General features: G+C 72.6%; 53 protein-coding genes and 4 tRNA genes (1 of these 57 only partly in view). 40 read left to right on the forward strand and 17 right to left on the reverse strand.

Annotation, left to right across the window (positions count from 1 at the left end):
- Positions 1–390 precede the first annotated feature (390 nt).
- The 12 genes from ACIB24_RS17185 (at position 391) to ACIB24_RS17240 (ending at position 12403) form a co-directional block, all read left to right on the forward strand.
- Positions 391–948, forward strand: a complete 558-nt coding sequence (locus ACIB24_RS17185; RefSeq protein WP_398282895.1) for a hypothetical protein — start codon at positions 391–393, stop codon at positions 946–948.
- Between the two features lie 438 nt (positions 949–1386).
- On the forward strand, positions 1387–2268 hold the full coding sequence (locus tag ACIB24_RS17190) for an AAA family ATPase (protein WP_398282897.1): 882 nt from the start codon (positions 1387–1389) through the stop codon (positions 2266–2268).
- On the forward strand, positions 2265–3404 hold the full coding sequence (locus tag ACIB24_RS17195; RefSeq protein WP_398282899.1) for a VWA domain-containing protein: 1140 nt from the start codon (positions 2265–2267) through the stop codon (positions 3402–3404). Before ACIB24_RS17190 ends, ACIB24_RS17195 begins: the two co-directional genes overlap by 4 nt.
- Before the next feature lie 78 nt (positions 3405–3482).
- Positions 3483–4718 (forward strand): transcriptional regulator, encoded by a 1236-nt coding sequence (locus ACIB24_RS17200; protein ID WP_398282901.1) that lies wholly within the window; start codon positions 3483–3485, stop codon positions 4716–4718.
- Between the two features lie 73 nt (positions 4719–4791).
- Entirely contained in the window at positions 4792–5289 is a 498-nt protein-coding gene (locus ACIB24_RS17205) for a (2Fe-2S)-binding protein (RefSeq protein WP_398282903.1), read from the forward strand.
- Complete coding sequence (locus ACIB24_RS17210) at positions 5286–7778, forward strand: xanthine dehydrogenase family protein molybdopterin-binding subunit (RefSeq protein WP_398282905.1); 2493 nt, start codon at positions 5286–5288, stop codon at positions 7776–7778. Before ACIB24_RS17205 ends, ACIB24_RS17210 begins: the two co-directional genes overlap by 4 nt.
- Complete coding sequence (locus ACIB24_RS17215) at positions 7775–8629, forward strand: FAD binding domain-containing protein (RefSeq protein ID WP_398282907.1); 855 nt, start codon at positions 7775–7777, stop codon at positions 8627–8629. Before ACIB24_RS17210 ends, ACIB24_RS17215 begins: the two co-directional genes overlap by 4 nt.
- A 2-nt stretch (positions 8630–8631) precedes the next feature.
- Complete coding sequence (locus tag ACIB24_RS17220) at positions 8632–9330, forward strand: SRPBCC family protein (protein ID WP_398282909.1); 699 nt, start codon at positions 8632–8634, stop codon at positions 9328–9330.
- Positions 9331–9420: 90 nt separating this feature from the next.
- Complete coding sequence (locus tag ACIB24_RS17225; protein ID WP_398282911.1) at positions 9421–9744, forward strand: hypothetical protein; 324 nt, start codon at positions 9421–9423, stop codon at positions 9742–9744.
- A gap of 85 nt (positions 9745–9829) precedes the next feature.
- Positions 9830–10342, forward strand: a complete 513-nt coding sequence (locus ACIB24_RS17230; protein ID WP_398282913.1) for a DUF2231 domain-containing protein — start codon at positions 9830–9832, stop codon at positions 10340–10342.
- 40 nt (positions 10343–10382) lie between these two features.
- Positions 10383–11084: a response regulator transcription factor gene (locus tag ACIB24_RS17235; protein ID WP_398282915.1), complete on the forward strand. Its 702-nt coding sequence runs from the start codon at positions 10383–10385 to the stop codon at positions 11082–11084.
- Complete coding sequence (locus tag ACIB24_RS17240) at positions 11081–12403, forward strand: HAMP domain-containing sensor histidine kinase (RefSeq protein ID WP_398282917.1); 1323 nt, start codon at positions 11081–11083, stop codon at positions 12401–12403. The genes ACIB24_RS17235 and ACIB24_RS17240 overlap by 4 nt, the downstream gene beginning before the upstream one ends.
- Before the next feature lie 13 nt (positions 12404–12416).
- On the opposite strand, the gene ACIB24_RS17245 is transcribed toward ACIB24_RS17240, so the two are convergent.
- Genes ACIB24_RS17245 through ACIB24_RS17270 form a run of 6 tightly spaced genes read right to left on the reverse strand, consistent with a single transcriptional unit; the run spans position 12417 to position 16480 of the window.
- Positions 12417–12620: a ferredoxin gene (locus ACIB24_RS17245; RefSeq protein ID WP_398282919.1), complete on the reverse strand. Its 204-nt coding sequence runs from the start codon at positions 12618–12620 to the stop codon at positions 12417–12419.
- 59 nt (positions 12621–12679) lie between these two features.
- The gene (locus ACIB24_RS17250) at positions 12680–13918 is read right to left on the reverse strand and encodes an NADH-ubiquinone oxidoreductase-F iron-sulfur binding region domain-containing protein (protein ID WP_398282921.1); all 1239 of its coding nucleotides are present in this window, start codon (positions 13916–13918) and stop codon (positions 12680–12682) included.
- On the reverse strand, positions 13915–14508 hold the full coding sequence (locus ACIB24_RS17255; RefSeq protein ID WP_398282923.1) for a ferric reductase-like transmembrane domain-containing protein: 594 nt from the start codon (positions 14506–14508) through the stop codon (positions 13915–13917). Before ACIB24_RS17255 ends, ACIB24_RS17250 begins: the two co-directional genes overlap by 4 nt.
- On the reverse strand, positions 14505–15353 hold the full coding sequence (locus ACIB24_RS17260) for an FAD:protein FMN transferase (protein ID WP_398282925.1): 849 nt from the start codon (positions 15351–15353) through the stop codon (positions 14505–14507). Before ACIB24_RS17260 ends, ACIB24_RS17255 begins: the two co-directional genes overlap by 4 nt.
- A 3-nt stretch (positions 15354–15356) precedes the next feature.
- On the reverse strand, positions 15357–15707 hold the full coding sequence (locus tag ACIB24_RS17265) for a hypothetical protein (RefSeq protein ID WP_398282927.1): 351 nt from the start codon (positions 15705–15707) through the stop codon (positions 15357–15359).
- 20 nt (positions 15708–15727) lie between these two features.
- The gene (locus ACIB24_RS17270) at positions 15728–16480 is read right to left on the reverse strand and encodes a phosphatase PAP2 family protein (RefSeq protein WP_398282929.1); all 753 of its coding nucleotides are present in this window, start codon (positions 16478–16480) and stop codon (positions 15728–15730) included.
- A 228-nt stretch (positions 16481–16708) separates the two neighbouring features.
- Here ACIB24_RS17270 and ACIB24_RS17275 point away from each other — a divergent pair, with 228 nt between their 5' ends.
- Complete coding sequence (locus tag ACIB24_RS17275) at positions 16709–18301, forward strand: GMC oxidoreductase (RefSeq protein ID WP_449619059.1); 1593 nt, start codon at positions 16709–16711, stop codon at positions 18299–18301.
- Positions 18302–18320: 19 nt separating this feature from the next.
- Here ACIB24_RS17275 and ACIB24_RS17280 read toward each other — a convergent pair whose 3' ends face one another.
- Complete coding sequence (locus tag ACIB24_RS17280) at positions 18321–19220, reverse strand: LysR family transcriptional regulator (protein WP_398282933.1); 900 nt, start codon at positions 19218–19220, stop codon at positions 18321–18323.
- A gap of 83 nt (positions 19221–19303) precedes the next feature.
- Between ACIB24_RS17280 and ACIB24_RS17285 the strand changes: the two genes are divergently transcribed.
- Entirely contained in the window at positions 19304–20533 is a 1230-nt protein-coding gene (locus tag ACIB24_RS17285) for an MFS transporter (protein ID WP_398282935.1), read from the forward strand.
- 36 nt (positions 20534–20569) lie between these two features.
- Here ACIB24_RS17285 and ACIB24_RS17290 read toward each other — a convergent pair whose 3' ends face one another.
- A complete protein-coding gene (locus tag ACIB24_RS17290; RefSeq protein ID WP_398282937.1) occupies positions 20570–21571 on the reverse strand; it encodes an alpha/beta hydrolase in 1002 nt (333 codons plus the stop codon).
- A gap of 18 nt (positions 21572–21589) precedes the next feature.
- Between ACIB24_RS17290 and ACIB24_RS17295 the strand changes: the two genes are divergently transcribed.
- Entirely contained in the window at positions 21590–22582 is a 993-nt protein-coding gene (locus ACIB24_RS17295) for an isopenicillin N synthase family dioxygenase (protein ID WP_398283596.1), read from the forward strand.
- 679 nt (positions 22583–23261) lie between these two features.
- Here the strand turns inward: ACIB24_RS17295 and ACIB24_RS17300 are convergent.
- On the reverse strand, positions 23262–24629 hold the full coding sequence (locus ACIB24_RS17300; RefSeq protein ID WP_398282939.1) for an NAD(P)-binding domain-containing protein: 1368 nt from the start codon (positions 24627–24629) through the stop codon (positions 23262–23264).
- 75 nt (positions 24630–24704) lie between these two features.
- On the opposite strand from ACIB24_RS17300, the gene ACIB24_RS17305 reads away from it, so the two are divergent.
- Genes ACIB24_RS17305 through ACIB24_RS17315 form a run of 3 tightly spaced genes read left to right on the forward strand, consistent with a single transcriptional unit; the run spans position 24705 to position 26190 of the window.
- Positions 24705–25091 (forward strand): ArsR/SmtB family transcription factor, encoded by a 387-nt coding sequence (locus ACIB24_RS17305; RefSeq protein WP_398282941.1) that lies wholly within the window; start codon positions 24705–24707, stop codon positions 25089–25091.
- Positions 25088–25774, forward strand: coding sequence for an aquaporin (locus ACIB24_RS17310; protein ID WP_398282943.1), 687 nt, complete (start codon positions 25088–25090; stop codon positions 25772–25774). Before ACIB24_RS17305 ends, ACIB24_RS17310 begins: the two co-directional genes overlap by 4 nt.
- A complete protein-coding gene (locus tag ACIB24_RS17315; RefSeq protein WP_398282945.1) occupies positions 25771–26190 on the forward strand; it encodes an arsenate reductase ArsC in 420 nt (139 codons plus the stop codon). The genes ACIB24_RS17310 and ACIB24_RS17315 overlap by 4 nt, the downstream gene beginning before the upstream one ends.
- Before the next feature lie 196 nt (positions 26191–26386).
- Here ACIB24_RS17315 and ACIB24_RS17320 read toward each other — a convergent pair.
- From ACIB24_RS17320 to ACIB24_RS17330, 3 genes are all read right to left on the reverse strand, one after another.
- Positions 26387–26461 (reverse strand) — tRNA-Val (locus ACIB24_RS17320).
- 33 nt (positions 26462–26494) lie between these two features.
- Positions 26495–26565 (reverse strand) — tRNA-Cys (locus ACIB24_RS17325).
- Between the two features lie 33 nt (positions 26566–26598).
- Positions 26599–26671: transfer RNA gene (locus ACIB24_RS17330), tRNA-Gly, on the reverse strand.
- A 127-nt stretch (positions 26672–26798) separates the two neighbouring features.
- On the opposite strand from ACIB24_RS17330, the gene ACIB24_RS17335 reads away from it, so the two are divergent.
- Together ACIB24_RS17335 and ACIB24_RS17340 are read left to right on the forward strand one after the other, a co-directional pair.
- Positions 26799–27845: a chorismate-binding protein gene (locus ACIB24_RS17335; RefSeq protein ID WP_398282947.1), complete on the forward strand. Its 1047-nt coding sequence runs from the start codon at positions 26799–26801 to the stop codon at positions 27843–27845.
- Entirely contained in the window at positions 27842–28687 is an 846-nt protein-coding gene (locus ACIB24_RS17340; protein WP_398282948.1) for an aminotransferase class IV, read from the forward strand. Before ACIB24_RS17335 ends, ACIB24_RS17340 begins: the two co-directional genes overlap by 4 nt.
- Before the next feature lie 155 nt (positions 28688–28842).
- Here the strand turns inward: ACIB24_RS17340 and ACIB24_RS17345 are convergent, their stop codons facing one another.
- Complete coding sequence (locus tag ACIB24_RS17345) at positions 28843–29253, reverse strand: SsgA family sporulation/cell division regulator (protein ID WP_398282950.1); 411 nt, start codon at positions 29251–29253, stop codon at positions 28843–28845.
- A 229-nt stretch (positions 29254–29482) separates the two neighbouring features.
- On the opposite strand from ACIB24_RS17345, the gene ACIB24_RS17350 reads away from it, so the two are divergent.
- Positions 29483–29959 (forward strand): TIGR02611 family protein, encoded by a 477-nt coding sequence (locus ACIB24_RS17350; RefSeq protein WP_398282952.1) that lies wholly within the window; start codon positions 29483–29485, stop codon positions 29957–29959.
- Positions 29960–29980: 21 nt separating this feature from the next.
- On the opposite strand, the gene ACIB24_RS17355 is transcribed toward ACIB24_RS17350, so the two are convergent.
- The gene (locus ACIB24_RS17355) at positions 29981–33796 is read right to left on the reverse strand and encodes a diguanylate cyclase domain-containing protein (RefSeq protein WP_398282953.1); all 3816 of its coding nucleotides are present in this window, start codon (positions 33794–33796) and stop codon (positions 29981–29983) included.
- 120 nt (positions 33797–33916) lie between these two features.
- On the opposite strand from ACIB24_RS17355, the gene ACIB24_RS17360 reads away from it, so the two are divergent.
- A tRNA-Val gene (locus ACIB24_RS17360) sits at positions 33917–33988 on the forward strand.
- A gap of 139 nt (positions 33989–34127) precedes the next feature.
- On the forward strand, positions 34128–34751 hold the full coding sequence (locus tag ACIB24_RS17365) for a TetR/AcrR family transcriptional regulator (RefSeq protein ID WP_398282955.1): 624 nt from the start codon (positions 34128–34130) through the stop codon (positions 34749–34751).
- Here ACIB24_RS17365 and ACIB24_RS17370 read toward each other — a convergent pair.
- Positions 34748–35785, reverse strand: a complete 1038-nt coding sequence (locus tag ACIB24_RS17370; RefSeq protein WP_398282957.1) for a hypothetical protein — start codon at positions 35783–35785, stop codon at positions 34748–34750. The two genes, ACIB24_RS17365 and ACIB24_RS17370, sit on opposite strands and share 4 nt — an antisense overlap.
- A gap of 51 nt (positions 35786–35836) precedes the next feature.
- Between ACIB24_RS17370 and ACIB24_RS17375 the strand changes: the two genes are divergently transcribed.
- From ACIB24_RS17375 to ACIB24_RS17420, 10 genes are all read left to right on the forward strand, one after another.
- Positions 35837–37390, forward strand: a complete 1554-nt coding sequence (locus tag ACIB24_RS17375; protein WP_398282959.1) for a gamma-aminobutyraldehyde dehydrogenase — start codon at positions 35837–35839, stop codon at positions 37388–37390.
- Positions 37387–38772 (forward strand): NAD(P)/FAD-dependent oxidoreductase, encoded by a 1386-nt coding sequence (locus ACIB24_RS17380; protein WP_398282961.1) that lies wholly within the window; start codon positions 37387–37389, stop codon positions 38770–38772. Before ACIB24_RS17375 ends, ACIB24_RS17380 begins: the two co-directional genes overlap by 4 nt.
- Positions 38773–38954: 182 nt before the next feature.
- Positions 38955–41474 carry a CotH kinase family protein gene (locus tag ACIB24_RS17385; protein WP_398282963.1) on the forward strand — a complete coding sequence of 840 codons (2520 nt, stop codon included), beginning with the start codon at positions 38955–38957 and terminating at the stop codon, positions 41472–41474.
- 24 nt (positions 41475–41498) lie between these two features.
- Complete coding sequence (locus ACIB24_RS17390) at positions 41499–42284, forward strand: sulfite exporter TauE/SafE family protein (protein ID WP_398282965.1); 786 nt, start codon at positions 41499–41501, stop codon at positions 42282–42284.
- On the forward strand, positions 42281–42841 hold the full coding sequence (locus ACIB24_RS17395; RefSeq protein ID WP_398282967.1) for a gamma-glutamylcyclotransferase family protein: 561 nt from the start codon (positions 42281–42283) through the stop codon (positions 42839–42841). The genes ACIB24_RS17390 and ACIB24_RS17395 overlap by 4 nt, the downstream gene beginning before the upstream one ends.
- 47 nt (positions 42842–42888) lie before the next feature.
- On the forward strand, positions 42889–44877 hold the full coding sequence (gene thrS / locus ACIB24_RS17400) for a threonine--tRNA ligase (RefSeq protein ID WP_398282969.1): 1989 nt from the start codon (positions 42889–42891) through the stop codon (positions 44875–44877).
- A gap of 99 nt (positions 44878–44976) precedes the next feature.
- Positions 44977–45555 (forward strand): HIT family protein, encoded by a 579-nt coding sequence (locus tag ACIB24_RS17405; RefSeq protein WP_398282971.1) that lies wholly within the window; start codon positions 44977–44979, stop codon positions 45553–45555.
- Positions 45556–45568: 13 nt separating this feature from the next.
- Positions 45569–46216 (forward strand): phosphatidylinositol phosphate synthase, encoded by a 648-nt coding sequence (pgsA, locus tag ACIB24_RS17410; protein ID WP_398282973.1) that lies wholly within the window; start codon positions 45569–45571, stop codon positions 46214–46216.
- A complete protein-coding gene (locus ACIB24_RS17415) occupies positions 46216–47136 on the forward strand; it encodes a phosphatidylinositol mannoside acyltransferase (protein WP_398283598.1) in 921 nt (306 codons plus the stop codon). Before pgsA ends, ACIB24_RS17415 begins: the two co-directional genes overlap by 1 nt.
- 2 nt (positions 47137–47138) lie before the next feature.
- Complete coding sequence (locus ACIB24_RS17420) at positions 47139–48299, forward strand: glycosyltransferase family 4 protein (RefSeq protein WP_398283600.1); 1161 nt, start codon at positions 47139–47141, stop codon at positions 48297–48299.
- On the opposite strand, the gene ACIB24_RS17425 is transcribed toward ACIB24_RS17420, so the two are convergent.
- The gene (locus tag ACIB24_RS17425) at positions 48296–50785 is read right to left on the reverse strand and encodes a S8 family peptidase (RefSeq protein WP_398282975.1); all 2490 of its coding nucleotides are present in this window, start codon (positions 50783–50785) and stop codon (positions 48296–48298) included. The genes ACIB24_RS17420 and ACIB24_RS17425 overlap by 4 nt on opposite strands.
- A 65-nt stretch (positions 50786–50850) precedes the next feature.
- Positions 50851–51342, reverse strand: a complete 492-nt coding sequence (locus ACIB24_RS17430) for an Lrp/AsnC family transcriptional regulator (protein ID WP_398282977.1) — start codon at positions 51340–51342, stop codon at positions 50851–50853.
- Between the two features lie 93 nt (positions 51343–51435).
- Here ACIB24_RS17430 and ACIB24_RS17435 point away from each other — a divergent pair, with 93 nt between their 5' ends.
- The 7 genes from ACIB24_RS17435 to ACIB24_RS17465 form a co-directional block, all read left to right on the forward strand.
- Positions 51436–52626 (forward strand): APC family permease, encoded by a 1191-nt coding sequence (locus ACIB24_RS17435; protein WP_398282979.1) that lies wholly within the window; start codon positions 51436–51438, stop codon positions 52624–52626.
- Positions 52623–53198, forward strand: a complete 576-nt coding sequence (locus ACIB24_RS17440) for a hypothetical protein (protein WP_398282981.1) — start codon at positions 52623–52625, stop codon at positions 53196–53198. Before ACIB24_RS17435 ends, ACIB24_RS17440 begins: the two co-directional genes overlap by 4 nt.
- A 125-nt stretch (positions 53199–53323) precedes the next feature.
- Positions 53324–54235 (forward strand): pyridoxal 5'-phosphate synthase lyase subunit PdxS, encoded by a 912-nt coding sequence (gene pdxS / locus ACIB24_RS17445; RefSeq protein ID WP_398282983.1) that lies wholly within the window; start codon positions 53324–53326, stop codon positions 54233–54235.
- Complete coding sequence (gene pdxT, locus ACIB24_RS17450) at positions 54232–54840, forward strand: pyridoxal 5'-phosphate synthase glutaminase subunit PdxT (protein WP_398282985.1); 609 nt, start codon at positions 54232–54234, stop codon at positions 54838–54840. Before pdxS ends, pdxT begins: the two co-directional genes overlap by 4 nt.
- Positions 54841–54861: 21 nt before the next feature.
- Positions 54862–56337 carry an MFS transporter gene (locus ACIB24_RS17455; RefSeq protein WP_398282987.1) on the forward strand — a complete coding sequence of 492 codons (1476 nt, stop codon included), beginning with the start codon at positions 54862–54864 and terminating at the stop codon, positions 56335–56337.
- Positions 56334–56783, forward strand: a complete 450-nt coding sequence (locus ACIB24_RS17460; RefSeq protein WP_398282989.1) for a MarR family winged helix-turn-helix transcriptional regulator — start codon at positions 56334–56336, stop codon at positions 56781–56783. Before ACIB24_RS17455 ends, ACIB24_RS17460 begins: the two co-directional genes overlap by 4 nt.
- Before the next feature lie 51 nt (positions 56784–56834).
- Positions 56835–57096 carry the 5' portion of a YebC/PmpR family DNA-binding transcriptional regulator gene (locus tag ACIB24_RS17465; RefSeq protein WP_398282991.1) on the forward strand. 494 nt of this gene lie beyond the right edge of the window, so only the first 262 of its 756 coding nucleotides appear in the window; it begins with the start codon at positions 56835–56837; the stop codon falls past the right edge of the window.

Raw genomic sequence — 57096 nt, forward strand, 5'->3', positions numbered from 1 at the left:
CGCCTTCGCGATCACCTTCGAAGGACGGCTCACACCGAGCACCACCAACTGAAACCGTCAGACCCGGTTACACCGGAAATCGGACAGTCTCGACGAGAGAACGACCTCGTCGTAGTAGAGGCTGGTGAGCGGCGACCCGGCGGAGGTCTGCGAGGTCGGAGCACTCGATGTTCCGTGGAGTCCTACAGTTTGTGGGTGATGTTCTGCCCTGACTGCGGTACCGGATTGGACGAGGTGCCGGTCGGCTCCAGTTGTCCCGGCTGCAGCGGCAGTCGCCGTTCGGCGAACGTGTACCCCTCGACCGCTGTGGCTCCCGGGGCGGTCGAGCCGCCTCGTGTCGTGGCGGCCTCAAACCTTGCGGACGGCTCGCAGCGGTTGGAGACAGGTTCGGTGGGTTGGCGTTCGACTGCGAACTCGGCTGAGAGCGGCGAACGCCAAACGTTCGCTGGTCGTCCGCCGCGTCACGAGGATGACGTACTCGAAGTCTGCGCGTTGCTGCGCGCCGCGCTCGTGGGACTGGGCCTCAGCCTGGGCCCGTTCGTCGTGGACGGCGGGCGGGTAGACGATGTCGATGCGACCGCCGACACTGCTGACGGCGACACCATTCAGTTGCAGGTCGTTCGGGCCGCGCAAGAGCAGGTGTGGCGACAGCTTGGCCGCGAGGGACAGGCCAGCAGCATGACGACGGATGCAGAGCTGGCCCTCGCCGTGGTCGATGCCGTGAAACACAAGCACGGCAAGTACCCCATGGAGCAACGTGCCCGACTGGTTCTTGCGGTGGATGCCATACGGGCGCCTGGGTTCGCCCTCGATGGGGTGGTCCAGCGCCTGCGCGCCGACTATCGCGTCGAACTGGCTGAGGCCGGCTTTCGGGCCGTCTGGCTGATCGGCCCCTCTCACCAGCAGGTCCACCTACTGGTGAGCGCAGACCACGACCGCCCACTGTGATCGCCGATAGGGCAATCGAACGGGGCTGCGACTGCGCGCCGAACTTGCCCGGTGCCCACCAGCTCGACGGCCAGAGTCGATCGTTAGGCAGCGGACGACGGCGGTCATCATCTGCTCGCAACTACGCGATTTCGCGCCGCTGGGGGATGAGCGGGACCTCCTCCGGACGGCCTTGATTCCGATCGCTCGGCGGGTTTCACCGACGTTCTAAGGGTCCAAGTGTCACGGGGGTACACAGCGGCTCTTGCGCCGCCGGCAGGTCCCTGGCAGAAGCCGTGGCTGCGGCGAACTTGCTGGTCAGCGCGGCGTGGAGTGACCAGCGGAGGTGCTTCTGCCTCGCGCAGGTCTTTCGTCCAGTCGCGGTTCGGTGTGTGGTGCGGCGTACCTGTCGAAGGGTTCCCAACCGCGGGCCAACGATCGCCTGCGTAGCCTCGGCTCATGGGCTTTGAGTCCGTCCCCGGATCGCCGGGAGACGTCGCGGTGCGCCTGGACGGGACCGGGTACCTCAGCGACGACGCTCTCGCCACGGTCACGTTCCTGGCCCTGCGCATGCACCGGCCGCTGCTGCTGGAGGGCGAGCCCGGCACCGGCAAGACCGCGCTCGCCGAAGCCCTGGCCGAGGCCCTGGCGCTGCCGCTGGTGCGGTTGCAGTGCTACGAGGGCATCGACGCGACGCAGGCCCTGTACGACTGGGACTTCCCGCGTCAGATCCTGCACCTGCGCACCCTCGAGGCGTCGGGTGGCACGAGCGCCGAGGCGGCGGAGAAGTCCCTCTACGACGAGCGTTTCCTGCTGGCCCGGCCGGTGCTGGCCGCGCTGCAGCAGGCGCCCGCCGTCCTGCTGGTCGACGAGGTCGACCGGGCGGACGACGAGTTCGAGGCGTTCCTGCTCGAGGTGCTCTCGACGTACCAGGTGAGCATCCCCGAGTTGGGCACCGTCACGGCCGCGCAGCCGCCGGTCGTGGTGCTCACATCGAACCGGACCCGCGAGCTGCACGACGCGCTGAAACGCCGCTGCTTGTACCACTGGATCGACCACCCGGGTCTGGAGCGGGAGGTGGCGATCGTCCGGTCGCGGGCCCCCGAGGTGTCGGAATCGCTCGCGCAGCAGGTGGTTCCGCTGGTCCAGCAGCTGCGCGAGGTCGACCTGCAGAAGCCGCCCGGTGTGGCCGAGACGCTCGACTGGGCGCGGGCCCTGCAGCTGCTCGGCGTCACCCGGCTCGACCTGGAGGCGGCGGCCCGCACGCTCGGGGCGCTGGTGAAGTACCGGGAGGACGCCGAGAAGGTGCGGCACGCGCTGGACCGGATGCTGACGTCGTGACCGCCGCCGTGACCGCCACCGTGACCGCCACCGTGCGCGGGCCGGACGAGATCCTGGTCGGGTTCACCGTGGCGTTGCGGGCCGCCGGGGTCCCGGTGACCCACGACCGGGCCCAGAGCTACCTCGCCGCCGCGGCGCTGGTGGACCTCGGTTCCGTGCGGGGCGTCTACCACGCGGGCCGCGCCACCCTCTGCGCCTCACCCGCGGACCTCCTTCGCTACGACCAGGTCTACGAGTCGTACTTCGACGGCCGCACCGGGTTGCCGCGCGACGTCGTCCCGGTGCCGCGGGCCACGCACGCCCCGGCGCTCGAGCTGGGCGGGGAGGGGGACGACGCCGCCGGGCCGGATGCGGACGCCGAGGCCCGGCGGGTGGCCGCCAGCCGTACCGAACTGCTCCGGCACCGGGACGTCGCGACCCTCACCGCGAACGAGAAGGCCCGGCTGGCGGCCCTGTTCGCGACGCTCGACGTGCGGCTGCCGAGGCGCCGGGCGGTACGCCGCCGCCCGTGGCACCGCGGGGCGGTCGACCCGTCGCGCACGTTACGGGCCAGCCTGCGTCGCATGGGCGAGCCGGCCACCATCGCCTGGCGACGGCGGGCCCACCGGCCGCGTCCCGTCGTCCTGCTGGTCGACGTCTCCGGCTCGATGAGCTCGTACGCCGACGCCCTGCTGCGGCTGGCCCACCGGTTCGCCCAGGCCGGGCCGGCCGTCGAGACGTTCACCCTCGGGACGCGGGTGACCCGGTTGACCCGGGCCCTGGCCGTGCGCGACCCGGACCGGGCGCTGGTCGCGGCGGGAGCCGCCGTCCCGGACTGGTCGGGTGGGACGCGGCTCGGCGAGACCCTGAAGGCCTTCCTGGACCGGTGGGGCCGGCGGGGACTCGCCCGCGGGGCCGTGGTCGTGGTGTTCTCGGACGGCTGGGAACGCGGCGACGCGCGCCTGCTGGGGGAGCAGGTGGCGCGGCTGCGGTTGGTCGCGCACCGGGTCGTGTGGGTCAACCCGCACCGGGGCAAGGCCGGCTACGAGGCGGTGCAGGTCGGGGTCCGGGCCGTGCTGCCGCACGTCGACGACTTCGTGGCCGGGCATTCCCTGGCCGCCTTCGCGGAGCTGACCGAGCTGGTCGCGCGCGCCTGAACGGCCGCACTGTGGCCTGCGTCACCCGGTGTTACCGTGAACGGGTCGGCGACGAGGCCGCACACCAGGGGGTCGCGGATGAGCGACGGTGACCTGCAGGACCGCCGGGTCGAGGCGGTGCGCGACTGGACCTTGTTCATCGAACAGGGCGATGCGGCCGCGCGCGTGCGGCCCGAGATCCTCAGCAGCTGGGGCCGGGCCCGGGAGGCCGACGTCTCGGCCGACGTGAGCGCGGCACCCATGGCCGACGAGTCCGAGACGGCCGCGGTGTGGTGCGACTCGCCCCTCCAGCAGGCGGTCGAGTCGGTCGAGGACGACCTGCGGCGGACCGCGGAGGACGGCGACCTCGTGATCGCCGTGACCGACGCGCGGACCCGGATCCTGTGGACCTACGGCGGCCGGGTGATGCGCCGCAAGGCCGAGAGCGTGCACTTCGTCGCGGGCGGGCGCTGGGACGACGAGTCGGTGGGCACCAACGCCCTCGACCTCGCCAACCGCCTCGATGTCGCGTCGATGGTGTTCAGCGCCGAGCACTACGCCCGCATCGTGCAGAACTGGGTGTGCTGGGCCGCCCCGCTGCACGACCCCGTCTCCGGCAAGCAGCTCGGGGTCGTCGACCTGTCGACGACGTGGGACCGCACCCACCCCATCGGACTGGCCACCGCGCGGGTGATGGCCAAGCTGATCGAGGCGGCCATCCCGGACTCGGCCCACCACCCGTCGGCGCTCGAGGAGACCGACGACCCCGGCCTCGTCATGACCCTGCTCGGCACGGTCGAGACGCGCCTCGACGGGCAGCGACTGTTGTTGAGCCGCAGGCAGTCCGAGGTGCTCGCGCTGCTCGCGTTGCATCCCGAGGGGCTGTCGCTGGAACAGCTGCACGCCATGGTCTACGGCGACGCGGCCATCACCTTCTCGACGCTCAAGGCCGAGGTCAGCCACCTCCGCCAGGCCCTCGGTGGGCAGCTGTCGTCGCGGCCGTACCGGCTGCTGATGCCGGCCGCGACCGACGTCCAGCACGTCCTGACCCTCATCCGCGGCGGCCACGTCCGCGCCGCCGTCGACGCCTACGGCGGCGACCTGTTCCCCGGCTCGGACTCGCCCGCCCTGAACGAACTGGCGGACTACGTGGCGGTCGCCCTGCGCGAGGCGCTGCTGGCCGACCCCGACCCCGACGCCGTCCTGCGCTACAGCGAGGAACTCGCGCCCTACGACCGTGAGGTGGTGGAGGTGTGCCTGCGCCGACTGGCCGCGCACCCGGCGCATCCCGCCGTTCCGTTGCTGAAGGCGCGCCTGGTCGTGGCCGGGCACTGAGCCCAACCTTCCGCCAACCGCTCCGCGCCTAGCGTGAGCCGTCTGACACGGCTCTTGTGAACGAGGGAGTTCCATGACGCGGATCAGTCTCACGGTCGACGGGATGTCGGTGACCGACGACGTCGAGCCTCGGACGTTGCTCGTCCACTACCTGCGCGAGGTGCTCGGCAAGACCGGGACGGTCGTCGGGTGCGACACCAGCAACTGCGGTGCCTGCACCGTGCACCTCAACGGGACGAGCGTGAAGTCGTGCAACGTGCTCGCCGTCCAGGCCGACGGGGGTGAGGTGACCACGATCGAAGGGCTGTCGCGCAACGGCGAACTGCACCCCGTGCAGGAGGCGTTCCGCGAGTGCCACGGCCTGCAGTGCGGCTTCTGCACCCCCGGGATGATCATGCAGGCCACCGACCTGCTGCGGGAGAACCCGCACCCGTCCGAGCAGGAGATCCGGCTCGGGCTGGAGGGAAACCTGTGCCGCTGCACGGGGTATCACAACATCGTGCGGGCGGTGCAGTACGCCGCCGAGCACGCCGACGCCCCGGCCGAGGCGACCGCCGGAGGTGCGCAGTGACCGCCGTCGACGAACGGGCCGCCGCACCGGCCGCCGAGATCGGCCGCGACCGCCGGCGCAAGGAGGACCAGCGCCTGATCACCGGGCGGACCCGCTGGACGGACAACATCACCCTGCCCGGCATGCTGCACCTGGCCATGGTGCGCAGCCCGTTCGCCCATGCGCGGATCAACGGCATCGAGACCTCCGAGGCGGCGGCCGCGCCCCACGTGGTGGCCGTGTGGACCGGCGCCGACTTCGGCGACGAACTCGGCGTGTGCATCAACGCCTGGCCGATCACGCCCGACCAGGTCACGCCCACGCATTCGCCGATGCCCGCCGACCGGGTCGCGTTCGCCGGCGAGATCGTCGCCGTCGTGGTGGCCCGCACCGCGGCCGCCGCGCGCGACGCCGCCGAGCTGGTCGACGTCGACTACGAGGAACTGCCCGCGGCCCTGGACCTGAAGGACGCGGCCGCGGCCACGCCCGAGAACGGCAAGGCCCTGGCCCATCCCGACCTGGGCACCAACAGGTCGGCGCTGTGGGTGTTCGACTCGGCGAACGCCGGCACGGGTGGGAACGTCGAGGACGCGATCGCGGCGGCCCGCGCCGACGGGATCGTGATCGAGCGCGAGTACCGCCAGCAGCGGCTCATCCCGGCCTTCATGGAACCGCGTTCGGTCGTGGTCGACCCGACGGGGGAGCAGAACGTCATGTACTCGGCCACGCAGATCCCGCACATCGTGCGGTTCGCGCTGGCCGCCACGACGGGCGTGCCCGAGTCGAAGATCCGGGTCGTCGCACCGGACGTCGGCGGCGGGTTCGGCGGCAAGCTGCAGGTGACCCCGGAGGAGTGGATCGCCTGGGCGGTCGGGCGCCGGATCGGCAAGCCCGTGAAGTACACCGAAACCCGCTCGGAGAGCCTGCTGGCGGCCCACCACGGGCGCGACCAGTGGCAGAAGCTCACGTTGGCGGCCACCCCCGACGGTTCGGTGACCGGGCTGAAGGTCGAACTGCTCGCCGACCTCGGCGCGTACGTGGCCATCGTCGGCGGGGGCGTGCCGGTGCTCGGGGCGTTCATGTTCAACGCCATCTACAAGTTCCCGGCCTACCACTTCGCCTGTCAGACGGTGCTGACCAACAAGACCTGGACCGACGCCTACCGCGGCGCCGGCCGGCCCGAGGCGACGTACGCGATCGAACGGATCATGGACGAGCTGGCGGTGGAGGTCGGCGTCGACCCGCTGGCGATCCGGGAGAAGAACTGGATCCGGCACGAGGAGTTCCCGTTCACCACCGTGGCCGGGTTGGAGTACGACTCGGGCAACTACGAGGCGGCGACGGCGAAGGCCAAGGAGCTGTTCGGCTACGACGAGCTGCGCGCCGAGCAGCGGGCCCGGCGCGAGTCCGGCGACCCGGTGCAGCTCGGCATCGGCATCTCGACCTTCACCGAGATGTGCGGGCTGGCCCCCTCGCGCGTGCTCGGCTCGCTCGACTACGGCGCGGGCGGCTGGGAGTCGGCCAGCGTGCGGATGCTGGCGACGGGGACCGTCGAGGTGATCACCGGCGCGTCGGCGCACGGGCAGGGCCACGAGACGGCGTTCAGCCAGATCGTCGCCGACCGGCTCGGGGTGCCGTTCGAGGACGTCGAGGTCCTGCACGGCGACACCCAGACGGCCCCGAAAGGCCTGGACACGTACGGTTCCCGGTCGCTCGTCGTCGGTGGCGAGGCCATCGTGCGGGCGGCCGACAAGGTGATCGAGAAGGCCAAGGTGATCGCGGCACACATGCTGGAGGCGTCGGTCGACGACATCGAGTTCGCCGCCGGCCGGTTCACGGTGCGCGGCACCGATCAGGGCACCGGCATCGCCGACGTCGCCCTGGCCACCTTCGCCGCCCACGACCTGCCGGACGGCGTCGAGCCGTCGCTGGACTCGGACGCCACCTTCGACCCGGTGAGCTTCTCGTTCCCGCACGGCACGCACCTGTGCGCGATGGAGGTCGACACGGAGACCGGGGCGCTGCGGATGCGGAAGTACGTGGCCTGCGACGACATCGGCAACATCATCAACCCGCTGATCGTCTCCGGGCAGGTGCACGGCGGGCTGGTGCAGGGCATCGCGCAGGCCCTGTGGGAGGAGGCCGTCTACGACGACTCGGGCACGCTGGTCAGCGGGTCGTTCGTCGACTACCTGCTGCCGACCGCGGCCGACACGATCAGCTTCGACATCGACCACACGACGTCCCCGTCGACCACCAACAGTCTCGGCACCAAGGGCGTCGGCGAGGCCGGGACCATCGCCTCGACCCCGGCCGTGGTCAACGCCGTCGTGGACGCCGTGCGGCACCTCGGGGTGCACGACATCCAGATGCCGTGCACGCCCGAGCGGGTCTGGAAGGCGATCCAGGGCAACGGTTCCGCGGAGTCGATGTCGACGGAGGGCGCGGCCATGCCGCACTTCGACGAGGCCGAACCCGGAGCCGACTCGACGGAAGGAGCGGACCGGTGATCCCGGCGAAGTTCGACTACGTAGCGCCGACCACCGTGGAGGAGGCGCTGACGGCCCTCACCACCAACGGCGAGGACGTGAAGGTGCTGGCCGGCGGGCAGAGCCTGCTGCCGGTGCTGCGCATGCGGCTGAACGCGCCGGATGTCGTCGTCGACCTCGGGCGCATCGACGCCCTGCGCGGGATCCGGGAGGACGGCGACGCGCTCGTGATCGGGGCCATGACCCCGCACGCCGTGGTCGGGTCCGACCCGCTGGTCGCCGCCCATGCGTCGCTCATCACCCAGGCCGTCGAGCACCTGGCCGACGCGCAGGTCCGGCATCGGGGCACGTTCGGGGGTGCCCTCGCGCACGCCGACCCGGCCGGTGACCTCGGGGCGCCGGCCCTGGCCCTCGGGGCGTCGTTCGTCATCGCCGGACCCGGTGGCCCGCGCACCGTGCCGGCCGACGAGTTCTTCGTCGGGCTCTTCGAGACGGTGCTCGGCGAGGACGAGATCCTCACGGAGGTGCGCATTCCCAAGCGGACCGGCTGGGGTGCGCACTACGAGAAGTTCGTGCGCGTCGCCCACCAGTGGCCCATCGTCGCGGTCGCCGCGACCGTGCGGATGGAGGGCGGCACGATCGCCGAGGCCCGGATCGGGTTGACCAACATGGGGTCGACGCCGCTGCGGGCCGCGGCCGTGGAGTCGGCGCTCGTGGGGGCGGCTGCCACGCCCGAGGCGGTGGGAGCGGCCGCCGCGCAGGCCGCCGAGGGCACCAGCCCGCCGTCCGACCTGAACGGCGACGCCGACTACCGCCGGCACCTCGCGACGGTGCTCACCCGCCGGGCCGTGCTCGCCGCCGCCGGGGCCTGACCGTGCAGCTGACCCACCGGTTCCACGTCCCCAGCGACCTCGACGAGACCTGGGCCCACTTCCAGGACGTCGCGGGCCTCGCCGGCTGCTTCCCCGGGGCCCAGGTCCTGTCCGTCGACGGCGACGACTTCACCGGGTCCTGCAAGGTGAAGCTGGGCCCGATCGCCCTGGTCTACACCGGTACGGGGCGGTTCACCGAACGCGACCCGGGCGCCCGGAGACTGGTCGTCGAGGCCAAGGGCAAGGACAAGCGCGGCAACGGAACCGCCGCTGCCACAGCCACTCTGACCATGGGCCCGGCCGGGGGAGGCGGCACCGACGTCGAGGTGCTCACCGACCTGGCCATCACCGGCAAGCCCGCCCAGTTCGGTCGCGGCCTGATCCAGGACGTGTCCGACAAGCTGCTCGGCCAGTTCGTGGACTGCCTCGAACAGCAGCTGGCTCCCGCGCCACCCGAACCGGCGCCCGCGGAGCCGACCGGCCCGGCGCCGTCCGGCGAGCTCCCCGCCCCGGCGTCCTCCAGCGAGCCCTCCGGCCCGGCCGACGCCCCGCCCTTGCGCCCGTCCCGCCCGGCCCCTCAGCAGGCGGAGGCGCTCGACCTGGGCGCCGCCGTCCTGCCCGCCCTGGCCCGGGCCTACTGGAAGCCCGCCGCGATCGGCACCGTGGCCCTGGCCCTCATCATCTGGGTCTGGCGCCGCTGACCCGGACATGCGCATGCGGAGATACCGGACAGACTGAGCCACCCGAGCCCGACAGCGGCCGGACGCAGTACTTCCTCGGAGGATCCAGGAATGGCACGACCCGCCCCGCTCGCCGTCGGTCTGGTGCGAGCGGCTCCCCGCAAGACGATGCAGGAACGGTTCCGGGGGAAGGTCCGGTTCGGCGCCTGGGCCCTCAAAGAGGGCTACGCGCTGGTCGAGACGTTCGAGGTCAGCTCGGCCCCCGCGCAGGACGCGAAGACCATCGGGGCGGTGCGGGACCTGGTCGACCGGTGCTCGATCCCGACGCTCATCGTGATGGACGACGTGCCCGAGCAGGCCGTGGACCGGGTCCGGGTGGGCCACGAGCTGCGGGTGTTGACGGTCGCACCCGAACTCGTCGAAACGCAGCGGTGACGGCGCCCCTGCCGCGGCACGGCTAGTCAGGTTTTCGGCAGGTCGGAGGCTCCATTCTTCGGTGCACCGAGCCGAAGGGAACCTCATGTTCGACCTGATCAACGGACTGCCCGTCCACCCCCTCGTGGTGCACGCCGTGGTGGTGCTCCTGCCGCTGGCCGTGGTGGGCACCGTGGCCCTCGCCGTCCGCCCCGCGTGGCGGGTGGTCTACGGCCCGCTGCTGGTCCTGGTCACGGCGGCGGCCAACCTCATGATCCCCGTGGCGACCTCCAGCGGTGAGGCCCTCGAACGGCACGTCGGCGACCCCGGTCGGCACGCAGAGCTCGGCGACCAGCTGATCTGGTTCGCCCTACCCCTGCTCGTGCTCGACGTGGCCATGGTGTGGCTGGCCCGGGGCCGGCCCACGACCGTGCGGGCCGCCCTGCACTTCTCGCCGCAGGACGTCGCGGCGGACCGGACGGCCGCCACGACGGGGCGGTTGACGAGCGTCGTCGCGGTGCTGGCCGTGGTCGCGGCCCTGGCCGCCGGCGTGCAGGTCTACCGCGTCGGGGACTCCGGCGCCCGGGCGGCCTGGGCCGACCAGGTCGCCCCCAAGTGACCCGCCACGTGATGGAGCGGCCGGGAGCCGCGAGCGTGCCGTGAGCGCGAACGCGCCCAAGATCGGGCACGATCGGACGATGGCCCGCGTCGGCATCTGCGAGGACGATCCCGACGTGCGGCGCGTGCTCGTCGAGGCGCTGCGCTACGCCGGCCACGACGTGGTCACCACCCGCACGGGCCGCGAGGCGATGGCCGCCTTCCGGGAGTCCGCCGCCGTCGACGCCCTGGTGGTCGACATCGGCCTGCCGGACGCCGACGGCCGCGACGTGTGCCAGGCCCTGCGCGCGGCCGGGCAGCAGGCGCCGGTCCTCTTCCTCACGGCCCTGGACGGCGTCCACGACCGGATCTCCGGCTTCCACGCCGGCGGTGACGACTACGTCGGCAAGCCGTTCGCGGTCGGCGAGGTGCTCGTGCGCATCGAGGCCCTGCTGAAACGCACCCGCCCCGCGCCCGCCGCCGCGACCGGTTTGGTCCTCGACCCCGAACGGTTCTCGGTGCGCACCGAGGCGGGGGAGGCGCGGTTGACGCCGACCGAGTTCCGCATCCTGGCCGCCATCGCCGCGGAGCCCGGCACGGTCGTCCGCCGCCGGGCGGTCGTCGCGGCCGGCTGGCCCGACGGGGCGATGGTCTCGGAGAACACCCTCGACTCCTACATCCGCCGGGTGCGGGTGAAGCTGAGTGCCGCCTCCTCGCCGGTGGAGCTCGAGACCGTCCGCGGCGTCGGCTTCGTCCTGCGATGAGGCGCCTTCGGGGGCTCACCCTGCGGCGGGGCGGGGTCCGGGCGCGGGTGGTGCGCAGCACGGTGGCCGTGACGACCGCCGCGATGCTGGCCACCGTCGTGCTGGTCGCGCTCGCGGTGGCCCGGCTGACGGTGGCCCGGGTGGACGCCGACCTGCGCGCCGAGATCGACGCGGCCGCAGCCAATCTGGAGGTCGCCGCCGACGGCACTCCCCACGTCGACGCCGACCAGGAGGAGGACGCCGACGACGCCGTCTGGGTGTTCAACGCGGCCGGGGCGCTGGTCAGCAGCCCGCGGGGTGCCGTCGGGCCCCTGAGCTCGTCGCTGGCCCACGTCCGCCGGGAGACCGCACTCGAGGACGACCGGCGCCGCTACCTGGCCAGCCCCGTGCGCGCCCGGCCCGGTGGACCGGTCGTCGCCGTGCTGGTCGCCTCGCAGAGCACCACCGTCTACCGGGACACCCGGGACGTGGCGATCGGCGGCGTCGTCGCGCTCGGCGTGTTCGTCGTGGTCGGGACGGCGCTGCTGACGGCCTGGACGGTGGGCCGGACGCTGCGGCCGGTGCACCGGATGACGTCGCTCGCCGCGCAGTGGTCGGACCAGGACCTGGACACCCGGTTCGCCCTCGGCGAAGGGGGCGACGAGTTCACCGAACTCGGCCGGACCCTCGACGCCCTGCTGGACCGGGTGGCCACGGCGTTGCGGGACGAGCAGCGGCTCACCGCCGAACTCGCGCACGAGCTGCGCACCCCGCTCACCGCCATTCGGGGCGAGGCGGAACTCGGCCAGCTGGCCGGGCCGCCGGACAGCCGCTACGCCCGGATCGTGGCGCTGGCCGACCGGATGTCCGCGACCATCACCACGCTGCTGGCGGTGGCGCGCCAGCAGGGGGGCGGTCACCGGCGGTGCGACGTGCACGACGTCGTCACCGACCTGGTGTCGTCGTTGCCCGCCGCCGGTGTGGAGGTCGTCGTGGACCTACCCCCCGGGGCCTTCCTGGCGGCCGCGGCCCCCGAACTGGTGGAGCGTGCGGTGGCGCCCGTGCTGGACAACGCCGTGCGCTTCGCCCACCGGCGGGTGTCCGTGGACGCCGCTCTGAGTCCCACGCAGGTCCGGATCATCGTCTCGGACGACGGGCCCGGCGTGGCGGGGGTCGACCCGGAGACGGTCTTCGACGCCGGGGTGCGGGCGGACGACGGGGACGGCGCGGGCCTGGGCCTCACCCTCGCGCGGCGGGTGGCCGCGGCGGCCGGCGGGGACGTCCTCCTCACGTCGGCGGCGCACCCGACGACGTTCGAGGTGCGTCTCCCGCGACGCTGAAAACCGTCATTCCTCAGGCGGTCTCGTTGATCCGCAGGGCCATCAGCGGGCAGGCGGCCACGGCCCGGCGGGCGTGCGGCAGGTCCTCCGGCGGCAGCACCGCGTCCCCGCGGACCCGCTCGCCGGTCGGCAACGGGTAGCCCCACTCGTCGGCGACCAGGAGTCCGGGCAGGAGCTCACTGCACGACCCGTGCCCGTCGCAGCGGGTCCAGTCCACGTGCAGGACGGTCCGAGGGGCTCGGCGGGATGCGGCGGTGGGTCGTTCGCGGGTCGTCTTCACAGTGGACAGCTCCCGTCGAGGTGGGCCCGCACGTGCGGGGCGAAGGTCCGCATCAGGCTGCGGACCAGCCGCACCGTGCCGTCGGGGTGGGCGCACGCGCCGCGACCCTCGACGAGCGCGGCCAGGTGCTCGACCCGGGCGGGCAGGTGCGGGTCGAGCGCGGCGCGCGGTGCATCGTTCGGTGCTGTGTTCGGTGCGGCGGCCAGGTCGCCGAGCGTGGTCGCGAGGCGGGGCAGGCCGTTCACGCAGGGTCCGCACTGCCGGGCGCTCTGCCCGGCCAGGTACGCGACGATCCGGGCGGTCGCCTCGACGGGACAGTGCCGCCGGTCGAGCACGTGCAGGACGCCGGCGCCCGTCGACGCATGCCAGGGCGCCAGCGAGCTCCGGTCCAGGGGCGTGCCGAGCGCGGACGGGGGCAGCCAGGCGCCGTGGTAGCCGCCGACCAGCACGCCGCCCAGCAGGTCGGGCCGCAGGTGCAGGCGGGCGAGCACCTCGCCCACGGCCGTCCCGCGGTCGGCCTCGGTCACCCCGTCGGCGACGACCTCACGGCTGGACCCGGTCACGCTCAGCAGGAACGTGCCGGGGTCGTCGGGCCGGCCCGCCTGACGGAACCACGCCGCGCCGTGCTGGACCAGGAGCGCCAGCTGGGCGCTGGTCTCGGCGTTCACGACCAGGGTCGGGCGGCCGTCCAGGCCCCGCTGCCAGACGGGCACGGCCGGGTCGGTCGGCACCGCGGGGCGACCGTCCAGGGCCGCCACCAGGGCCGACTCCTGTCCCGAGACGAAACCGTCCGGCACGGAACGGAACTCGATGCGACGGCGGTGCCGGGCCAGTTCGTCCTCGAGGGCGGTCGTGGCGATCTGCTCGCCCACCCCCAGGACCACCCGGCGGGCGCCCAGGGCCGTGGCCAGGATGTCGGCGCCGGCCACGACCAGGTCGGGGGCGTGGTACAGCAGCGCCTCGTCCTTGCGGGCGAGGGGCTCGCCCTCCATCGCGTTGACCACCACGGCCGGACGACGACTCTGCGCCGCGACCCCGGCCAGCTTGCGGGCGGTCGGGAACCCGGCGCCGCCGCGGCCGGTCAGGCCCGCGGTCTGGAGGAGGTCGAGCAGCCGGGTCAGGTCCGGGCGGGCCGTCACCCGCCCGGGGCGGGCGGCGAGCAGGCGCGGGGCGGGGCCCGGCAGCAGGAGCCAGCCGGTGGCGTGGGTCGCGGCGGTGTCCACGGCGGTCGTCATGCCGGGACCCCCTGGCGACGGGGCAGCGTGCGCGGTGTGCGCTTCCGGCCGCGTTCGCGGTGGTGGCCGCTCAGGCGCCAACCCACGGACGCGACCACCGACACGGTGCACACCCCGACGAGGACGCGCAGCCAGGTCGCGCCCGCGTCGGTCCCGTTCCCGAGGGCGTGCAGCGCGGCCACGGGCCACAACCCGTACGTGGCCCAGTGCACCGCGCGGAACACGCGCGGACCGAGCCGGTGGCGCAGCAGGCTGACCACCGTGATCACCACGAGCAGGTCCACGGCCAGCGTGCCCAGGCCCTGCCAGAGCGGCTTGAACTGGCCCGCGAACGGGACGACGGCGTCGAACCAGCGCAGCTGGGCGTAGGGGTCGATCATCAGGGTGCCGACGTGGACGGCGACGAGCGTGGTCCCCGTGAGGGCCGCCGTCCGGTGCAGCTCGTTGACGCCGAACCGGCCCAGACCGGCCAGCGGACGGCCCGACCGGGCCACGACGCCGAGGACGAGGGCGAGCGTGAACACGCTCAGCGCCACGACGCCCGTGCCGCGGGCCAGCATCCAGGCCGCCTGGTCGGTGACGGTGTTCATCGGTTCGCCTCCTCGGGGAAGCCGTTCAGGGTCAGGATCCGGCCGTCGCGGGCGACGAGCCGCGCTGCGAGGCCGGTGTCCGCGATCCACTCGGGGGCGTCGTCCCCGAGCACGAGGGCGGCTGTGGACGCCGTGTTGGCCGCCACGCAGGTCGGCGCGGCGACCGTGACGGTGCGCCAGGGCCCGTCGCCGCTGCGCCCGGTCCGCGGGTCGACGACGTGGTGGCCGCCATCCGGGGAGCCGTCCCGGCGCCGGTGCACGGTGCTCGACGTCGCGACCGCCCCGCCCGCGGCGAGGGAGACGCCGGCCGCCGGGTCGTCCGGGTGGTCCTGGACGTCGATCTGCCAGCCGGACGACGGTCCGCCGCGGCTGGCCAGGTCGCCGCCCAGGCCGACGAGGACGCCGCAGCCGAACTCCCGCTGGACCCTGGCCGCCACCAGGTCGGCGGCGTGGGCCTTGCCGGTGGCGCCCAGATCGAGCCGGGCGCCCGCAGGCAGGGTGACCACGCCGTCCCGCACCGAGATGTCTCGCCAGGCCTCGGGGGCCGGACCGGTGGCGGTCGGGCTGACCAGGCCGTCGGTGTCCGCCGCCGCCCGCAGCGCCACCTCGAGGAACGAGGCGAGCAGCGGCGACACCGGGGTGGTGCCGGCGGCCAGCCGGTTGAGCTCGCTGTCGGCGGTGAACGTGTCGATCGCGGCGGTGATCTCGTCCATCAGGTCGTTCGCCGCCGCGTAGGCCGCCGACGTCGCCAGGACGTCGGTGACGACCAGCCGGCACGCACAGGTCCAGCGGGTCCAGGTGCGCGCCCCGACGACCGTGCGCGGGCGCTGGGCGGTGACGGTCACGGGTCAGGAGCCGTGCGTCGAACCGTGCGACGAGGAGCCCTTGGGGGCGCTGACCACGGGCTTGTGCTTCTTCTTGGTCTTCTTCTTGTGCGCGGAGCTCGCGGTCAGTGAGGTGCCGGAGGTGCTGCTCGCCCCGTCGTCACCCCCGGCCGTCACGGTGCTGCCGCCCGTCGTGCCCGTCGTGCCGGTCGTGCCGGCGGGTTCGGAGGCGGCGAGCACCGACTGGGCGCCGAGCCCGGCGGCCAGGGCCAGCGAGCCGAGGGCGGCCCCGCCGATGAGGGCGACCCGGGCCTGGGCGGTGCGGGCGGCGGCCGATCGGCGCCGGATCGTCGCGGCGTCACGGGGGTTGGTCATGGTGCTCCTGTCGTCGGGCGTTACCCCACGATGAGCCCCGGCTGCTGCCGATAACCTGACTGGGCCCTCCTCGTCACGTAGACCCGGTGGGCCATGATCACGACGGCCAACCAGGACGTCGCCAGCAGCCAGGCGACCAGGACGTCCGTCAGCCAGTGGTGGCCGAGGTAGATCCGGGTCAGGCCCATCGTCACGGCGAATCCGCCGGCCACCGCGACCGTCAGGGTGCGCGACCACGTCCGGCGCTGCCGGATGACGACGAGATAGGCCACGATCCCGGCCAGGGCCCAGGCGTTCAGGGCGTGCCCGCTCGGGAACGAGTAGGTCGTCTCGAACGGCGGGACGGCGTCGGCGAACGGCGGGCGCGGGCGGGCGACGACCGCCTTGCCGACCATCGTCATCGCCAGGGAGCCCAGACCGGTGATCAGGGTCAGGACCGGCGGCAGCCACCAACGCCACCAGGCCGCGAGCGTGAGGGCCGCGACCGTGGCCAGCACCGGCATTCCGACCGTGCCGCCCAGCCAGGTGTAGTCGGTGATGATCCGGTCGGCGGCGGGCGTCCGCAGCGAGACCGCGGCCTGCAGCACGGCCGGGTCGAGCGAGGCGACCCCGTCCGCCTCCACGACGGCGTCGTACACCTCCGCGGCGGCGGCGGTGAGCAGGAGGACCAGCGTCAGGCCGGCGCCCAGCGTGACGGCCAGGAGCGGTTCGGACCGCAGGAACGCGAGGGCGGCCCGCGCGCGCGGTCGGCTCCGGGTGCTGGTCTCGCTCAATCGTCGCTCCCTGGTCCACGAGGTCTGGCACAGTTGCCGTCCGCTGGTTACTGACGAGTCAACGAAGACGGCCGCCGAATGGTGTCGGCGGAAGAGGTGGGCAGGATGCCGGAGGTCAGCAGGCGCACCGCGCTCGCGGGGCTGGGTCTGGGGGCGGCGGAGGTCGCGGCCCGGGCCGGTCTCGCCCGGCCGTCCGGTTCGGCGCGGCGCGGGCCGTCCCACCGGGAGGTGACGACTCGCGCCCTCGTCATCGGCAGCGGCGTCGGGGGCGCCATCACCGCGTTCCGGCTGTCGCAGGCGGGCGTGCAGACCCTGGTGCTCGAGCGCGGCCGCCGCTGGGCCGTCACCCCGCGGGGTAACACCTTCGCCAGCACCGAGCGGCTCGACGGGCGCGCCCTCTACCTCGAGCCGCGGGCCGGTCGGCACGGCCGGATGAAGGGCCGGACGAACCTGGGCGTCGTGGAGATCGTGCCCGGCGACGGCCTGCCGGTGGTGCGCGGGGCCGGCGTCGGGGGCGGCACCCTGGTCTACGCGGGCGCCACGATCAGGCCGGGGGAGGCCGTGTTCCGGCGGATTCTGCCCACCGTCGGCTGGGAGTCGATGGACGCCGAGTACTACCCCCGCGCGGCTCGCCGGTTGCGCGCGACCCCGCTGCCGCAGGACCTGCTGAACCACCCGCACTGGACGGGGGTGCGCGAGTTCCTGGCCATGGGGCGGGCCGCCGGGCTGCGGACGGAGCTGGTGCGCCAGACCGTCGACTGGGACGTCGTCCGGCAGGAACTGGCCGGGACGCGGGTCCCGGCCCTGAGCGCGGGCCAGTACCTGCTCGGGGTGAACAGCGGGGCCCGGAACTCGGTGGACCGGACGTACCTGGCCGACGCCGAGCGCACCGGCCTGGTCACGGTGGCTCCGCTGCACCGGGTGACCGGCCTGACCTTCGACGCCGCCCGGCGCCGGTATCGCGTGGCCGTCGAACGGCTCGACGAGCACGGCGCGGTGGCCGAGTACCTCACCGTCACGGCCGGCAGTGTGTTCTGCGCGGCCGGCTCGGTGGGCACGGCCCAGCTGCTGGTCGCGGCTCGGCAGACGGGCGCGCTGCCGGAACTGAACGAGCACGTCGGGCGCCACTGGGGCGGCAACGGTGACGCGGGCTGGTTCTACCTGAACGTGCCCGGAGCCGGGGGAGGACGGCAGGGCGGTGGCATCAGTGCCGCCGTCCGCGACGAGAGCGACCCCGCCGCGCCGGTGACGCTCGAGCAGGCCGGGGTCCCCGTGCCGCTCAAGACGCATGCCATGCCGGTGCTCGGCATGGGCTTCTGCGCGCCCGCCGGTGAGTTCCGGTTCCACCCGGCCACCGGTGCCGTTCGCCCGACCTGGCCCGCCGCGGTCGAGCCGACCGACGCGGCGGGTCTGCGGCGGATGGCCCTCACGCTCCGGGCGGGCTCGCACTCGACGAGACCGGGACCGTTGGCTCCTCTGGAGGGAGCTCTCGCCCGACTGGCCGGCGACGTCGGCCGGTTGACCGACAGGCTCGGGCTCTCGCCGTCCCAGAACGGCGTGCTGCGGGCGCTGCTCGGCATCCCGCGCGGCGGCGTGGACGCCACCTCCGTGAGGTTCACCGGGCATCCCCTGGGCGGTGCGGTGCTGGACGCGGCCTGCGACAACCACGGGCGGCTGCGCGGCTACCCCGGGCTCTACGTCATGGACGCGGCGCTGATCCCGGCCTCGACCGGTGGGGTGAACCCCACCTGGACCATCGCCGCGCTCGTCGAACGATGCCTCGACACGGTGCTGCGCGAGGACGTCGGGCGTCTGGTCTGACGCTGGTGGCGAGCCCGGGTCAGAACGCCCCGGGCTGGGGTTCGCGCTCGGCCAGCAGGTCCAGGAACGCCTGCACGGCCCGGCTGAGCGGGCGGCCGGCCGCGGTGGCGACGTACAGGGACCACTCGATCTCCGGGTCCGGCCGGCGCTCGACGACCCGCTCCTCACGCGGGTGGAGCACGCGCGGGACGACGGCGACGCCCAACCCGGCGCCGACGTAGTCGGGCACCACCGTCAGGTCCGAGACCTCCACCGTCACGTGCCGGGTCGCGCCCAGGGCCCGGAACCGCCGGTCCACCTCCATCCGGTTGCCGAACCCGCTGAGGGTGTCGACGAAGGCCTCCCCGGCCAGTTCGTCGAGGGCCAGCGGGCTCTCCTCACCGGCGAGCCGGTGGTCGTGGGGGAGCAGGACGACGAACGGCAGCCGGGCCAGCTCCCGGCAGGTCAGGCCGCCCAGTTCGGAGGCCGGCAGGCCGATCAGGGCGATGTCCAGACGGCCGTTGCGCAGATCCTCCGCCAGCCCGCTGGAGCCGGTGGGTGAGGCTCGCAACTGGACGTCGACCGCCGGGTGCCGGGCGTGGAAGTCGCCGCACAGCCCGGGCAGGTCGACGAGACCCAGGCCGGTCAGGGTGCCGACGCGGACGTGCCCGCGCAGCACCGCGGAGGACTCCCGGACGGCGTCGCGGGCGTGGGCCTCCGCGGCGAGCACGGCCCGGGCCTCCGGCAGGAACGCCTCGCCGGCGGCGGACAGCGTGACCCGGCGGGTGGACCGGTCGAACAGGCTGGCGTCGAGATCGGCTTCCAGCGCCTTGATCCCTGCCGACACCGTCGACTGGGCCGCGAAGACCCGGGCGGCCGCGGTCGTGAAGTTCAGTTCCTCGGCGACGGCCAGGAAGTACTCGATCTGACGGGTGTCCACGAGAGCAATATATCGGTGTCGCCGATTGCTGCCATGAGCGACATTCGTTGGACTCGATCGACGGATCGCAGGATGCTCGTCGCATGTCCACTGACACCCTCACTCGTGCGGCCGCGCCGGCCCGGCCGCGTCCGCTCGTCACGCACGGCGCCGGCTTCTGGGTCGTGGGCTGGGCCTTCCTGGTGGCCATGGCCTTCTCGACGGTGCCCACCCCGCTGTACGCGATCTACCAGGCCCGGGACGGCTTCCCGACGTACGTCGTCACCATCGTCTTCGCCTCCTACGCCGTCGGCGTCTCCGCCAGCCTGTACCTGGCGGGTCACCTCTCGGACTGGTTCGGACGGCGGCCCGTCGTCCTGATCGCGCTGCTGACCGAGGTGCTCTCGGCGGCCGTCTTCCTGCTCTGGCAGTCGGTTCCCGCGCTTGTCGTCGCCCGCTTCGTCGGCGGACTCGGGATCGGCGTCCTGACCGCAACGGCCACCGCCCACCTGGCCGAACTGAACGCCACCGCACGTCCCGGCCGGGGCCGCCGGGCCGTCACCGTCGCCACCGGGGTCAACCTGGGCGGCCTCGCGGTCGGCCCGCTGATCGGCGGCGTCCTCGCCCAGTACGTGACCCGCCCGTTGGAGACGCCCTACGCGATCTTCCTCGTGCTGCTGGTCGTGTCCGCGCTCGCCGTGGCCGTGGTGCCCGAGACCGTCGAGCGGCCCGCGGAACGCCCGGCCTACCGCCCCCAGCAGGTCCGGCTACCGGGCGAGACCCGGTCGACGTTCGCGGCCGCCGCCGTCGGTGCCGCCGCGGCCTTCTCCGTGATGGGCCTCTTCATGTCGCTGGCCCCGACCGTCCTGGCCGGCACTCTGCACGTAACGTCCCGGCTGGCCGCCGGCGCGGTCGCCTTCTCCGTGCTGGCCGCGGCCACCGTCGCGCAACTGGCCCTCGGTGGCCTGACCCCGCGCCGCCAGCTGTCGATCGGCCTCGTCGTCATGCCGGCCGGTCTCGTGCTCATCGCCGCGAGCGTGGCCGCCGCGGTCACCTGGCTCTTCGTGGCCGGGGCGGTCGTCGCGGGCGTCGGCCTCGGGCTGGTGTTCAAGGCCGCCGCCGCCACGGCGGCCGGGCTGGCCGCCCCGCAGGCGCGCGGCGAGACGATGGCCGCCTTCTTCCTGATCGCCTACGTGGGCCTGGCGGTACCGGTGCTGCTCATCGGCGCGGCCCTCAGCCAGTTCGAGACCCGTCCCGTGGTGCTGGTCTTCACCGCCGTCGTGGGCGTGGCCGTCGTCGGCGCGGGCCTGAAGGTCCTGCGGGCACTGCGCTGACGTCGCCGCTCTGACGGTGAGGAGCGCCCGGCGACGTCACGGCGTCGTCGGGTGCTCCTTCATCCAGGCGTCGAGGCGGTCGTAGGCCTGCCGCCGCGGTTCGGCGAGGGACAGGAAGATGTCGTGCCGGGCGTCCGGGACGGCGACCGTCGTGACGTCGGCACCGAGACTGCCCGCCCAGTGCGCGATCTGGCGCACGTCGAGCACCAGGTCGGCCCGGTCGCTGGCCTCGGTGTACGTCGGTTTGAAGCTGGTCTTGTCGGAGTGCAGCACCAGGGTCGGGACGCCGACCTCCACCCCACGGTGCACGGTTGCATGGCCCCGGCGCACGGCGTTGAGCCAGCCGATCGTGACCGGGAACCCGGACAGCGGTTTCAGGTCGACGTCGTAATCCCACTCGCCGCTCTTGCTGAGGTGCAGCGTGTCGCCGTAGACGCTCTCGGGCAGCTTCAGCGCGCGGAAGGGTCGCACCAGGGCGAGGACGCGCAGCAGCCAGGTCACCGGGCCCCGCATCACGGGCGGTCCCTGGAGGTCGAGCCAGGGGCTGTTCAGCACCAGGCGCCTGACCGGTGACGGGCGGCCCGCGCGGCGTTGCCGGTCGAGGTAGAGCGGGGCGATCAGCCCGCCGGTGGAGTGTGCGACCAGCGTGACCGGCAGGCCGGGGTGAGCGGCCTCGATCAGGGCCAGGGTGCGGTCGAGCTCGTCGTCGTACAGCTCGAGCGTCGAGCAGTAGTGGGCCGTCTGGCCCGGACGCCGGGCGCGGCCGCACTTGCGCAGGTCCAGCCCGTAGAAAGCCTGGCCCCGCGCGTCGAAGAAGTCGGCCAACTCCCTCTGGAAGAAGTAGTCCGAGAACCCGTGCACGTAGAGCGCGACGCCGGTGACGTCGTCCGGTGCGGAAGGGGCGCGCCGGACGACGACCGCCGCGACGCGGCCCTCGCCGTCCGGGTCCCGGCCGAGGTCGAACGTGTGCTGTTCGTACCCGGCGCCCAGGATGTCGGGCTGCCAAGTCGGGTCGGTCTGTCGGGCCAGGTCGGTCACGTGAGCGATCATCGCACCATGCACCTGCCGATCCTCGACCTGTCCCAGCTCGACGCCGGTGAGGCCGCCGCGACCTCCTTTCGGGACGCGCTGCGTGAGGCGACGCACCACGTCGGCTTCTTCTACCTGGTGGGGCACGGCATCCCGGACGACGTCACCGTGCGGGCGTTCGCGGCCGCCGAGCGGTTCTTCGCGCTCCCGCTCGAGGAGAAGACCGCCGTCCAGATGCTGAACAGCCCGCACTTCCGCGGGTACACGCGCACCGGGGGAGAGTTCACGCAGGGGCGCGTCGACTGGCGGGAACAGATCGACCTCGGTCCGGACCGGGAGGCCGTGGACGACGGGGGCGCGCCGGCGTTCATGCGGCTGCAGGGCCCCAACCAGTGGCCCGCGGCCCAACCCGAGCTGCGCGAGGTGTTCACCGACTGGGCGCAGCGGTGCTCGGAGGTGGCCATCCGCCTGATGCGCTCGTGGGCCCTGGCTCTCGGGAGCCCCCAGGACGTGTTCGACGCCGCGTTCGCGCCCGACCCGTCGTACCTGATGAAGTTGATCCGCTACCCGGGGCGCGCTGAGGAGGACGGGCAGGGCGTCGGGGCGCACAAGGACACCGGCGTCCTGACGTTGCTCATGGTCGAACCTGGGAAGGACGGCCTGCAGGTCGGCTACGAGGAGGGCTGGATCGACGCGCCGGCGGTGCCCGGTGCGTTCGTGGTGAACATCGGTGAGCTGATGGAACACGCCACCGGCGGGTACCTGAAAGCGACCGTGCACCGGGTCGTCTCGCCGCCGCTCGATCAGACGCGCGTGTCGATCCCGTTCTTCTTCAACCCGGCCCTCGATTCGACGTTCCCCACGCTGACCCTGCCGCCCGAGCTGGCCGCTCAGGCGCGCGGCGTGACCGACGACCCGGACAACGTCATCACCGGCACTCTGGGCGCGAACATGCTGAAGTCCCGCCTGCGCGCCCACCCGGACGTCGCCGCCGCCCACCACGCAGACCTGCTCGCTTGACAGAGCGCGTCTTGGCCGCTGGACACAGTCCGCCGTCCGCATGATTCTCGAGGACTGGGGCCTGAAGTGACGACGTTACGGGGAGCCCATGGACTGGGTATGGCAGCAACTTGCAGCGGTAGTTGCCGTGGTTGTAGGTGCGGTGTCGTCGTACGTGACCCTGCGTGCCGGAGAGAAGGCGCGCTGGCAGCGAGAGCTCCCTCTAAGGTGGAACGTTCACACACTCGACGCTTACGACGATTATGCCAAGGCAGTGAAAGCCGTCATGGAAGTCGCGCTACGGATCACGAAGAGTCGTGGTTACGCATATCCGGGCCAGATGATGACACCAGAAGACGGTCTAGTGCGCATGGATTCCTTGGAGTCTGAGCGAGCGGCACGGTGGGAGCGCGTTCTGCTACTTGGTGGCCCAGAGTCGGTAGCAGCTGCCCGGAGGTGGCATCAAACCGTATGGGCTCTTGAACGAATCGCCCGGGGGACCGAGCTTCCAAGCCATGAAGCGTTCGCGAATCTGATCGCGGAAAACTCCATCACAAGAGAGCATTTCTACGCGGCGGCAAGAACTGAGCTTGGCATTCTGGGTGCCCTACCGCCAGCCAACCATGTCTGGATCTACGGCCAAGAGCATGGTCAACGAGCACCCGACGCAGAGTGATGTGGCCGATGGCTAGGGCGGTGCTCAGCCGCAGCATCGACCGTCGGTGCGTGCTGCGCCGACGGTGAGCAGGTTGGTGCCCACCGCGATAACCGCGGCGTGTGAGGGCGTACCGAGGCTCACCGGTTCCGGGATCGGGTCGGCGCAGCAGACTCCTGTCTCGGGGAGGTCGAGCTGCACGTCGCGGGCCTCCCCCCAGTCGCCGGCCAGGGCCGCGGTGACGGAGCGGACCTGCTCGTAGCCGGTGGCCAGCAGGAAGGTGGGGGCGCGGCCGTAACTCTTCATACCGACCGCGTAGTAGCCGGTTTCGGGATGCGTGAGCTGGTCGACCCCGTGCGGAGGGACCGTCCCGCAGGAGTGTTCGTTGGGGTCGATGAGGGGTGCGAGGTCGCGGGTCGACTCCAGAATCGGGTCGAGGTCGATGCGTAGCTCGGTGGCGAAGGAGAAGTCGGCCCGGAAGCCGGTGGCCACGACGACCCGATCGGCGGCGAGCGTGCGTTCGGTGCTCGTGTCGCCGCCCGGCGCACGACCGGTGACCAGCAGTCGGCCGTCCTGCTCGTGGACGGCGACCGCATGGAACCCGGTGACGACCTCGGCCTGGCCGGCGTCGACGAGCCGGTGGAGTTCGTGACCCAGTTCGCCCCGGGCGGGCAGTTCGTCGGCGGTCTCGCCACCGAACGCCTTGTCGGCGGAGTCGCGCCGCAGGGCCCAGGTGATGCGGGTGCCGGGCTCGGCCTGCGCCAACTCGGCCAGGGACAGCAGGGTGTTGGCCGCCGAGTGTCCGGCGCCGACGACCAGGGTGTGCCGCCCGGCGAAGAGACCTCGGTCGGCGCCCAGCACGTCGGGCATGGCCGGGTCGAGGCGCCCGGCTAGGGCGCGCTCACCGCGGGCCGGAAGACCGTTGGCGCCCAACGGGTTCGGTGTGAACCAGGTGCCGGTCGCGTCGATCACGGCCCGGGCCAGGAGCTCGGACTCGTCCTCGAGGCGCACCAGGAAGGGGACGCCGTCCCGGTCGGCGGTCCGCACCCGGTCGAGGCCTTCCCGGGCGATGCCCGTGACGCGGGCCCCGTACCGGATGTGCGGTGCGAGGGCCGGGTGCTCGGCCAGCGGCCGGAGGTAGCGGGCGACGAGGTCGGCGCCCGTGGGCAGGTCCTCGGCGGGCGGTTCCTGCCAGCCGGTCGGCTCCAGCAGGCGTCGCGCCGCGGCGTCCGTGCTGAACCGCCACGGGCTGAAGAACCGGACGTGGCTCCACTCGCGCACGGCGGCGCCGGGACCGTCGCCCGCTTCGAGGACCACGAACGGCAGGCCGCGTTCGTGCAGCTGGGCCGCGGCCGCCAGACCGACCGGCCCGGCGCCGATCACGGCGACGGGCAGCGAAGCAGGTAGGGACATGTCCCGACTCCTTGTCTAGAAGATTATCTAAGCAGAAGGGTGGATCGATGATTAGATATCTGTCAAGATAGAAACATGTCGAAGCAGGCCGTTCAGCTGACGTCTCGCCCCGGTGAATCCGGTCCGAGCCCGGCGTGCTGCACGCCGACGAACGGCGCGGCCATGCCGGTCGAACAAGCCGTCGACCTGGCGAAGATGTTCAAGGCGCTGGGCGACCCGGTGCGCCTGCGCCTGCTGTCGTTGATCGCCGCACACGCCCCCGAGGCGTGCGTGTGCGACCTGACCGACGCCTTCGACCTCACCGGCCCGACCATCTCGTACCACCTGAAGACATTGCGGCAGGCCGGCCTGGTCGACTGCGTGCGCCGGGGGACCTGGGTCTACTACTGGATCCGGCCGGAGGTCCTGACAGCGATGGGGGACCTGCTGGCCGGCTTCGACAGCAGGCCGCAGGTCGCGTGAGGCTGAGCCCCCGGGCCCTCCTGGCCGAGCTGGTCGGGACCGCCCTCCTGGTCACGGTGGTCGTCGGTTCGGGGATCGCCGCGCAGCGGCTGTCGCCCGGCGACCTCGGGCTGCAGCTGCTGGAGAACAGCACCGCGACCGTGTTCGGCCTCGCCGTGCTGATCGTCCTGTTCGGTCCGGCCTCCGGCGCCCACTTCAACCCCGTCGTCACGCTCGTCGAGCGGCTGCTGGGCGGGGCGGGTGGCCGTCGCCTCCCCGGCGTCGAGGTCGTCGCCTACTGGGCCGCCCAGATCGCCGGCGCCGTGCTCGGCGCCATCCTGGCCAACGCGATGTACGACCTGAACCCGGTCAGCATCTCCGCGCACCAACGGTTCACCGCCGCGACCGGGCTGGCCGAGATCGTGGCCACCGCCGGGCTGGTCAGCCTCGTCTTCGCCCTCGCCCGGACGGGGCGCAGCGCCTTGGCCGCCCCCGCCGTCGGCGCCTACATCGGCTCCGCCTACTGGTTCACCAGCTCGACGTCGTTCGCCAACCCGGCCGTGACGATCGGGCGGATGTTCTCCGACACCTTCGCAGGCATCGCGCCGGCCTCCGTCCCCGGCTTCCTCGGCGCCCAGCTCGTCGGGGCCCTGCTGGGTGCGGGTCTGGTGATCGCCCTCTACCCCGAAAGGACCGCATCATGAGCACGGCCGTCCCCGGTTCCAAGCCGTCCGTCCTGTTCGTCTGTGTCCACAACGCCGGCCGCTCCCAGATGGCCGCCGGCTGGCTCACCGCCCTGGCCGGTGACGCGATCGAGGTCCGCTCCGCCGGCACGGCCCCGGCCGATCAGGTCAACCCGGTCGCCGTCGAGGCGATGCGCGAGGTCGGCATCGACATCACCGCCGCCACCCCGAAAGTCCTCACCGGGGAAGCCGTTCAGGCCAGCGACGTGGTCATCACCATGGGCTGCGGCGACACGTGCCCGTACTACCCGGGCACCCGCTACCTCGACTGGACGCTCGACGACCCGGCCGGTCAGAGCATCGAGGCCGTGCGACCCATCCGCGACGAGATCCGCCGCCGCGTCGAGGGGCTGATCGCCGAACTGCTCCCGTCCTGACGGGCAGCAGCTAGGCAGAAGAGCAGAGCGCTCAGTCTGTGGTTCCGGCGGTTGGAACTGCCTCGCTCATACACCCGGTATCCACCGCTAAAGGGTCGGAGGCCGCCGCCTAGCGGTGGTTTCGGGGAGTATGAGCCCAGTACGTGCCCGGCCGCAGTCGCCAAACGAAGAAACCCCCAGCTGAGCTGGGGGTTCTTGGTGGGCGATACAAGGATTGAACTTGTGACCTCTTCCGTGTCAAGGAAGCGCTCTCCCACTGAGCTAATCGCCCGTGACCGGCGCGGAACCGGTCGCGATGGGAACGAGGTGGAGACGGGATTTGAACCCGTGTAGACGGCTTTGCAGGCCGTTGCCTCGCCTCTCGGCCACTCCACCGTGAGGCTTGTCCAACCTCGGCTAGACCCTCCGAGCGGACGACGGGATTCGAACCCGCGACCCTCACCTTGGCAAGGTGATGCTCTACCAACTGAGCCACGTCCGCATGCGCGCAACAGGACCCCACCAAGATCGTGGGGCGCCCTCCGAGCGCTCCGTAACGTTAGCCGAACCGCCGAGCACTAGTCCAACCGGATCGCCGGTGTCGCGCACGCCCTGGCTACCTTGTGGCTGTGACCACCCCCGGCCGGCGTCCGAGCGGCCCCGCCGCCTGGTTCGGCGGCACCCTGGCCACCGGACTCTCGCGCGTCACGGACGACCCGGACGAACTGGACAGCGGCGGCTGGTGGGCGGTGCTGGTCACCTTCGAGGGGGAGCGCCGGTTCTACCGCTTCGACCACCGGACGCCGTCCGCCCGGCCCCCGTCGTCCACGCCCCTCCCGCCGCGGGAACCGTGGGTGTCCTCGCTGGACCGGCCCGCCTACGAGCGCGCGGTCGGGCAGATCCGGGACCGGATCCGCGAGGGCGACGTCTACCAGGTCAACCTCTGCCGCACGCTGAGCACGCCGCAGCACCCGGACGACGACCCGTGGGCCCTGGCGGCCGCCCTGGCGGACCACAACCCGGCCCCCTGGGCGGGGGTGATCGACGCCCCGGCGAGTGGCGACGTCCGGGCGACCCGGCTCGTGACGGCGTCCCCCGAACTGGGCCTGGCCCGCGACGGCCTGCAGCTCACCAGCTCGCCGATCAAGGGAACCGCCCCCACGGCGGCCGAGCTGCTGCCCAAGGACACGGCCGAGAACGTGATGATCGTCGACCTCGTCCGCAACGACCTGCAGCGGGTCTGCGAACCGGGCACGGTCGCCGTCCCGGCCCTCCTGACCGTCGAGCACCACCCGGGTCTGGTGCACCTGGTCTCGACCGTGAGCGGCACGCTGCGACCCGGTACGGGCTGGCGGGCGATCCTCGAGGCGCTGACCCCGGCGGGTTCGGTGTCGGGAGCGCCGAAGTCGAGCGCCCTGACCGCGATCCGGGCGCTGGAACCCGTCGAGCGCGGGCCGTACTGCGGTCTGGTCGGATTCGTCGATGCGGACGCCGGATGTGCGAGGCTGGCCGTCGCGATCCGGACGTTCTGGTGGGACGACGGGCGCCTGCACTTCGGGACGGGCGCCGGCATCACCTGGGGGTCGGATCCGCGACGCGAGTGGGACGAGACGGAACTGAAGGCTCGCCACCTGGTCAGGGTGGCCGGCGGGATGGCGAGGCAGGGACAGCCGTGACGACTCTGTGGGTGAACGGGCGCATCGTGGCGCCGGGGGAGTCGGGCGTATCCGCCCTCGACCACGGTCTGACCGTCGGGGACGGCATCTTCGAGACGGCCCTGGTGGACGACGGGCGCCCGTTCGCGCTCACCCGGCACCTGCGTCGCCTGGAGCGGTCGGCCGCGCTGGTCGGGATGAGCACACCCACCGAGACCGAGATCCGGGCCGCGATCGAGGAGACCCTGGCCGCCGCGGCCGCGACCAGCCCGGTGACGCACGGGCGGCTGCGCATCACGGTCACCTCGGGCGTGGGGCCGCTGGGCTCCGACCGGGGCGACGCCGCGCCGTCCCTGATCGTCGGCGTGGTGCCGACGGGCGCCTGGCCGGCCGAGGTCCGGGCCGTGACCGTGCCCTGGACCCGCAACGAGCGCTCGGCCGTGGCCGGCGCCAAGACGACCTCCTACGCCGAGAACGTGGTGGCTCTGGCCGAGGCGCACCGGCGCGACGCGCACGAGGCGCTGCTGGCCAACACCCGCGGCGAGCTGTGCGAGGGCACCGGCTCGAACGTCGTGGTGGTGCTGGACGGCGAACTGCTCACCCCGCCGCTGAGCTCCGGCTGCCTCGCGGGCATCACCCGGGAGCTGTTTCTCGAGTGGGCCGGTCAGGAGGGCCTGGCGGTGGTCGAGAAGGACCTGCCGTTCGACGTCCTGGCCGAGGCCGAAGGCGTGCTGCTGACCAGCTCGACCCGCGGCGTCCAGCCCCTGGCGGCGATCGACGGGCGCCCGCTCGAGCGCACCGAGGCGGGGGAGAAGGCGCGCGAGCTGTACGACCGGCGCGCCGCCGAGGGCATCGACCCCTGACCCGCAGGTCAAGATCATCGCGAGGGTGCGCGGATGGTGAGTCGAACTCGCACTCCCTGCACCCAGCCGGTGATCTTGGTCGAGGTCGGCGCGGGCAAAACAGAACGGACCGGCACTCCTGGGAGGGCCGGCCCGTTCTGACGGGTATGAAGGGCTCAGGTGAGCAGGCGCGCCACCGCGGCGTCCAGGTCGAGGTACAGGCTCTCCTCGCCGTCCGGCACCACCAGGGCGGTGCGGTCGAGGAAGGTGCGCACGTCGTCCGCGGCGGCCTCCAGCACGGCCTGCCCGTCGGGCGAGGTCAGCGAGATCATGACCAGCTCCCGGCCGGTGCCCCACGAGGGCCACACGTGCACGTCGCCGTCGCCGATCGGGGTGACGAGCCCGGTGCGCAGCAGGTCGCGGGCGAAGACCCACTCGACCTCCATGCCGTCCCCGGAGAACACGGCGCGCACCGCGTAGGGGTCGGCCGCGCTGTACCGCAGGCTCACCGGCAGCGGCACCGCATCGGCGTCCGCCACCACGAGACGCAGCTGTACCGACGCCTCTACGTCAACTTGCGGCTGCATCTCTCTCCTTCGGTCACTGCTGTCTCCCGGCAAGGCGACTGTAGGTCACCGATCACCGGCTCGGGGGGCTCTCCTGGGGGATACGGCCGAAGCTTTCCCCAGACGGGCGTAGCCGAAACCCGCCATAAGGGTGGTGCTGACTCATAGTGCACGAGCAACAGGGTGAAGGAGGTCGACATGCCTACTCTCTGCCAATCACCCCTACCCGGTGCGTCATAGAGTAGAGGCCGTGACGGACTCGCATAAGGGGGGAACCGAAGCGGTTTCCGAGCACGAGGATCACGATTCGGACGACAACCCGCTGACCCGGTTCGGGGCCTGGCGGGAATCGGTCCGGCAGCGACCTCATGCTTACAGGCTGTATCGGATCGGTGTCGGAGTGCTAGGCGGCGCGATCGTCATCGGCGGCCTGATCCTGATCCCGTTCCCGGGGCCCGGCTGGGTCATCGTGTTCATCGGACTGGCCGTGCTGGCCACCGAGTTCACCTGGGCCCAGCGGCTGGAGCGGTTCGCCCGCGCGCAGGTGAAGAAGTGGACCGACTGGGTGAGCGACCAGTCCTGGCCGGTGCGCATCCTGATCGGCCTGCTGACCTTCGCCTCGGTCGTGGTCGTCCTGTACGCGGTGTTCCTGGTGATCGGGGTGCCCGGCTGGGTGCCCGACTCGTGGCTGGACCCCATCCCGGACTGGTTGCCGAAACTCGACTGAGCCGAGCGGGCGCAGGCTGCCTCAGTCGGTGTGGACGGCGTACCGGCCGCGGCCGGCCTCCTTCGCCCGGTACATCGCCCGGTCCGCCCGGGCCAACAGGGTCGCCGGGGTGTCCCCGGGCTCGGCCAGGGCCAGCCCGACGGTGGCCCCGACCGTGGCCGGGCGGCCCTCCAGGGTCCACAGCGGTACGGGCTCGGGGACGACGGTCAGCACCCGGTCGGCGACCTGCAGTGCCTCCTCGGCGGTGATGGCGGGCAGGAGCAGCGCGAACTCGTCGCCGCCCAGCCGCCCGGCCACGGCCCCCGGGACGTCCTGCACGGCCTCGCCGAGTCGACGGGCCACGGCCCGCAGGACGGCGTCGCCCGCCTCGTGCCCGAAGGTGTCGTTGACCGGCTTGAACCGGTCGAGATCCACGAACAGCAGCCAGGTCCCTCGACCGGCGCCCCCACGCGGCCACCCCGGTGACGTCGCGTCCAGCACCTCGGTCAGCGCCTCCTGGATCCGGGCCCGGTTGGGCAGGCCGGTGAGCGCGTCGTGCAGCACGAGGTAGGCCAGTTGGTCGCGCAGTTCCTTGCGTTCGCCGATCTCCTGGCACGTGACGATCACGCCGTCCAGGTCGGGGTCGCCGCGCATGTCCGTGCGGTGCAGGTCGAACCAGGCGACGACTCCGTCGTCGGACAGCAGCCGGACGTCCTGGAGGTGATCGCCGGCGCGCCCGTCCAGGAACGCCGTCACCCGGGCCCGGTCCTCCCCGACGACGAGGTCGAGGGAGGAGCGCCCGATCGCGGAGTGCGGATCGCGGCCCAGCAGATGGTCCATCGCGGAGCTGGCGAACACGATGCGGTCGTCCGGGTCGAGCACCAGCACGATGTCGTGGGCGTTGCGCAGCAGCGCGTTGAACCGGCGGTGGGCGCGGGTCTCCTGCCGGCTCCACTGCCAGCCGCCCAGGCCCATGACCAGCAGGCAGAGCAGCACGCCGCCGAGCAGGACCACGTTGCGTTCCACGCCCCGGTCACGGATGCCGGCGTAGAAGCTGGCCGCCGGCTGCTGCAGGAGCACGTACTTGTGCATGTCGGGGTCGGCGGTGGAGGGGATGTCCATCCGGGCGGCCAGGGTGACCTGGCCGCTGGCCGTCCCGTCGTCCAGGAGTTGCGGATGCCCGGCCCGGACCGAGGCCAGCTGCGCGGCGGTCGCCGCCCGCCGGCCGATCAGGTGCTCGCTCCACGAGTGGGTCGTGATGCCGCTGGGCAGCACCGAGGAGATGCCGCCTTCACCGAGCCCGAGCGAACCGAGGAGCTGCAGCAGCCGCTCCGACGTGCTGTCGGCCAGGCGTTGCGCGACCAGCAGGACGGCGGCCGTGCGCCGTGCGCCGTGGAGCGTCCGCTCGATCGGGATGGCGTAGGCGGCGAAGCTGACCCCGGCCGACTCCAGGTACGGCACGTAGGCGACGGCGCCCCCGGCGGCCGTGGCGAAGTTGGCGGTTCCCGGCCGCAGGGCCTGCAGCGCCGGCCCGGGCTCGCCGGTCAGCAGCGTGCCGTCCGTGCGGTACAGGCCCGCCTGCGCCCCCGTGCCGCCCAGGTCCGACTGGAGCACGGCCTGCAGGACGAGGACGTCGGTCAGCGATCCGTCCAGGGCCCAGGGGGCGTCGCTGACCGGTCGTTGCAGCCGGTCGGCGCCGGCCAGCACCGACGCGTAGTCCGCGACCCGGCCGGTGATGTCCAACCGCTCGGCGATGCGCTGCTGCTCGGCCGTCCCCTGGGCCTGGGCGGCACTCCACAGGCCGATCCCGGCCACGGCGACGATCGCCGTCCCGGTCGCGACGAGCGCCGGGAGGATGCCACCGCCCCGCCGTCCCTGCCGGGCCGGTTCGCTCTCCCGGGCCGGGGTCCGGGCCCGCTCGCTGCGGGCGCCGCCCGCCGTCACCAGGCCCCCCATCAGGGCGTCCGCCGATGGGAACATCGGCGGCGCACCCGGAGACTGCAACTCGCGGTCCGGGTCGAGCAGCCATCCGGCCGGAGCCACGGCGATGTGCGAATTCTCCTGACCGAGGCCGTGTTTCGCCTCGTACATGGCGCGGTCGGCGGCGCGCAGCAGGGCGTCGGCCGAGCGCAGGCCCGGCACGGCCACGGCCACTCCGACGCTCGCGCCGATCGTCACCATCCGGCCCGTGCCCAGGGAGACCGGCCGGCTGAGTGAGTCGACGACCCGTTGGGCCGTCTCGCGCGCAGTCTGTTCGTCGCCGTCGCCGAGGACCAGCACGAACTCGTCCCCGCCGTAGCGGGCGACCAGTTCGTCGTCCCGCGTGAGGCGGCGCAGCCGGCCCGCGAGCGCCACCAGCAACCGGTCGCCCGCCTCGTGCCCGTGCTCGTCGTTGACCCCCTTGAAGCCGTCGAGGTCGACGAACAGGAGGCCGATCCGTGGGGTGGTCCGCCCGCTCAGCCGGGTCGCGAGCTCCCGGCCGAGCACGGCCCGGTTGGCCAGCCCGGTCAGCGGGTCGCGGCGGGCCTGCTCGAAGAGTTCGTCCTCGAGCTCCTTGCGCTGGCCCGTGTCGCGACAGGTGAGCAGGACGCCGGTGAGCAGCTTCTCGCTGGAGACGTCGCCGGCCTGCAGGTCGAACCAGCGGTAGTCGCCGGCCGGCGTCAGCAGGCGTACGTCGCGCGCGGGACCCGCCGACGCGGGGTCGGCCAGAAGCCGCTCGAGCCGGGGGACGTCGTCCGGGTGCAGGTAGTCGTCGAGGCGGGCGCCCGCCCAGTCGGCCGCGGCGTACCCGAGCAGCGGCTCCAGGTTGGGGCTGACGAACGAGAGCCGGCCGTCCGAGCCGACCACGAGGATGAGGTCGTGCGCGCCGGACAGGAGGGCGTGCAGGCGGACCCGGTCGCGACGGGCCTCGCGCAACCGGCGGACCGTGACGGTCAGGAGACCCGCGACGGCCAGGGCGAGGACGCCGACCAGGGCCAGGTCGCGCTGCCGCTGCCCGGCCTCCAGGTCCCGGTACAGCAGGGCGTCGCGCTGCCGGAACAGGACCGTGAAGTCGCCGCTGCGGTACAGGATCGTGGTGGTCGTGGCGGCGCCGCCGCCGGAGCGGGTGACGCGCAGCGTGCCCTCGGCGAGCGTGTCGATCGCGGTCGGATCGACGACCCGGTGGCTCAGCAGTCGCGGGTCCCAGGCGGCGACGGCCGTCCCCTCCGAGTCGGCGAGAATCAGCCCGCCGGGACCCTTTCCGAGCGACCCGAGGTCCCTGACGAACCGTTGCGTCGACGAGTTGCGCGACCCCTGGGTGACCACCAGGACGCCCCACGGGCGCAGGCCGCCGACGGGCACGGCCATGGCCACCCCGGTCTCGTCGCCCACCTCGACCGCACCCGACCGCACCGGTGCCCCGTCGGCCGCTAGACGCCACGTCTCGCCCAACTCCCGCGGCGTCGGCGGCGTGACCCCCGACGGCCGTGACGTGAGCAGGTGCCCCTTCCGGTCGTACAGGGCCACGGACGTGACGGGGTCACCCGTGCTGTTGGTCAGGAACGTGGCCAGGAGCCGCCGGTTGCCCCGCATGTCGTCACGGGTCAGGGGCACTCGGGCCGCGTCCGCCAGCAGGGCCGCCGGGTCGTAGGCACCCTCCACGTACTGGAGGAGCTTCTGCAGCATCTGCGCGCGCTCGGTGACCCGGTCCTGCTTGGCGGCCCGCAGGCTGAGCGTGCCCACGCCGATCGTGGCCGCCACCATGAGCGTCACCAGGACGATGCTGACCGCCCAGACCGGGCTCACGGACGCCAGCCCGCGCCGTCGCAGCGCCCGCCCGGCGCGGCGACGGCTGAGGTCGCGCGCACCGGTCAGCACGGTTTTGTAGTCGGAGGTCCAGGACGCGCCCTTGAGTGCGGGCGATTGGTTCTCAGCCTGGGTGATTCGCTACGATCGGGCTCGGCCGGGGCTGCGGAAGTTCGCGGAACGGTCCATCCCGGGCGATTAGCTCAGCGGGAGAGCACCTCGTTCACACCGAGGGGGTCACTGGTTCGATCCCAGTATCGCCCACCGCATCACTGCAGGTCATACGGCCGGATCATCCTTCGATGGTCCGGCCGATCTCGTGTGGAGTCCCTGGTGGCCGGACGGGGCCGAAGTCACACGGTGCTCTGGACGCCCGTCCAGAGCTCGGGACTACCGTGAACGGGTGGCACGGGGAGACATGCCGGGGGAGCCCGGCTCCAGGCTGACGCGCGCGCAGCTGGTGCGCGCGACGCGCGACTGCATCGTGGAACGGGGCGTGGGGCGCACGCGCGTCCGGGACATCGCCCAGCGGGCCGGGACCAGCCCGGGGCTCATCTCCTACTACTTCGGCACCCTCGACGCGGTGCTGCTGGCGGCCTTCGAGTTCTCGGACGCCGACTACTACCGGCAGTTCGCCGTCGTCGAGGCCCGCCACGACGACGCCATCAGCCGGCTGCGCGGGCTGGTCGAACTGGCCCTGCACGCCGACGAATCGGTGGGTTACTGGGCGATGTGGCTCGAACTGGGCGTCGAGTCGCGCCGCCGCCCCGACCTGATGGAGCTGCGGTCGCGCCTGACGCGGTCGTGGGTCGCGCTCATCCGCCGCTGCGTCCGGCTCGGTCAGACGCAGGGCTCGTTCGGGCCCGGCGACGACAACGACATCGCCCTGCGTCTGGCCCTGCTCATGGAAGGGATGGGCATGGCCCTGCTCGCCCCGCCGGGCGTCGTGGTCGGCCGTTCCCTGCCCGAGCTGTGGTTGTCCGTCGCCGCGACGGAACTCGACTGCCCGCGGTTGGCGACGCCCTAGCCCCGCTTCCAGACCACGGGAACGATGGTGCCGTCGGCGTTGCCGCTGCTCCCGGCGATGACGCCAGTCTCGGAGACGTCGGTGACGAACGTGCTGTAGGCAAGCGTGTCGGGCCCGGCGACCCCGGGCAGCACCCACGACGTGCCGTTCGCCCAGGCGGTGGCCGACAGTGGTGTGGACACGTCGTAGCCCGCGACGAGGCCCTGGCTGTTCAGGCCGTTGGCCCTCAGCGACGGCGGTAGCGCGACGGGGGTGTCACCGTTCCAGAGGATGCCCCAGCCGCCCGTGGTCCCCGGAAGAGCGCCGGTACCGAAGACGTACGCCCCGGCCGCGCCGGACGCACCCGACGACTTGTGGGTGTCGACGCCGGGCAAAGGGGACAGCCCAGTGGCCAGGGTGCCGCGCAGGGCCCGCGTGTCACCGTGGGCGTTCTGGGTGGTGCCGACGATGACACCCGACTCTGTGAGACCGGTCAAGAAGAGCGTGCCGTCCCCGGCGCCGAGATCCTGGTAGGTGTTCGGTGTTGCGATCGACCAGACGATGCCGTGGTATGCGCCGCCGACGTAGGAGTAGCCGACGACGAGTCCTGCGTCGTTGATCGCGTATCCGATCGTGGTTCTCGCTCCGGGCGGTACGGCCAACGTCACGACCCCACCCTTCTTCGTGACCACGAACGGCAGCGGCCAGGCGTCGTCGGTCGGCCGCGTGTTGGCCAGCACCACACCCTTGCTGTTCACGTCGCTACCGCCGGCGGTCACACCACCGGGCGAGGGCAGTGCCGAGACCTTGCCGTTCTTCCACAGCAGCGGGCGCTCGACGCCGTCCGGATCCTGGCCGGCGCCGGCCAGCAACTTGCCGCCGTCGCCGCGCGCGGTGGTGCCGGTCTGCCAGCCGCTCGGCAGCGGCAGCTGCTTCACCTGGTAGGTCGTCGGAGCGGCCGATGCCGGTCCGGTGGACCAGGCGGTCAGTGACGCGGCGGCGACGACGAGAACGGCGACTCGGACGAGTGCCCGGTGCACGGCCTTCGTGGGCATGCTTCCCCCTCTAGATTTGGCGCTTCACGCTCTGCGGCGTGACGGGTCAGTATGGGCATTCCGAATCGGACGTCGCATGCGAATCGGTCCGTTTCACAGGTCGATCCAGGAGGCACGGTGTCTGAGGCGAGCAACTACATCGGGGGTTCGTTCGGGCGCGGTTCCGCGGAACCGCTCGACGTGATCGACCCGGCCACCGGTGCCGTCGTGCGGACGTACGGCTCGGACGACGCGAGCTCGGTGGCCGCGGCCGTCGCCGCGGCGTCGGCGGCCTACCCGGAGTGGTCGCGCGCCACGCCCGCCGAGCGCTCGGGGGCGCTGCACGCGCTGGCCGCGGAACTGACCGCGCGTGAGGACGAGCTGGTCACCCAGGAGTGCCTGCAGACCGGCAAGCCGCGCCGGTTGGCAGCCGGGTTCGACGTTCCCGGGTCGATCGACAACGTGCAGTTCTTCGCGGGGGCGGCCCGGCGGCTCGACGGGATGGCCAGCGGTGAGTACTCCGGCGACCACACGTCGTCGATCCGTCGCGAGCCGATCGGGGTCGTGGGGTCGATCGCGCCCTGGAACTACCCGCTGCAGATGGCGGTCTGGAAGGTGCTGCCCGCGATCGCGGCGGGCAACACGATCGTGCTGAAGCCGGCGGAGAACACGCCGCTGACCACGATGCTGCTGGCCGAGGCCTGCGAGGCGGCGGGAATCCCGGCCGGGGTGGTGAACGTGGTGAACGGTACGGGGCCGGCGGTCGGGTCGGCGCTGGTGTCGAGCCCGGACCTCGCGATGACGTCGTTCACCGGGTCGACCGCCACCGGCCGGGTGATCGCCGGCCTGGCGGCGGTGAACGGGACCCGGCTGCACCTGGAACTGGGTGGCAAGGCGCCCTTCGTGGTGTTCGACGACGCCGACCTGGACGCGGCGGTGCACGGTGCGGTCGCCGGGTCGCTGATCAACACCGGGCAGGACTGCACGGCGGCCACCCGCGCCTACGTGCACCGCTCGGTGTTCGACGAATTCGTCGCAGGCGTGGCCGATCTCATGCGCGGGATCCGGCTCGGGACGCAGGACGACCCGGACACCGACCTCGGGCCGCTGGTGTCGTTCCGGCAACGGGACAAGGTGGCCGGGATGGTCGAGAAGGCCGTCGCCGAGGGCGCCCGCGCGGTGTGCGGGGGCACGATCCCCGGCGGCGCGCTGGCGGACGGGGCGTTCTACGAGCCGACCCTGATCGTCGACGCGGCGCAGGACTCGTCGATCGTGCAGGACGAGGTGTTCGGGCCGGTGCTGGTGGCCATCCCGTTCGACACCGACGACGAGGGCCTCGCGCTGGCCAACGACTGCCCGTTCGGCCTGGCCGCCTCGGCGTGGACCGGGTCGGTGTTCCGCGCCCACCGGGCCGCGCGTGAACTGGCGGCGGGCACGGTGTGGATCAACGACCACATCCCGATCATCTCGGAGATGCCGCACGGCGGGTACAAGGCGTCCGGGTACGGCAAGGACATGTCGGCCTACTCGCTCGACGACTACACGCAGCTGAAGCACGTGATGACCGAGCTGACCGGCGCGGTGCAGAAGGACTGGCACGACGTCGTCTTCACGACCCGGTCATGAGCTCGGGGCCCGAGCTCGACGAGCTCGACCGCCGGGTGGACGACGCCGCGCCCGTCCCGCTGTGGCTGGACTCGGCGGCCCGGCCGGCTCCGCGCCCCGGCCTGCGCGGACTCCTGGACGCCGACCTCGTCGTGGTCGGCGGCGGTTTCACGGGCCTGTGGACGGCGTTGCAGGCGGTCGAGCGCGAACCGGGGCGCTCCGTCGTCCTGCTCGAGGCCGGCCGCCTCGCCGACGCGGCGACCGGCCGCAACGGCGGGTTCTGCGAGGCGAGCCTGACCCACGGCGAGACCAACGGCCGCGACCGGTGGCCCGACGAGTTCGACACCCTGACCCGGCTGGGCGAGGAGAACCTGCGCGGCATCGCCGCGACGATCGAGAAGTACGGCATCGACTGCGATTTCGAGCTGTCCGGCGCGCTGTCGGTGGCCACCCGGCCGCACGAGGTCGCCGACCTCGAACCCGGTGAACCCGGCTTCCTGGACGCCGACGCGGTGCGCCGCCGGCTCGCTTCTCCGACCTACCTGGCCGGGCGCATGCAGCCCGACCCGTGCGCGCTGGTCGACCCGGCCCGGTTGGCCTGGGGTCTCGCCGCGGCCGCCGAGTCGCTGGGGGTGCGGGTCGTCGAGGGCACGCCGGTCACGAGCCTGCGCCCGGCGCGCGGTGGGGTCGACGTCGAGACGGTGACCGGCGTCGTCCACGCCCGGGTGGTGGCCCTGGCCACCAACGCCTACCGGCCGCTGCTGCGCCGGTTGCGGTTCCACACGGTCCCCGTCTACGACTACGTCCTGGCCACGGAACCGCTCACCGCAGAACAACTCTCGGCTCTGGGCTGGGAGGGTCGCCCCGGGGTCTCCGACTCGGGCAACCAGTTCCACTACTACCGCCTGACCGCCGACGACCGGATCGTGTTCGGTGGCTACGACGCGATCTACCACTACGGCCGCTCACTCGGCCCGCAACACGAGGACCGGCGGGAGACGTTCCGGGTGCTGGCCCGGCACTTCGACGAGACGTTCCCGCAACTGACCGGTGTCCGGTTCACGCACCGCTGGGGCGGCGCGATCGACACGTGCACCCGGTTCTGCGCGTTCTTCGGCACCGCCCGCCGCGGTCGGGTGGCGTACGCGCTCGGGTTCACCGGGCTCGGGGTCGGGGCCAGCCGGTTCGCCGGTGACGTGATGCTCGACCTGCTGGCCGGGGCCGACACCGAGCGCACCCGGCTGCGGATGGTCCGGCGCCGTCCCGTCCCGTTCCCGCCGGAACCCCTCGCCTGGATCGGCATCCGGATCACCACCCGCTCCCTGGCCCGCGCCGATGCGACCGGCCGGCGCAACCTGTGGCTGCGGGTGCTCGACCGCCTGGGGCTGGGCTTCGACTCCTGATCACTGCCGGTCGACCGAAGATCGACTGAGCACAGACGGTGGACTGAGCGCCAGCCCTGGTCACCGCAGAGTTACGTGCCCTACGTCACATGTCGTCGAGGCGGTGGACAGGTGTACGCGACCGGTGCGGATACTGCTGGATCGGTTGTTACCGGCCGGTACACCCAGCGAGGGAGCGGGACGTGTCCAGAGGGCCGAAGCAGCACCCCGGCAAGGGACGTCGGGTCCGACGGGCGGCATGGGCCGCGACCGCCGTGGCGGCGTTGCTGACCGCGCTCGTCGTCCCCGGGTGGAGCACCGCTCAGGCGGCGGCCGCGCCCGGTTCGGTGCTCATCTCCGAGGTCGATTGGACCGACTGGGCGGGTGCGCTCGACTCCGAGGGCGACCGGAGCGACTGGGTGGAACTCGCCGCGCCCGGCTCGGCGGTCGACGTCTCCGGCTTCGGGCTGAGCAACAAGACCAACTCGCCCTACCGCTGGCGGCTCCCACAGGGGACGACGGTCCCCGCCGGTGGCTACCTCCTGGTCTGGCTGAGCGGCAAGGACCGCGTCCTCGGTGGGCAGCCGCACGCCTCCTTCGACATCGACGGCGGCGACCCGGTGCTGCTCACCGCCCCCGACGGCACGCAGCTGGACTCGGTGACGACGCCCAAGGCGGGCAAGCGCGACACCTCGTGGTGCCGGGCCACGCCGTCGCTCGCCGCCGCCTGGCAGTACTGCGCGGCCCCGACGGCCGGGGCCGCCAACTCCGGTGCGATGTCGGCCACCCTGCTGGCCGCGCCGACGCTCTCCCAGCCCGGTGGCCTCTACGACGCCCCCTTCACGGTGAGCGCCACGGGCCCGGCCGGCGCCACTCTGCGCTACACGATCGACGGCTCCGAGCCGACCGCCGCCTCCCCGGTGATGCCCGCCGGTCTGGCCATGAAGACCTCCGGCAGCCTGCGGGTGGCCGCGTTCGCGACCGGGGCGATCAGCAGCCCGGTGACCACCGCCTCCTACGTCGTGGGCAGCGGCGTGACGACGGCCCGGGCCGGGCAGCGCGTCGTCCTGGTGACCATGTCGCCCGCGGACGCCGCCGCGCAGGCGGCCGGCACCAAGGACGCCAAGTGGGCGGCCGCCGTCCAGATGATCGGTCCGGACGGGAAGTCGCTGTTCGCCGCGGACGCCGAGACCGACGTACCCGGGCAGTCCGGCAGCACCGGCGTGCTCGAGAAGGGTCTGGACGTCAGCTTCAAGTCCGCGCTCGGGACGAAGTCGGTGAGCGCCCAGCTGATCCCGGGGCGGCCGGCGACGTCGTACAAGAAGTTCCGGCTGCGCAACGGGTCCAACGACTTCTACGGCACCCGCCTGAGGGATTCCGTGGCGGGTGAACTCGCCTACGGCGGGCCGAATCTCGGCAACGGCATGGTGCCGGTGGCCACGTATGTCAACGGGGCCTACTACGGGCTGATGGAGCTGCGCGAGAAGGACGACGAGACGGCCGTCGAGCGGTACACCGGCGCCGACAAGGACGACGTCGACTACGTCTCCGACCCGGCCTACTCCACCCAGGACGTCAAGAACGGTGAGGACGCCGCGGCGCACTACGCGGCGATGCGCCGCCTGGTCGTCGGCAAGGACCTGACCGTGCCGGCCAACTACCAGGCCGCCGTAGCGCAGCTGAACCCGGTCAGCCTCGCCCACGACTGGGTGCTGCACCTGTGGGCGCTCAACTGGGACTGGCCGGGCAAGAACGTCAACGTCTGGCGCGCCCCGACGGTGGACGGCGGTCGCTGGCAGTGGCAGCCGCACGACTTCGACACGTCCCAGGGCAACACCGGCGTGGTCGGGGCCTCGATCTCGGCGCCCCAGCTGAACAACGTCGCGGCCTTCGCCGGGCCGGGCAACGACATCATCGGGCCGTTGCTGAAGAACCCGACGTTCAAGGCGGTGTTCCTCAACGCGGCGGCCGACGAGCTGAACACCCGGCTGACCTCCGCGCACGCCACCGCCGTCCTGGACCAGCAAGCCGCGGCCATGAAGCCCTACGTGGCCGAGAACGCCAAGCGGTGGCTCGGCGCCCCCAGCCTGATGGCCTGGCAGAGCAACGTGTCGGGGCAACGCTCCTGGCTGGCCCAGCGGTCGCCGTGGTTCGACGGCTGGGTGCGCAGCTACTTCGGCGTCTCGGCCCGGCAGCCGCTGACGGTCTCGGTCAACGACACCTCGGCCGGTTCCGTACAGGTCAACTCGGTCGACCTCGGCCCGCTGGTCACCGCGGCCAAGCCGTCCTGGACCGGTGGCTACTACCCGCAGGCCCCCGTCACGCTGACCGCGACTCCGAAGCCCGGCCAGGTCTTCCTGCGCTGGGCGGGCGCCTCGACGTCCACCGCCCGGGTGCTGACCCTGCCGGTCACGAAGGCGACGGCCGTGAAGGCCGTCTTCGGGCCCGCCGCCGGGCCGCAGATCCCCGTGATCACCCCGGTGGCCGACCGCCGGGACGTCGTGGGCGACGTCGTCACCCTCCCGCTGAAGGCCACCGACGCCTCCGGGCTGCCGATCACCTGGTCGGCCAAGAAGCTGCCCAGCGGCGTGGACGTCTACGCGAAGGACGGCGTGATCTACGGCCGGTTGACCAAGCCCGAGGTCGACACGGTGACCCTCACCGCCGACAACGGTGCGAGCCCGGCGACCGCGACGTTCACCTGGACGGTGGTCAACCCCTGACGGGCCCTGCCGTAGCGTGACGGGGTGGAGTTCTGGCCCGCCGTCGCGATCCTGGCCGCCGGCGCGGTGGCCGGGGCCGTCAACGCGGCGGTCGGTTCCGGGACGCTGATCACCTTCCCGACCCTGCTCGCCCTCGGCTACCCGCCCGTGATCGCGAACATCTCCAACAACGTCGGCCTGGTGCCCGGATCGGTCGCGGGCGCCTGGGGCTACCGCGGTGAGGTGCGCGCCCTGGCGCGGGTCGTCGTCCCCCTGCTGTTCTGCTCGGCCACGGGCGGCGCCCTGGGCGCCGTGGCCCTGCTGACGTTGCCCTCGAGCGCCTTCGACGCGATCGTGCCCGTCCTGATCGTGCTGTCGATCGTGCTGGTCGTCGCCCAGCCGTACCTGGCGCGGCGCGTGGCCGCGCGCCCTGGTTCCTCCGCCGCCGAGGCCGCCGGGACGACGGTCCGCCCGCTGGGCGTCGGGCTGATGCTCGGCGTCCTGATCGCCGGGGTCTACGGCGGGTACTTCGGGGCCGCTCAGGGCGTGCTGCTGATCGGCCTGCTCGGCTGGCTGCTCACCAGTTCGCTGCAACACGCGAACGGGGTCAAGAACGTGCTCTCCGCGGTCGTGAACGGCGTCGCCGCGCTGGTCTTCGTGATAGCGGCACCCGGCCAGCTCGACTTCGCCGTGGCCGGGCTGATCGCGGTGGGCTCGACGGTGGGCGGGGTGGTGGGCGCCGCCCTGAGCCGGCGGCTCCCGGCGCCCCTGCTGCGTGGGTTCATCGTGATCGTCGGGTGCGCGGCCGTGGTGAAGCTGCTTGTGACGTGAAGGTGTTCGGGTACGGCTCGCTGATCAGCGCCGGGTCGCTGGCCGCGACGCTCGGTCGGGCGTTGCCGGCGCCGCGTCCGGCGTTCCTGCCCGGGTACGTGGCCGAGCTCGTGGTCGGCACCGACACGCGCGGCCTCACGGACCGGTACTGGACCCGGCCGGACGGGACGGTGTTCGACGGGGTGATCGCGAGCTACGGGCTCGTCGAACGGCCGGGGGAGTACGGGTGCCCGGGGGCCGTGCACGACATCCCCGACTCGCTGCTGCCGGCGCTCGACGCCCGCGAACGGGACTACGCGCGGATGCCGGTGACCCTGGCCGACACGGCGGGGCAGCGGTTGGCCGCGGTCACCTACGTGCAGCACCCGCAGGCGGAGCGGGTGCTCGAGGAGGCGTGCCGGACCGAACGGGCCGTGGTGACGCAGGAGTACCTGGACCTGGTCGCCGGCGCCTTGGCGGCCCTCGCACCGGACGTTCTCCGGCGCGCCGCCCACCCGACGCACCTGCCCGTCGTCCCGCTGGTATTTCATGAGGGTTCACCACCGCCCGTTGGATAGCATCCGACGGGTCACATTCCGTGTCTGTACGTCCTGAGGAGAGTTCCGTGTCAGCCCAGCTCACCGTGTCCGTCGCCGGCGTCGAGCGTCAGGTGGACACCGGGACGACGGGCGCGGACCTGTTCGCGGACGACCGCTCGGTGCTCGTCGCCCGCGTCAACGGCGCGCTGAAGGATCTCGACCAGCCGCTGGCCGACGGCGACGTCGTCGAGGGCGTGACCGCGGCCGACCCCGAGGGGCTCGCGGTCCTGCGGCACTCCGCCGCGCACGTCCTGGCGCAGGCCGTGCAGGAGGTGTTTCCCGACGCGAAGCTGGGCATCGGCCCGCCGATCCGCGACGGCTTCTACTACGACTTCGACGTCGCCGTGCCCTTCACCCCCGAGGACCTGAAAGCTCTCGAGAAGGTGATGCAGCGGATCGTCAAGGAGGGGCAGACCTTCCGGCGGCGGGTGGTGACCGACGCCGAGGCGGCGGCCGAGCTGGCCGACGAGCCGTACAAGCTCGAGCTGATCGGGCTGAAGGGGTCGGGCGACGTGGAGGACGCCGCCGAGGGCGCCTCCGCCGAGGTCGGCGGGGCCGAGCTGACCATCTACGACAACGTGAAGCGCACCGGCGAGGTGGCCTGGAAGGACCTGTGCCGGGGTCCGCACGTGCCGTCGACCCGGTTGCTGGCCAACGGTTTCCAGCTGATGCGCTCGGCCGCCGCCTACTGGCGGGGCAGCGAGAAGAACCCGCAGCTGCAGCGCATCTACGGCACCGCCTGGGCCACCCGGGACGAGCTGAAGGCCTACCTCGAGCGGCTCGCCGAGGCCGAGCGCCGCGACCACCGGCGGCTCGGTGCCGAGCTCGACCTGTTCAGCTTCCCCGACGAGATCGGTTCCGGCCTCGTGGTCTTCCACCCCAAGGGCGGCGTGATCAAGCGGGAGATGGAGGACTACGTCCGGCAGCGGCACATCGAGGAGGGGTTCCAGTACGTCGGCACCCCGCACATCACCAAGGGCCACCTCTTCGAACTGTCGGGGCACCTGCCGTACTACGAGGACACCATGTTCCCGCCGATGGAGCTGGAGCACTCGAAGTACTACCTGAAGGCCATGAACTGCCCGATGCACAACCTGATCTACCGGTCGCGGCAGCGCTCGTACCGTGAGCTGCCGATGCGCCTGTTCGAGTTCGGGTCCGTGTACCGGTACGAGAAGTCCGGTGTGGTGCACGGTCTCACCCGGGTCCGGGGCCTGACCCAGGACGACTCGCACTCGTACGTGACCCCCGAGCAGGCGCCCGCCGAGATCAAGCACCTGCTCGACTTCGTCACCGGGCTGCTCAGCGACTTCGGGCTCAACGACTACTACCTCGAACTGTCCGACCGGGGCACCGACCCCGCCAAGCAGGACAAGTTCAAGGGCACCGACGAGCAGTGGGCGGTCGCCACCGAGGTCCTGCGCTCGGTCGCCGTCGAGTCCGGGCTGGAGCTCGTGCCCGACCCGGGCGGCGCCGCCTTCTACGGCCCCAAGATCTCCGTGCAGGCCAAGGACGCGATCGGCCGGACCTGGCAGATGTCGACCATCCAGTACGACTTCAACCAGCCCGAGGGCTTCGGCCTGGAGTTCGACGCCGCCGACGGCTCCCGGCAGCAGCCGGTGATGATCCACTCCGCCAAGTTCGGTTCCATCGAGCGGTTCTTCGGCGTCCTGGTCGAGCACTACGCCGGCGCGTTCCCGCCCTGGCTCGCGCCGGTCCAGGTGGTCGGCATCCCCGTCTCGGACGCGCACGTGCCGTACCTGCAGGAGGTCGCGGCGAAGCTGCGTGCGGCCGGCGTGCGGGTGGAGATCGACGACTCCGACGACCGGATGCCGAAGAAGATCCGCAACCACACCAAGCAGAAGGTCCCGTTCCAGCTGATCGCCGGCGACGACGACGTGGCCAAGGACGCGGTGTCGTTCCGGTTCCGCGACGGTTCACAGGACAACGGGGTACCGGTCGACGAGGCGGTCGCGCGCATCGTCGAGGCGATCCGGACGAAGGCGCAGGTCTGAGTTCTCGCCGAGTGGAACGTTCTGCCCCCTAAAGCGGCTCTCAGCAGGTCCTTACGGGGCGGAAGGTTCCACTCGCGCGTTCCCTCTAAGCTGACAACCGTGAACCCTGACCCGCCCGACGACGTGGAGATCGTGCCCGAGGGCGAGTTGCCCGGGGTGCCGGACGGGTTCCAGCGGCTGTGGACGCCGCACCGGATGGTCTACCTGAACGGGGAGGAGCGGCCCCGCGACGGCAGCGAGGAGCAGTGCCCGTTCTGCCGGGCGCCCACGCTGAGTGACGAGAAGGGTCTGATCGTGCACCGCGGCGACGTGGCCTTCGTCGTGATGAACCTCTTCCCGTACAACCCGGGCCACCTGATGGTGCTGCCCTATCGGCACGTGGCCGACTACACCGACCTCACCGACGAGGAGGTCCGGGAGGTGGCCGACCTGACCCGCACCGCGATGCGGGTGCTCCGCCAGGTCAGCGCCCCGCACGGGTTCAACCTGGGCATGAACCAGGGGGCCGTGGCGGGCGCCGGGATCGCCGCCCACCTGCACCAGCACGTCGTGCCCCGGTGGGGCGGGGACGCCAACTTCCTGCCCATCATCGCCCGCACGAAGGCACTGCCGCAGCTGCTGGACGACGCCCGCGGGCTGCTGGCCGGGGCGTGGCCCGCACCGGGTACGCCCCAGTAGTCTCACCAGCGCCATGTTGAACCGATTCGCCCGTGCCCTGTTCACGCGCATCTTCACGCCCGTCGCCCGCCTGCTGCTGCGCCTGGGCGTCAGCCCGGACGTCGTCACGCTGGTCGGCACGTTCGGCGTCTGCGCCGGGGCCCTGATCTGGTTCCCGCGCGGGCACCTGTTCACGGGGACGATGGTGGTCACGGCGTTCGTGTTCAGCGACACCGTCGACGGGATCATGGCCCGGATGCAGGGGCGCTCGTCGTCGTGGGGTGCCTACCTCGACTCCACCCTGGACCGGTTCGGCGACGCCGCCGTGTTCGGCGGCCTGATCCTCTACTACAGCAACGACCACGGGGACCTCGGCCACGACTGGAACCAGGTCGGCGAGGTGCTGGCCCTGACCTGCCTGATCCTGGGCAGCATCGTCTCCTACGCCCGCGCCCGCGCCGAGGGGCTGGGCATGCAGGCCAACGTGGGCATCGCGGAACGGGCGGACCGGCTGGTCTCCACCCTGGTCTGCGCCGGGTTCGTCGGTACCCAGTGGATCCCCGACCAGACGTTGCTCGTCGTCCTGGCCCTCCTGGCGGTGGCCAGCGTCGTCACCGTGGTCCAGCGCATCCTGATGGTCCGCCGGCAGGCCCTGGCCGCCGTCCCCGACCCGACCGCCTGATCATGGAGCGCCTGGTCCTGCTGGGGTACACGGCGGGCTGGCGCCTGGTCCGGCTGCTGCCCGAGCGGGCCGCCTACCGGCTGTTCGAGCTGATCGCCGACGTCGCCTGGTGGCGCCGCGGCCCCGGGGTGCGGCGCCTGGAGGCCAACCTGGCCCGGGCGGTGCCGGACGCCGACGAGGCCCGCCTGCGCGAGCTGTCCCGGGCCGGGATGCGCTCGTACCTGCGCTACTGGTGCGAGTCGTTCCGGCTGCCGTCCTGGTCGCGCGCCCGGATCGTCGAGGGGAAGCGGCTGGTCGGCCGGGAGCACCTGGACGCCGCGCTGGCCGCCGGTCGGGGCGTGGTCGGGTTCCTCGGCCACCTGGGCAACTGGGACCATGCGGGCGCCTGGTCGGGCCTGGAGTACGCGAAGGTGACCACGGTCGCCGAGCGGTTGCGGCCCGAGGAGCTGTTCGACGCCTTCGTGGCCTACCGCGAGCAGCTGGGCATGGAGATCCTCGCGCTCACCCCGCGCTCGGGCAGCACCGGCGGGGAGGACGTGTTCGCCCGGCTGAAGGGCACTCTCGAGGGCGGCGGGTTCGTCCCGCTGCTGGCCGACCGCGACCTGACCCACAGCGGGGTGAGCGTCCAGCTGCTGGGCGAGGAGGCGTCGGTGGCCGCGGGGCCGGCCGCGCTGGCACTGGCCACCGGGGCCGTGCTGCTGCCGGTGATGCTGCACTACGAGCAGGTCCGACCCGGCCCCAGCGGCTGGCGGTCCGTGTTCGTCGTCCACCCGCCCGTGCCGGAACCCGCGGACGGGACGCGCGAGGAGAAGCTGCAGGCCATGACCCAGGCCTGCGCGGACCGGTTGTCCGAGACCGTGCGCGCCCACCCGGCCGACTGGCACATGCTGCAGAAGGTCTTCACCAGGGACCTGCGGTGACGCTGCGGATCGGGATGGTCAGCCCGTACTCCTTCGACGTGCCCGGCGGCGTGCAGTTCCACGTCCGCGACCTCGCCGAGCACCTGATCGGGCACGGCCACACGGTCAGCGTGCTGGCCCCGGCCGACGAGGACACACCGCTGCCGGACTACGTGGAGGCGACCGGGAAGGCGTTCCCGGTGCCGTACAACGGCTCGGTGGCCCGGATCAGCTTCGGGCCGGTGCACTCGGCGAAGGTCAAGAGATGGCTGTCCGAGGGCGCTTTCGACGTCCTGCACGTGCACGAACCGGCCAGTCCGTCGCTGTCCATGCTGGCCATGTGGGCGGCGACCGGGCCGATCGTGGCCACCTTTCACACCGCCAACATCCGGTCGCGGGCGATGCAGGCCGCCTACCCGCTCCTGCGCCCGGGGTTCGAGAAGATCTCGGCCCGGATCGCCGTCTCCGAGGACGCCCGCCGCACCCTGGTCGACCATCTCGGCGGCGACGCCGTGGTGATCCCCAACGGCGTCTACGTCGACCGGTTCGCGCAGGCCCCGGTGAACCCGGCCTGGCAGGGCACGCCCGACCGGCCGACCGTGGCGTTCGTGGGGCGGATCGACGAGCCGCGCAAGGGGTTGCCGGTGCTGGCCGCCGCGCTGCCCGCCCTGGTCGCGACGCACCCGGGGGTGCGCGTGCTGGTCCTGGGCCGGGGCGAGGGGGACGACGCCCTCGCCGGGCTGCGCGACGAGACCCGTTCGCACCTGGAACTTCTCGGGCCGTTGGACGACGCCGCGAAGATGTCGTTGCTGCGCTCGGCCGACGTGTACGTGGCCCCGCACACCGGCGGCGAGAGCTTCGGCATCGTGCTGGTCGAGGCGATGAGCGCGGCCGCGCCCGTGGTCGCCTCCGACCTGGGCGCGTTCCGGCGGGTGCTCGGCGACGGCCGGTTCGGCGTCCTGGTGCCCGTGGACGACCCGGACGCGCTGAGTGCCGCCCTCGGGGACCTGCTGGACGACGCCCCGCGCCGGGCCGCGCTGGCGGAGGCCGCGTCGGTGGAGGTCCGCCGCTACGACTGGGGTCGCGTGGCCGCGGCCGTGCTCGACGTGTACGAGACGGTGCGCCTGGGCGCCGACCGGGTGGGGCCCGACCCGCGGGCCAGCCTGATCTCCCGCTGGCGTTAGCTCTCGTCGACCTCGAACTGCTCCGCGGCGCCGTCGGCCCCGGTGAACCCGTGCTGGATCTCGGTCTCGTCCACGGGCGGGTGCGTGATGTGCACGCCCTCGCGCTCCCACCAGTGCCCGAACAGCGACACATCGATCATGTCGTCGTGCGGTGGCAGCTTGGTCACGTCGACCGCGAGGTCGACCCGCAGCCGGAACCGCGTCCCGGCGGCCTGGGCGGTGCTGAACCGTACCCAGGTGCTGCCCGGGGGGAGCGTGACCAGCACCTGCCGGCCCGGTTGCAGCGCCTTCAGCCGGCGGCCGTCGGCGTCGTAGAACTCGACCGACACCGGTGCGTCCGTGTCCGAGACGATGATCATCGGCTCGCGGTGGCCGCCGGCCTTCACGAAGTTGTCGACCCGGATCCAGTCCGCGTCGCCGGACGACTTCAGGGTCAGGTCGTGTGTGCCGGGCCCGAGCCGGGTGACGTCGAAGATGCCGAACGGGTCGCCGGCGGCGGGATCGTCGCCGAGCAGGAACCCGACCGCGGACGCCTGCGTGTCGTTCCCCTCGAACTCGTCGGGCTGCAGCGTCGTGGGCCGCAGCCCGACCTCGAGGTCGTAGAGCGTCTGCTGCCCGACGACCTTCAGCCGGTACGTGCCCGGGGCGGTCATCACGCTGACCTGGACGCCGTGGTTGACGTCGATCGTGCTCAGCTCGTCGAGCGCACGGCTGTCCGGGTCGTCCGGGACGAGCTCGACCCGGGCGGTGCCGAGGCCTGAGGCGTAGCGGCAGACGGTGCGCAGGTAGGCGAAGGTGTCCAGCGTGAAGCCGTACCAGTCGGCGTCTCCTGGTACCGAGATCGCCTGCGGCCCGCCGCGTTCCGGCCGGTACAGCGGCTCCTCGACCCCGCCGTCGCGCACCAGCCTCCGCGGCCGGCCCGTCGCGTCGTCCCCCTCCCCGGCGTCGTCGGGGAACCGGTGCGCCAGCAGCTCCCAGACCGCCGCCCCGGCATTCATGGCGATACCGGTGCTGGCGTCGGGCAGGTTCTTGACCCCGGTGTCCTGCAGGAGCTGCTGCACCTGCGCCCCGGTCATCCCGGGACGCAGCGCCCGCAGCAACGCGGCGACCCCGCTGACGAGCGGCGCCGCCAGGCTGGTCCCCGTGTCGGTGGTGACCGACGCGGCGAGCGGGGTGGGCCCGACGTGCACGTCCTTGCCCTGCGTCCAGATGTCGACGGACTCGCCGAAATTGCTGCCGACGGAGGGGCCGCCGTACCAGCGGACGTTCCCGTCGAGGGCGCCCACGGTGATCACCCCGGGCGTGCGGGTCGCGGGCCGGACGTCGTAGTCGGGCAGGCGCTTGTCGTCGTTCCCGGCCGCCACCACCATGACCACGCCCTGGTCGCGGGCCCACTCGAAGGCCGTGGCCACCGTCTCCGCGTACGACCACTTCGCCAGCAGACCCTCCACGAGCCCGCCCCGGCTGATGTTGATGACGTCCGCTCCCCAGGCGGTGCTCCACAGCACCGCGGTGGCCATGGAGAACGAGTCGACGCCGATGGAACCGAACCACGGCACGGCCACCTGGCCCCCGGCCCCGGCGACGCCGACCCGGTCGTCGTGCGGGGCCGCGGCCACCGAGGCCACCTTCTGGCCGTGCCAGCTGACGGCGGGGGCGGGGCCCGGGCCGCCCACCGGGAAGGGCAGCACCGTGTCCCCGACCCGGAAGCTGACGACGGGGTTCGGGAACTCCGGGGCCAGGCCGGGCGGGGCCTGCATCGTGCCGTCGGCCCCGATCCAGAAGTCCCGGTCGAGTACGGCGAGCGTCACCGGCGCCAGGACACCCCCGAGTTGCCGGTATCCCTCGATCAGCTGCCAGGCGCGGTCGATGCGGGCCAGACCGTTGATCTCGGGCCACGTGTACGGGTCGAACGGGGCGCCCGTGGCAGGGTCGACGCCCTCCTGGGACGTCGGCTGGGGCACGGTCGCGGGCCCGTGCAGGGTGTTCACCCCGACCGCGAGACCCGAGCGGCGCAACGACTCGGCCAGGGCCAACGTACCGACGACCCCCGGCGAGGTGACGGCAGTCCCGGCGTCGGCCAGCAGCCGTGCGGCGGCCGGCACGAGGTCGACGACGAGGCCGTCGTGCGGGACGACCGCGTCCGCGGACAGGTTCTCGGCGCTGAGCGGTTCGGCGGGACGCACGGTGCACAGCCGGGGCAGGTCGTCGGTCGGACGCATCCGGCCCGGATCGACACCGGCCGGCGGCTCCGGGACGGTCCAGACGGGGCCCACCACGAGGTCCGTCCGCCGCTGCAGGTTCCGGTAGACGGCCTCGTCCGGCACCTCGACGAGCAGTTCGCCCTCGACCAGCAGCGTCGGCGGCTCCTCGGCCGTCACCAGCGCCCCGACGTCCCGCCCGAGCGCGTTCGTGGCGGCGAGCGCCGCCTCGACCGACAGGCCGTCGTCCACGACCCCGACTCCGAAGAACTCGCTGCGCGTCATGATCGCACCGTAGGGCGGGCTCGGCCCGAGTCCCAGGGTGCTGGCACGCCCCTGCGTGATAAGCGTCAGTTCAACCCGTCGACCGGAACCGGCCCGCGGGCGAGCACGGTGCGGATCGCGAATGTCGAGCGGGCGTCGCGCACCGGCGGGATGGCCAGGATCTGGTCGAGCAGGACCCGCTCATAGGCCAGCAGGTCCGGGACCACGGCCTCGACGAGGAAGTCGTACTCGCCGGAGACCACGTGGATCGCCACGATCGCCGGGATACGGGACAGGGCCTCCTCGACCGCGCGGGACGTCTCGCGCGAGTGCTGGTCGACCCGCAGTGAGACGAAGACCGTCAGGCCCTGCCCGACCCGCGCGCGGTCGACCTCGGCCCGGTACCCACTTATGACGCCCGCCGCTTCCAGGGCCCGGGTGCGTCGCAGGGCGGCCGAGGGGGAGAGGGAGACGGCGTCGGCGAGGTCGACGTTGGCCACGCGGCCGTCCCGCTGCAGATGTTCGACGATGGCACGATCAGTCGCGTCGAATTTAAGGGGCGGCACGAGATGCAGCATATCGCTTGATGCGCGCTCGATTATTGCTCGAATAGACCGATCGGGGCGTGGATCGGCAATCGGCTGCCGCGCCCTTCGCGGCAGCCTGGAGGCATGACCACGACCCGGGCCGCAGCTCTCACCGTCGGTGCCCTGCTGGGGCCCAGCCTGCTCGTCGTCCCCGGCCTGGCGGCCGCCGTCGCGGGGCCTGCGAGCCTGCTCGGCTGGTCGGCCCTGCTGGCCCTCTCGGGGTTGCTGGCCTGGGTCTTCGCCGTGCTCGGGTCGCGGGTGCGGGCCACCGGTGGGTCCGGGGTGGCGGACTACGCGGCCGCCGGGCTGGGGCCCCGCGGGGGCCGCGCCGTCGGGTGGGCCTTCCTCGTCGGGGTGGTGCTCGGCGCGCCCTTCGTGTCCCTGGCTGGGGGCAGCTACGTGGCGGCGGCCACCGGTGGAGGGCGGGACACGGCCCTACTGGCGGCCGGCGGCCTGCTCCTGACCGCGGCCGGTCTCACGTCGGCCGGGGCGCGGCAGTCGTCCGCGGTTCAGCTGGTGCTGGTCGCGGTGCTGCTGGTGGTGATCGTCGTGGCGGTCGTCGGAAGTGCGCCGCGTCTGAGCCTGGAGAACTGGACGCCGTTCGCGCCGCACGGCACGGGTTCGATCGCCCGCTCGTCCGTCGTCCTGATGCTGTCGTTCGTCGGGTGGGAGGTGTCCGCGTCGGTCGCGGCCCAGCTGCGCGACCCCCGCCGGTTGCCGCGCGTTCTGGGTCTCGCGTTCGCCGTCACGACCGTTCTCTACCTCGGGCTGGCGGTCAGCGTCGTGGGGGTCCTCGGCCCGCGCGGTGGAGCGACCGCGCTCTCCGGCCTGCTCGATGTCGCCGTGGGCCGGGCGGGTCCGGTGGTGGCCGCGGTCGCCGCCGTCGTCCTGACCCTGGCGGGGATCAACGCCTACCTCTCGGCCGCGGCCGAACTCGCCTCCCGAGCCTGGGCGAGCGCACCGCGGACGGTGGTGCAGCTCGCGGTGCTGGTCGCCGGCGCCGCGCTACTGACCCTCGTGGGGGCTGGGCAGCTCTCGCTGGCCGATGTGGCTGGTGTCCCGGTGGCGCTGTTCCTGACGGTCTACCTGGGCTGCACCGCCTCGGCCGTGCAGCAACTGGAGGGCCCGGTCCGGGTGGCCGCGGCCGTGGCCTTCGCGGCGAGTCTGGTCGTTCTGGTGGCCAGCGGCTGGGCGGCCCTCGGGGCCCTGCTCGTCGTCGTGGTCGCTCTGGTGCGACCCGCGCCGGCCGGGGTGGGCCCTAGTCTTCCAGCGTGAACCATCCGCTGACCTGGGGGCTGCTGGCGCTGGCCGTGGCCCTGGCCGTCGGCTGGTACCTCTCCTACCTGGCCGGGCGCCTGGACCGGCTGCACCACCGGGTCGAGGCGTCGTGGGCGGCGCTCGACGCGCAGCTGGCCCGCCGGGCCGCCGTCGCGCGCGAGGTGGCCCACCGGTTGCCGGCCGAGCGTGGGCCGCCGCTGCTGGCCGCGGCCGCGGCGGCCACCGACCCGGTCGACGCGGGGGAGCCGCTGCGCGGTCGGGACTCCCTGTCCGAGCAGGTCGAGAGCGCGCTGACCCGGTGCCTGCAGGCGACCTTCGCCGACCCGGACACCGTGCACGCCTGGCGGCTGGACCCGCAGATCGACGGGCTGCTGGTCGACCTGGCCTCGGCCGCCCGGCGCGCCCAGCTGGCCCGGCGGTTCCACAACGACGCGGTGGCCCACGCCCAGCGGATGCGACGCAAGCGGGTGGTCCGCTGGGCCCGGCTGGCCGGCCGGGCGGCCTGGCCGCGGATGGTCGAGCTGGACGACGAGGTGCCGGCGGCGCTCGCGGTCGAGACCGGCCAGTGACGGGCTGAGTGACGTTCAATTCAGGCCAATCAGCCCCCTGATCAGGCCAATCGGCGGCCTACGCTGGTGAGCGTAGAGTTTGTGGCATCCCCGAAGACGGCCAATCCTGCTGTGAGGTCCCAGTCGTGAGCACTCCCACCACCCCGTCGAGCGGCACCGCCACCGGTACCGGCCGTGTGAAGCGCGGCATGGCCGAGATGCTCAAGGGCGGCGTGATCATGGACGTCGTCACGCCCGAGCAGGCCAAGATCGCCGAGGACGCCGGTGCCGTGGCCGTGATGGCCCTGGAGCGCGTCCCCGCCGACATCCGCGCCGAGGGCGGCGTCTCCCGGATGAGCGACCCGGACATGATCGACGGGATCATCTCCGCGGTGTCGATCCCGGTGATGGCCAAGGCCCGGATCGGGCACTTCGTCGAGGCCCAGGTGCTGCAGAGCCTCGGCGTGGACTACATCGACGAGTCCGAGGTGCTGACCCCGGCGGACTACACGAACCACATCGACAAGTGGAAGTTCACCGTGCCCTTCGTGTGCGGCGCGACGAACCTGGGCGAGGCGCTGCGCCGGATCGCCGAGGGCGCGGCCATGATCCGCTCCAAGGGTGAGGCCGGTACGGGCGACGTCAGCAACGCCACGACCCACATGCGCAAGATCCGCGGCGAGATCCGCCGGCTGTCCTCGATGAGCGAGGACGAGCTGTACGTGGCCGCCAAGGAGCTGCAGGCCCCGCTCGAGCTCGTCCAGGAGATCGCCGAGCGCGGGGCGCTGCCCGTCGTGCTGTTCACCGCGGGCGGCATCGCCACCCCGGCCGACGCGGCGATGATGATGCAGCTGGGTGCCGACGGCGTGTTCGTCGGCTCGGGCATCTTCAAGTCCGGCGACCCGGCGGCCCGGGCCGCCGCGATCGTCAAGGCCACGACGTTCCACGACGACCCCGACGTGATCGCCAAGGTCAGCCGCGGGCTGGGCGAGGCCATGGTCGGTATCAACGTCGACGAGATCCCGGAGCCGCACCGGCTCGCCGAACGCGGCTGGTGAGCGAGAACCGGCCCAGGATCGGCGTTCTCGCGCTCCAGGGCGACGTCCGCGAGCACCTGGCCGCCCTGCGGGAGGCGGGGGCGGACGCCGTCGGGGTGCGCCGCCCGGCCGAGTTGGACGACGTCCAGGGGCTCGTCATCCCCGGGGGCGAGTCGACCACCATCGACAAGCTGACGAAGATCTTCGAGCTGCGCGAACCGCTGCTCAAGCGGATCTCCGAGGGGCTGCCCGTGTATGGGTCGTGCGCCGGCATGATCATGCTGGCCGACGAGATCCGCGACATCGCGCCGGGTCAGGAGTCGCTGGGCGGGCTCGACATCGTGGTGCGCCGCAACGCCTTCGGGCGCCAGGTCGAGTCGTTCGAGACGGACCTCGATGTCCAGGGCCTGGACGGCGGCCCGTTCCGGGCCGTCTTCATCCGAGCCCCGTGGGTGGAGGCGGTCGGGCCGGACGTCGAGGTGCTGGCCTCCGTGGCGACCGAGGCGGGGGAGCGGGCGGTCGCCGTCCGGCAGGGGAACCTGCTCGCGACGTCCTTCCACCCGGAGATCTCCGGCGACCACCGTGTGCACCGGCTCTTCGCCGAGATGGTTGTAGCGACCCAATAGTTGTAGGTCTATAATAGTTGTGTGACCACAACTGATCTTGAGCTCCATCGGCGCCGGCGGTGGGCCGTGCTGGCGACCTGCTGCCTGAGCCTGCTGATCGTCGGCCTGGACAACACGATCATGAATGTCGCCCTGCCGTCCCTGGGGCGGGACCTCCATGCCGACGTCGCGGGCCTGCAGTGGGCGGTGGACGCGTACGTCCTGGCCTTCGCCTCGCTACTGGTGCTCGGCGGGTCGCTGGCGGACCGGTTCGGCCGGCGCCGGGTCTTCCGGATCGGCCTGACGACCTTCTCGGCGGCGTCCTTGCTGTGCAGCCTGGCGCCCGGTCTCGGATGGCTGGTCGGCTTCCGTGTGCTCCAGGGCATGGGTGCCTCGATGCTGAACCCGGTCGCGATGTCGATCATCACCAACACGTTCGTCGACCGACGCGAACGGGCGCGGGCGATCGGTGTGTGGGGGGCCGTGGTCGGGATCAGCATGGCCCTCGGCCCGGTCGTCGGAGGGCTGCTCGTCAGCTCCGTCGGTTGGCCGTCGATCTTCTGGATCAACGTCCCGGTGGGGGTGACGGCGCTGGTCCTGACCTGGTGGTTCGTCCCCGAGTCGCGCGCCGCGCGGGCCCGCCGTCTCGACCCGGTCGGTCAGGCGCTGATGATCGCGCTCCTGGCCGCCACCACCGCGTCGATCATCGAGGCGCCCCGGCTGGGCTGGACCGCACCGGGCACGCTGGGACTGGCCGGGCTCGGTCTGCTCGCCGGGGTGTCGTTCGTGACCTACGAACTGCGCCGCCGGGAGCCCCTGCTCGAGCTGCGGTTCTTCCGCAGCGCCCCGTTCAGCGGCGCGACCCTGATCGCGGTCGCGGCCTTCGGCGGTTTCTCGGGCTTCCTGTTCCTGAACACCCTCTATCTGCAGGACGTGCGGGGCATGTCCGCCCTGGCTGCGGGCCTGTACACGCTGCCGATGGCCCTCCCGGTGATCCTCTGCTCACCGCTGTCCGGGCGCCTGGTCGCGGCCCGGGGACCGCGGCTGCCGCTGGTCGTGGCCGGTGTCCTGCTCACCGCCGGCGCGCTCATGCTGACGGGGCTCGACGAGAACACGTCCCGGGCCTGGCTGGTCACCTCCTACGTGGTGTTCGGCGCCGGCTTCGGCGCGGTGAACGCGCCGATCACCAACACGGCCGTCAGCGGCATGCCGCTGGCCCGGGCCGGGGTGGCGGCGGCCATCGCCTCGACCAGCCGGCAGGTGGGACAGCTCCTCGGGGTGGCGGTGATCGGTACTGTCGTCAGCTCGGTCGCCGGGTCCACCCTGGCGGTGCGGGTGCTGGCCGCCGGGGCCGGCTGGTGGATCGTGACCGGCTGCGGGTTGCTCGTGCTGGTGCTGGCCGTGCTGAGCACGGGCCGGTGGGCGCGGGCCACCGCCGCCCGGACGGCGGAGCTGATCGGGGCCGCGGACGAGGAGGAGTCGATGGCGAGGGCCGCGAAGGTGGGCGTGACGGCATGAGCGGGTCACCGCCTGCCTCGGGCGATCCGGCGGGCGATCCGGCGACGGCCCAGGAGGTGTGGTTGCTGATGCGCGACCTGGTCTTCGGCCGCGGCGACCACCGACGGGCCGCCTCGGAGGAACTCGGGATGGGCTACAGCCGGATCAAGGCGATGCTGCACCTCGAACCGGGGGAGCTGGCCCACCACGAGCTGGCCGCCGAACTCCTCACGGACAAGCCGTACACGACCGTCATCATCCGGGACCTGCTGGAGCGGGGCCTGGTGGAGTCACGTCCGCACCCGAGCGACGGCCGTTCCAAGCTGGTGTCCCTGACCCCGGCCGGCCGCGAGCAGGCCGAGCGGGCCCGGCGGATCGTCGTCGCACCGCCGGAGGAGATGTCCCGGCTGAGCACCGAGGACCTGGCCCAGCTGCGCCGGATCCTCAGCCTGCTCACGCCTGAGTAGGATCGGTCGGGGAAAAGTTGCAGTTGTTCCGGCACGTGGGAGGCGTTTCAGATGTCCGGCCATTCAAAGTGGGCCACCACCAAGCACAAGAAGGCCGTCATCGACGCCAAGCGCGGCAAGATGTTCGCCAAGCTGATCAAGAACATCGAGGTCGCCGCCCGCACCGGCGGTGGTGACCCGGCCGGCAACCCGACGCTCTACGACGCCATCCAGAAGGCCAAGAAGTCGTCGGTGCCGAACAACAACATCGACAGCGCGGTCAAGCGTGGCTCGGGCGCCGACTCCGGGGGCGCCGACTACCAGTCGTTCATGT

This window comes from Spongisporangium articulatum (assembly GCF_044465595.1).
Taxonomy (GTDB): domain Bacteria; phylum Actinomycetota; class Actinomycetes; order Actinomycetales; family Kineosporiaceae; genus Spongisporangium; species Spongisporangium articulatum.

Coding starts and splice junctions, on each gene's coding strand:
- ACIB24_RS17190 (WP_398282897.1), top strand. CDS start 1,387: ATGGGCTTTGAGTCCGTCCCCGGATCGCCGGGAGACGTCGCGGTGCGC.
- ACIB24_RS17200 (WP_398282901.1), top strand. CDS start 3,483: ATGAGCGACGGTGACCTGCAGGACCGCCGGGTCGAGGCGGTGCGCGAC.
- ACIB24_RS17205 (WP_398282903.1), top strand. CDS start 4,792: ATGACGCGGATCAGTCTCACGGTCGACGGGATGTCGGTGACCGACGAC.
- ACIB24_RS17225 (WP_398282911.1), top strand. CDS start 9,421: ATGGCACGACCCGCCCCGCTCGCCGTCGGTCTGGTGCGAGCGGCTCCC.
- ACIB24_RS17230 (WP_398282913.1), top strand. CDS start 9,830: ATGTTCGACCTGATCAACGGACTGCCCGTCCACCCCCTCGTGGTGCAC.
- ACIB24_RS17240 (WP_398282917.1), top strand. CDS start 11,081: ATGAGGCGCCTTCGGGGGCTCACCCTGCGGCGGGGCGGGGTCCGGGCG.
- ACIB24_RS17250 (WP_398282921.1), bottom strand. CDS start 13,918: ATGACGACCGCCGTGGACACCGCCGCGACCCACGCCACCGGCTGGCTC.
- ACIB24_RS17255 (WP_398282923.1), bottom strand. CDS start 14,508: ATGAACACCGTCACCGACCAGGCGGCCTGGATGCTGGCCCGCGGCACG.
- ACIB24_RS17265 (WP_398282927.1), bottom strand. CDS start 15,707: ATGACCAACCCCCGTGACGCCGCGACGATCCGGCGCCGATCGGCCGCC.
- ACIB24_RS17285 (WP_398282935.1), top strand. CDS start 19,304: ATGTCCACTGACACCCTCACTCGTGCGGCCGCGCCGGCCCGGCCGCGT.
- ACIB24_RS17295 (WP_398283596.1), top strand. CDS start 21,590: ATGCACCTGCCGATCCTCGACCTGTCCCAGCTCGACGCCGGTGAGGCC.
- ACIB24_RS17300 (WP_398282939.1), bottom strand. CDS start 24,629: ATGTCCCTACCTGCTTCGCTGCCCGTCGCCGTGATCGGCGCCGGGCCG.
- ACIB24_RS17305 (WP_398282941.1), top strand. CDS start 24,705: ATGTCGAAGCAGGCCGTTCAGCTGACGTCTCGCCCCGGTGAATCCGGT.
- ACIB24_RS17315 (WP_398282945.1), top strand. CDS start 25,771: ATGAGCACGGCCGTCCCCGGTTCCAAGCCGTCCGTCCTGTTCGTCTGT.
- ACIB24_RS17345 (WP_398282950.1), bottom strand. CDS start 29,253: ATGCAGCCGCAAGTTGACGTAGAGGCGTCGGTACAGCTGCGTCTCGTG.
- ACIB24_RS17370 (WP_398282957.1), bottom strand. CDS start 35,785: ATGCCCACGAAGGCCGTGCACCGGGCACTCGTCCGAGTCGCCGTTCTC.
- ACIB24_RS17375 (WP_398282959.1), top strand. CDS start 35,837: ATGGGCATTCCGAATCGGACGTCGCATGCGAATCGGTCCGTTTCACAG.
- ACIB24_RS17380 (WP_398282961.1), top strand. CDS start 37,387: ATGAGCTCGGGGCCCGAGCTCGACGAGCTCGACCGCCGGGTGGACGAC.
- pgsA (WP_398282973.1), top strand. CDS start 45,569: ATGTTGAACCGATTCGCCCGTGCCCTGTTCACGCGCATCTTCACGCCC.
- ACIB24_RS17425 (WP_398282975.1), bottom strand. CDS start 50,785: ATGACGCGCAGCGAGTTCTTCGGAGTCGGGGTCGTGGACGACGGCCTG.
- ACIB24_RS17430 (WP_398282977.1), bottom strand. CDS start 51,342: ATGCTGCATCTCGTGCCGCCCCTTAAATTCGACGCGACTGATCGTGCC.
- ACIB24_RS17435 (WP_398282979.1), top strand. CDS start 51,436: ATGACCACGACCCGGGCCGCAGCTCTCACCGTCGGTGCCCTGCTGGGG.
- ACIB24_RS17460 (WP_398282989.1), top strand. CDS start 56,334: ATGAGCGGGTCACCGCCTGCCTCGGGCGATCCGGCGGGCGATCCGGCG.